Genomic DNA, 57540 nt, shown 5'->3' with positions numbered 1-57540 from the left:
GAGGCCCTGATTGTACTGCCAGAGCCAGCCGTTGAGCGGGTTGCTCCAGTCGCGGGGAAAGCTCCCCTTCGGGTAGCGCAGGCCCCGCTCCAGCACGCGCACCGTCAGGCCGGCCTGCGCCAGCCGGCACGCCGCCACCGCTCCCCCAAAGCCGGTGCCAATGACCAGCGCGTCGTACGTCGGCGCCATGTTCCCCCTCGTCGCGACCCGTCCCCAGGGCAGGTTTCAACTGCCAACCTATTAACGCACGAGGGTCTGATCCTTCGACCTCCACACTTCGAGGCGGGCCAACCCCTTGAAATCAAATGCGGGATGTAAGCGGATGGAGCTCCATGCACGCCTGACAGCGGAGGAAGTGGTCGGGATGGAGCGCTTCCCAGCACCAGAAGGTGGGCAAAAGGCGATCCGTTGGTTGTCCGCAAACGGCGATGAGACGCTCCCCCTGGACTGCATGCGCGCGCGGCGTCCCTACTCGAACGGGGAAATCGCCCATCGAGTCGTCGTGGCATGTCACCTCACGAGAGTCGATGAGCTCAAACGCGCTCATGAGCGAAGACTGTTTATCCATCCGCGCATGTTGCCAAAGTCAGGACCAATCGTCCCTTCGCGCTTCGCATGGTCCGCGCCACGATTGTCCCGGGAGAGACGGTGCGCGTTGCGCCCCGACGGCAGTCCAGGTCCGCAGGAGTGCCCGGAAGAATCAAAGAAGGCGATTCGCTACATGGGGCTGCGCGTTGGGGACAGCGTGTTGGTGGATCTCGACGCGAACCAGACCGAGAGCCGACGTGTCACGCTGTATGACGGCCCCATTGAGAGTGTCGCGAGGGAGGAGTTCGGCCCGTTTGGTGCGACGAGCCGCCTGTACGGGCAGGTCTGGACGACCGGCCCCCAGGTCGTCATCCGGTACTACGAGGCGCAGTCGCCGAACGGAGAAAAAGTTCCCATCTGCGCGGTGGCCCGGCTCGGCTATGACCAGATGAGGAAGCTGCCCGAGTCCAAGCCCGGAACCGCGATCCTCGACGGCTCTGTCGCAGCCGCGTTCATCGTCGATGCGTTCCGATGACTCGGACCACGCGGCCATCTCAGGGGGCCCCTCGCGGCGGGGGGACCGGAGTCACTCCCGTAGCTCGCTGTTCGGAAATGTCGGGGGTTTTGACGCCACAAAAGTCCCGACATTTCCGAACAGCGATCCACCGGGCTGCGCGCCCGACCCACAGGAATGAAACGCCGTAGCCTGCTCGTGGCGTAGGCACAGAGGTTGGCGCGTCATGGGTGCCGGTGAGCCCGTCGAACAGTTGGGCCCGGAGCCTGGTGCGCCCCCGAATCCATGCTCACGGCCGCCCACCACCTGCCGCGCCAGGACCTTCCCTACAAGGACCTGGGCGCCGACTCCTTCGAGCGCTCCAGCAAGGCGCAGCGCGCCACAAGCGGCGACTACGCCCAACAGCCACCGGCTGCTCGCTTCATCCGCACGCCGCTATCAGTGGGCGTGGTGCGGATCGCACTCCCCCTTCGGACGGAACGGCAAGGCCCACAGCTCGCGTCCGGTCTCTCCGTCATCCGCCGAGAAGAACACGTCCCAGCCCGAGCGCACGAAGTCGCGCGGCGACGAAGACGCACTCCCATGTGCCAGACCCCGCAGCGCCTTCGTGCCCGAACGGGTGCCATCGCTCACCCAGGGCTCGTGCCCATGCACCCCATCGCTCGCGGAGAAGAACAACGTGCCTTCGATGGCGGTCAGCGCTTCGGGATCCGATGAGCCGCCACCGGGCGACAGGTCCTTGAAGAGCGCGGTCCCCGAACCGCTGCCGTTGCTCACCCAGAGCTCACGCCCCTTCCCCGCCCCATCATTCGCGGCGAAGAAGACTCGCGAGCCTAGAACCGCCAGGGCGCTGGGCGAGGAGCCCGTGGGCCCAGACCAGATGTCCTTCGCCCGCTTCGTGCCTGACGTCGAGCCGTTGCTGCTCCAGAGCTCCTCGCCCTCTGGCTCTCCGGCTCCGGCGCTGAAGACGACGCGCTTGCCCAGTGCGACCAGGTCGTGTGGATACTCTCCGAAGAAGTACCGCAGCTGGCGCGTGTTGGAGGCGGCCCCATCCGTCTTCCACAAGCTGGCCTCGCCCTCGTCGTTGTCCACGAGGAAGTAGAGGCGCGACTTCACTGCCAGGAGATCGAAGATGACGTTGTCCCCCACCCGCGTGAGGACGGGAATGACACCTGGCGCTCCGGTGCTACGCCAGAGATGAATCTCATCGCGCCGGGGGCCCCGCTGGGCCGCGACGAAGTAGAAGGCCTCGTTGCCCACGCGAACAAAGCTTCGCGGGGATGAGCTATCGGGGCCCGCCTCGATGTCCTCGACGAGATAGGTCCCCGCGTCCGTTCCGTCACTGCGCCACAGCTCGCGTCCATGCACGCCGTCGTTCGCGCCGAAGTACAGGACCCCCTCGAACTCAACCAGCAGGGGCTCGTTCCTCCTGATGAGGAGGTTCGGACGGAAGAGCCCATCCTCCGTCCCCGGGTAGATGTCCTTCACCAGGTACGTACCGGCTGACGTCCCGTCGGTCACCCAGAGCTCGTAGCCGTGGACGCCGTCATCGGCTGCGAAGAACAGCCGGTTCCCCACCCGCGTCAGATTCGAGATCTCCGACCCCACGAGCCCTGGGTGAATGTCCTTCACCAAGGACGTGCCGCTTCCACCCGTTCCGCTGCTTCGCCACAGCTCACGTCCGTGAGTCCCGTCATCCGCGGTGAAGTAGAGGGCTCGGTCGCCGTGCACCAGGTCCTCCGGCGCTGACCCCTCTGCGCCGGGGTGAATGTCCGCCAATCGAACGGCCGTCTTCCCACACAGCTCCCACTCCTGACTCAGGGCGGACCCGTGATTCGTGAAGTCGGCCTCGTCGACTTCGGTGCCACAACCCGCGGTGCCCAGGAGAATGAGCAGTGGAAGATGGGGCTTCATGACGGCCTCCGTACCTGGCGCGGTTCATCCGCGCCGATGCGGGAGGGTGAGAGTCACGCGCACCCGCATCTACCCGCGCAGAGGTGGCACTCAGCCGTTGGGAAGCGACAGTCGCTCACGCGGCACTGGCACTCCAGTCAGGCACGGCGACTGCACTGGCAAACGTCCGCGCCTGGAATCGAAGCCCTGCGCCAGGCGCACGCAGCCCGAGGCATGTGCAACGCCCCAGCTCCAGACGACATGGCGACACGTCGGGCCCGCGCGCGCCGGACACAACGTCACACGAGGTCAGAACCCAAAGATGAATCCAACCCAGCAGAAGCGGCACGCGCGGCGGCGTCACGTTCGCGGATTCACGCTGATTGAAATCATGGTCGTCATCACCATCCTCGGCCTCATCGCCGCGGCGGTGGGCGTCTCCGTGATGTCGAACCTGGAGGAGGCCAAGCAGAAGACCGCCGCCCTGGACATCAAGGCGTTGGAGACGGGGCTCAAGCTCCACTACATGAAGACAGGCAGCTTCCCAGAGACACAGGCTGGCCTGGATGAGCTCCTTCAGGCGCGCTCGTTGGAGCGCCTGCCCAGCGACCCGTGGAACCGCGACTACGTGTACACGAATGAGGGCGGCCGCCCTGTCATCCTGTCGTATGGCGCGGATGGTGTCCCAGGGGGTGAAGGCAGCGACGCGGACATCTCCTCCCAGTTGGAGTCACCGTCCTCGAGCGCGGCCCGCCGCCCCAAGAAGCTCCGTTAGCCCGTCACGCGGGCGATGGCCGCGCCCAGGCCCTGCTCCACGACGTTCCGGTAGGGCCCCTCGGGCAGGTCTCGTAGTCGTCAGTGGCCACATCCCACGCCCGCTGGAAGCATGCCCGTGCCTCCTCCGGACGGCGGGCGGCTTCCTCCTGCATGCCCTGAGCGCACAGCTTCACAACGGGGTTCTCCAGGTCCATGCCCTGCATGATGCCCGGAGCGCCTCCCCTCACGAAGCCCGCCGCGCCTGACGCTTCAGCGGCCCGCCGCCACCCGCGCGAAGTGGTGCGCCAGACGGTGCAGGACCTCCGTGTTGTCGGCCTCCGCGGCCTTCAGCTTGGGCAACTGCGCCTTCAGCTCCTGGAGGTTCTTCCCGCGCCGCTGGAGGCTGTCCGCCTCCAGGTCAATCCACCGCCCCAGCTCGCTCGCGGTCAGGCTCCTGCCGCAAGAAGGGGTGCTGCTCGGATTCGTAGACGGCCATACGGCCGCCCATGACGACCAGCAGCTCCGCGTCCACGTCCTCCCGGCGCAAGGCGCGGAAGCGGTTCACCAGCGTGAAGCCCGCCTCCTGCAACACCGGCCCCAGCAGGCCGGGCCCTTCGTGCTCCTCGTGCTGGAACACCACCGCGCGCATCGTCGTCACCTCCCGAGCCGCGGGCGCCCTGCCCGCGGGCTCAATCGTATGCGCACGACGTGCAGATGTTGAGGCAGGTCCCCACCTGCTCTCCGGAGTCCTTCACACACTCCTGGTTGCGGGCGCAGTTCACGTCGCTCGTACAGCCGGGCACACACTCGCTGAACGTGGCGTCCGCGCAGTACTGCCCCGGCTGGCAGGGGTCGTCACCCATGAACTCTCCGCACTCGGTGTACCCCTTCTGAAGGGGCGCCATGACACAGGCGCCGGTACCCAGGGAGAGCACGGCGAGGACGGCGGGCCAGAGACGGGTACGCATCGAAAGACCTTTCGGGAGCAAGCGGAGGATGCCCGCCTGCTCCCGACGTCCGTCCGGGCGCCGTATTCACGGCCCGTGCGTCGTTCTACTCCGCGGCCGGCACCGGGCAGCGCCCCTCACGCCAGTCCGGCCAGCGGTCCCTGTGCCAGGGGGCCGAAGGTGCCTCGTGGAATCTCGAAGGCCTGGAGGATGGAGAGCAGCACGTCCCCACACCGCTTGCCCTGCGCCCGCATGTGCCGGCCCGGCCGGATGGCACCGCCCGCGCGCCCCGCGAGCAGCACCGGCATGTCGTAGTGGTTGTGCCAGTCGCTGTGCGAGATGTCGCTCGAGTAGAAGACCGCCACGTTGTCGAGCAGCGTGCCCTCCCCCTCCGGCACCGCCTTCAGCCGCTGCACCAGGTGCGCGAAGCGGCCCACCTGCCACCGGTCGATCTCCACCTTCGCCGCCAGCTTCACCGGGTCATTGCCGTGGTGGGAGGCATCGCCGTGGTGGGAGAAGGCCCGGCCGTTGACGGTGAACATCATCGGGCTGACACACATGCCGAGCATCAGCGTGGCGACGCGGGTGGCGTCACACTCGAAGGACTTCACGATGAGGTCGCACATCAGGTTGGCGTAGGCCGTGCCATCCATGGGGATGCCCACCAGCCGCGCCCCCGGGGCGCCCTGCTCCGCCTTCTGGATGGCGACTTCGACTTCGCGGATGCCCGTGAGGTACTCGTCCAGTCGGAGCTTGTCCGCCTGACCCAGCCTGGCCTGAAGCGCCTTCGCTTGGCCCGTCATCCGGTCGAGCACGCTGCGCCGGTACATCCAGAGGCGCCGCTCCGCGTCCGTGGGGCCTTCGGCCTGGAGCGCCCCGAAGAGCCGGTCAAAGATGACGCGAGGGCTGTAGACGTTGGGCAGCCGCTGGCCGCGGGAGAACGTCGCCATGCAGTGGTCCTCGCCGCTGCAATGGTCCTGCGTGTCGTCATACGACGACGGCTTCGGGTCGATGAAGCCATCCCCGTTCGCGTCACGGTACCCCGGGTCGTCGTAGCCGTTGTTCTCCACGCTGAGCGTGAGCGCCGGCACGCGCACCTGCGCCGACGTGGCGCGCGCGATGACCTGGTCGACGGAGTCCGTGTTGCCCGCGACGATGCGCTCGGACGCGGTGAGCATCATCCAGAAGCCGCCCTCGTGCGTGCGCTCGTAGTAGTCCCACGCGCCCAGCCGCAGGCCGCTCAGCACCAGGACGTCATCCTTCACCGGCGCCAGCGGGGACAGCGTGGGCGGCAGCGCGTAGCTCGCGCCTTCAGTGGTCGGAAACCATTGGTCCGGGACGACGCCCGCGGAGTGGAACATGCCCACGAAGCGCAGCGGCGGCTTCGCACCGGACGCGTGCGCCCGTGCCAGGGAGGGCGCCATGGCCTCCAGCCAGGGCAAGGCGAGCGCCGCTCCCGTGGCCCCCCGCAGCAGACTGCGTCGCGACAGCTCCCAGGGTTTCGATTTCGGCACGGGGGATCCTTGTTGTCTGAGCCACGGGCTTGCTGAGCAACGAGGGTGCCACGACACCGTGTCGTCAGGAGTTCCGGGGAATTGCAACCTTCGTGGATTCCCGAGGGCACGACAAGGGGCTGGCCCCCCCACCCGGGTGTGGGGTGTCGTCCTCGCTGCTCAGGCCTTGGGCTTGCGGATGCGCAGCAGCCCTTCCTGGGCCACCGAGGCCACCAGCCGGCCGTCACGCGTGTAGACGCTGCCGCGCGACAGGCCGCGCGCGTTGCCCGCCCACGGACTGTCCATGGAGTACAGCAGCCAGTCGCTCACCTTCAGGTCACCGTGGAACCACAGGGCGTGATCCAGGCTGGCGCCCAGGATGCGGGGCTGGAAGAAGCTGGCCGCGTGGGGCAGGAGCGCGGTGCTGATGAGGTTGAAGTCGGACGCGTAGGCCAGCACATACCGGTGCACCTGCGGATCCTCCGGCAGGTCGCCGTTGGCGCGGAACCACACGTGCTTGATGGGCGCCTTCGCCTCCGGATTGAACGGATCCACCGGCGCCACGGGCCGGATCTCAATCGGCCGCTCCCCCAGGAACTTCTCCCTCAGGGCCTCCGGGATGCGGGCGGACAGGCGGCTCAGCAGCTCCTGCTCCGTGGCCAGCTCCTCCGGGCCCGGCACCTCCGGCATGGGCGCATGGTGGGCAAAGCCCTCTTCGTCCCCGTGGAAGGAGGCGATCATCGTCAGGATGGGCTCGCCCTTCTGCACGGCCACGACGCGGCGCGTAGTGATGCTGCCGCCGTCCCGCACCCGGTCCACCGTGTAGACGACCGGAAGCGTCGCGTCGCCCGGGCGCAGGAAGTAGCCGTGCAGGGAGTGGACATGGCGGTCGGCGGGCACCGTCTGGCTGCCCGCGGACAGCGCCTGGCCCAGCACCTGGCCGCCGAAGAGCTGGCGGAACCCCAGGTCCTGGCTCCGGCCACGAAACAGGTTTTCCTCGATTTTCTCCAGCTTGAGGAGCGACAACAGCTCGTCCAGGACTCGGCTCATGGCCCCTGTCCTAATCGACCCGGGGGTCGGTGTCTCGGGTAACGAGGCCCTGGCCGCGGTGCATCAATGACATACGGCGTCATGGGTTGCCTCCGCTTTTCGCGACCTTTGAGAGCGGAGGATCTTGAAGCGCCATGCCCTCCTGCGCGACGCTGATGCTCAACGCTGGACACTCCATCCGGGGGGCGAATGCAGGCGAATGTATTCACGGCGGTGCTGATGCCGCTGGCGCTGGCTGTCATCATGCTCGGGCTAGGCCTGACGCTGACGCTGGCGGACTTCAAGCGGGTCATTGTCTATCCGCGCGCCATCCTGGTGGGCCTTGGCTGCCAGATGTTGGTGTTGCCGGTGGCCTGCCTGCTCATTGCCCACGCCTTCCGTCTACCGCCGGAGCTTGCGGTGGGGCTGATGCTGCTGGCCGCGTCTCCGGGCGGCGCGACGGCCAACCTCTTCAGCCACCTGGCGCGCGGTGACGTGGCGCTCAACATCACGCTGACGGCGGTGAACAGCGCGCTGTCGCTCGTCACGCTGCCGCTCATCATCAACCTGTCGCTGGCGCACTTCATGGACGAAGGCCGCGCGGTCCCCATGCAGTTCGCGAAGATTGTCCAGGTGGTGTTCATCGTCCTGGGGCCGGTGAGCCTGGGCATGTTCATCCGCTCGCGCAGCGCGGCCGTGGCGCAGCGCATGGACAAGCCCATTCGCATCCTGTCCACCGTCTTCCTCGTCGCCGTGATTGGGGCGTCCGTGTACACGGAGCGCGCGAACGCGCTCAGCTTCTTCCGCCAGGTGGGCCCGGCGGCGCTGGCCTTCAACGTGGTGAGCCTCGCGGTGGGCTACTTCGTGCCCGTCATCCTGCGCCTGCCCCGGCGGCAAGCGGTTGCCATTGGAATGGAGATTGGCATTCACAACGGAATGCTTGCGATTGCCATCGCGCTCAGCCCTACGCTGCTGGCGAACTCGACCATGGCCATTCCCCCGGCCATCTACAGCCTCATCATGTACTTCACCGCGGCGGCCTTCGGCTTCTATGTCAGCCGGCGCTACGCGGATGAGCCGTCCCCCGCTGTACACCGCCCCCCCACGTCACTCCCCGAGAAGGTGTCTTGATGACGCTGCGTCGACCGCTGTCCGTGCTCTCCCTGTCACTCTGCCTGGGATTCTCCGCGCCAGCCGCCGCCGAAGAGCCCGAAGCCGCTGCCCTGCCCTCGACTCCGCAGACAGCGCCCAAGCCCACGGACGCGCCCACGGCCCCCACGCTGCCGCCGTTGGGGCCCGACACTCGCCTGTACTTCGCCAACATCAACTTCCTGCGTTGGAACCCGCTGGGCATGGAGACCCAGAACCGGATCATCCTCCAGAAGCGGATGTTCGACGGCGAGTCCATGTTGACGCGCGACAACTTCGTCAACGGCGCGTTCGCCATCAAGGCCAACCCGGCCTCGGTGAAGATTGGCCCCGTCTTCGAGATTCAGCCGCTGGCCATCTTCAACCTGCGGGCGACCTATGAGTACGTCCGGTACTTCGGCACGTTCGGGTTCCTCCAGTCGTACACCAACCCGATGCTGGACTTCTCCGACGACGCGCGCGGCCTGACGCAGGATGACGCGTACAGCACCTCCGGGCACCACTACATGCTGGAGCCCACGCTCCAGGCGCGCTTCGGCTCCTTCGTGGTGCGGAGCAAGGCGTCCATCGAGTACTGGAACGTGGCGCTGCGCGAGGGCAACGGTGCGTCCTTCTACGACGCGCTGCTGGACACGCTCATCCCCGGCCGGGGATGGGTGTTCACCAACGACACCGACCTGATGATGCTGACGACGCCGCAGCTCACGCTGGGGGCTCGCTTCAGCGGTGTGTGGCCGCGCTACCAGGATGGCTCGGGCGGAGCGCAGAACGTGGACAACAGCCACACGCGCATCGGCCCCATTGTGGCCTACTCGTTGAACACGCGCGAGGGCTCGTCGTTCAACCGGCCGACGATCCTCTTGAACTTCGCGTGGTACCTGAACCACCCGAACCGTGGCGGCGCCCTGCCCTACATGATGGGCGCCTTCGCCTTCACGTCCGACTTCCTGGGCGGCTAGGCGGGACACTTCCGCCGGGCGCCCCTTCTTGGGGACGCCCGGCGTTGAAGCAGGGGTGAGCCCGCGAAGGCGCCCGCCCGGCTCAGTGCGCTTCGTCGTGGGGGCCGTGGGCGTGGCCGTGCTCCAGCTCCTCGGCCGTCGCGGCGCGGACGTCCCGCACGGTGACCTCGAAGTGCAGCGTCTTGCCGGCCAGCGGGTGGTTGAAGTCCACCATCACGGAGTCGGCCTTCACTTCCTTGATGAAGAAGTCCACCTCGTCCCCGTCCGGGTCGGTGGCGCTGAGCACGCCGCCCGCCACCAGTTCCAGGCCCTCCGGGAACTCCGTCTTCGGAACTTCCTCGACGCCCTCCGCGTCGTAGTCGCCGTAGCCCTCGTCGGGGCCCACCGTCACCTGGAGGGTGTCGCCACGCGCCTTGCCCTCGAGCGCCTTCTCCAGGCCCGGCACGATCTCCTCGTGCCCCTGCAGATAGACGAGCGGCTCCCCCGGCTCGCTCTCGTCCACGGCCTTGCCGTCGCCGAGATGGAGGCGGAAATCGATGGAGACGACGCTGTCCTTGGTAATTTTCATGAGGCCCTCATAGCGCACGGCCGTGACGCGTGCCTCAATGATGTGCCTGTCTGACAATGGGGCGAGCGTCCCGCCCCAACCGACTGTCCGATTCCAGCGGTGCGGAAGCCCTGGATGCTCAGGTCCCCGAGCGAGGGCTCCCCATTCCCAGGTCCAGTGAGGCCGCCCGAGTGCTCCGGGCCAGGCGTGTCTCCAGGCGAAGGAGTCGGCGGTGGTGGTCCACGGGCAGCTCCGCCGCCGAGGCCAGCTTCGCGTGGTGCAGCGCCCGCGCGAGGTCCTTGAGGCCGTGCTCGTACAGCTTGGTGAGCTGGAGGTGCAGCGTCGCGGCCTGGAAGCCCTGGGCCGTCTTCAGGGCCTGGTGCAGGTGCGCCGCCGCCGTCACGGCGTCACCCGCCTTGCGTGACAGCCGCGAGGCCAGGGCCAGGGCTTCAATGCCCACCGCGCCAGCGTCCCCCGCCGCCGCGGCACGGGCGAAGGCCTGGGCGCGCTCGTAGTCGCGAGCCCGGAGCGCCACGCCCGCGAAGCCGAGCAGATCCCGAGGGTCCGCGTCCCGGGGCACGGAGGCGCCTGGGCCGCCCGCCCGGAAGCGGCGGACCAGCTCGCCCAGCAGGGCCGCCAGGAGGAGGAGGTCGTTGACGTTGTGCTCCAGCACGGGCGTCAGCGCCGAGCCATCCCCGCCGCGCAGGTAGCGGAAGTACAGGTCGGGAATCAGCGAGCCGTCCACGTCGTCGACGCGCCGGAAGCCGAGGACCTGGTCTTCCAGGTGGACCAGCCGCGTGCCGGCGCCCCGGTGCTTGAAGACGCGGCGGGCGCAGTGGAGCAGGTCCAGGTGGGGCAGCTCCGCTGGCGCGGGGACGCGGTTGAGGACGAAGCGCGTGCGCAGGAGCGGCCAGTCGAAGCTCTTGCCGTTGAAGGTGACGAGGCAGGAGGACTCGGCCATGCGCTCGGCGAGCGAGCGCAGCATGGGGGCCTCTTCTCCCAGGCGTCGCAGGAAGAGCTGGTGCACCTTGAGCGAGCGGCCCTCGAACCACGCCAGCCCGACGAGGAACGGCACGGTGCCAGTCCCTCCGGCGAGCCCGGTGGTCTCCGTGTCCAGGAAGAGCATCCGCTGGAAGTCCACGCCCGCCAGGTCCGCGTGCAGCGCGAGGCTGGCGACCAGGGAGCCCTCCACGTCCAGCGCCGCGGCGAGGGGCGCCGAGCCGTGGTGGTGCTCCGGGGCGAGGATGCGCTCGGAGACGTGGACCGTGCCGTGGGCCGTGGCGCGGGACTCCACGGGCAGCGGGCCCGGCGGCGCCCGCGGTGGCGTGCCCCGTCGCGCGGCGGCTACGCCCTGGCGCTCCGACCAGTCCGACAGCATCCGCCGCAGGCTGTCGATGCGGGGATCTCTCGGGGCGGATGGAGGTGAGGGCTGCTCGGCGGGCGCGTCGGGCACGCCCGCCTTGGCACCGGGCATGGACGACTCATCCATGCGCCGGGCCTGAACCAGCTTCGCCAGTTGCGCGGCGAGCGCGTCGGGCACGCCCAGCTCCGCCCCAGTCGCGGGCCTGGCCTCCGCGCGCGCGGCGGGCTCGGCCTGTGGCTCCGCCACGGGGGGCTTCGGGGGTGACTTGCCCCCGGGGCCCACGCTCGTCAGGCGCGCCAGCTTCCGCTTGAGGTCCATGGCCGCGCCTCCCGGTTACTGCATCCCCGCGATGCCCAGCGCCGACAGCACTTCGAGCGTCAGTCGCTTGCGTGGATGCGGGTCCACGGGCGCCTGTCCCGGCATCGCACCCGCCGCGGGGCCGATGCACGCCGGACAGCCATCCTCACACGTGCACGACTCCAGCAGCCGGCGCGCACGGCTCAGCAGCTCATCCCGCTGGTCATACAGCCGCGCCGCCAGCCCCACGCCGCCGGGCACGTTGTCGTACAGGAACATTGTCGGGTCGAAGCCCACGCCCCCGTCCTTGCGCGGCGGTCCCTCCGCGTCATCCCGGCTTCCAAGCGTCTTGCCGATATCCCGAGGGTCAATCATCAACCCCACGCACGCCACCGTGCGCAGCGCCGTCGTCAGTCCACGAAGCGCATCGATGACCGCCGGTCGCGGCGCCCGCATGGCACGCACCACCGTCTCCGGCACCGTCAGCCACAGCGCCGTGGTGTGCATCTGCATCTCCGGCAGCGCCACGTCGCCGTAACCGACGTTCTCATGCGTGTGGTACTTGATCTTCTTGTACCCCACGACCTTCTCGATGACGCTCACCTCTCCCATGCCCGCCTGAAGGTCCGGGCCCATGGGCGCGGCCTGGTCCTCCTGGATGACGTGCACGCGCACGTAGGTCATCGCGTCGGTGAAGTAGTCCGGCGCCACCTTCCGCACGAAGGCCTTGTGGTTCTCGTAGTCGAAGCGCTCGACCTGATACTGTTCGGCCTCGTGTTGGTAGATGGCCTGCTCGTGCAGCATCGTGTGCGCCGAACGGAAGTCCATCTCCGCCAGCGTCCGGTCCGTGCCCTTCTCGATGATGACCACGTTGTCCCAGCCCACGCTGCGCAGTGACACGTGGTTGGCCGGATACGCATCCGTGGACCAATGGAACACGCGCCGGCCCGCCTCGCCCACGGTGGGGTGCACCACCTCATGCTGCGCGAGGAACCCGAGCGCCTCCGTGGTGGACTCCGGCGGCACGTCCCCGAAGGGCTCCCCCTCCTCGAACGGCAGCTCGAAGGACGCGCACTTGAGGTGCTGGACCAGGATCTCCACATTGTCCGGGTCGATGCGCGCGTGCTCCACCGGAGAGCCCACGAGGAAGCGCGGGTCGCCGGCGAGGTACTGATCCAGCGGCGCGCTCGACGTCACCAGCAGCGCCAGGCTCCCCTCACCGCGCCGCCCTGCCCGGCCGAACCGCTGCATCAGCGCCGCCACCGAACCCGGGTAGCCCGCGCACACCACCGCGTCCAGCGAGCCGATGTCGATGCCCAGCTCCAGCGCGTTGGTGGCCACCACGCAGCGCACCTCGCCCGCGCGCAGCGCCGCCTCCGTGGCGCGCCGCGTGCCCGGCAGGTACCCGCCGCGGTAGCCCTGGATGAGGGACGGATCCAGCTTCTCTTCCACGAAGCGGTCGCGGAGGTACTTGAGCATCACCTCGATGTTGTTGCGCGACTGCCCGAAGAGCAGCGTGGACACGCCCGCGCGCACCAGGTCCGCCGTCAGCCGCACCGCCGTCTTGAGGTAGCTGGCCCGGATGCCCAGCTCCGCGTTCACCACGGGCGGGTTGAACACCATGACGCGCCGCTCGCCGGAAGGCGCCCCGCTCTCCGACACCAGCGTCACGTCCCGCCCGAGCATCCGCCGCGCGTGGGCCTCCGGATTGCCAATGGTGGCCGACGCCGCGACGAACACCGGGTCCGCGCCGTGGAAGCGCGCCACGCGCTGGAGCCTGCGCAGCACGTTGGCCAGGTGTGAGCCGAAGACGCCCCGGTACGTGTGCAGCTCGTCGATGACGACGTAGCGCAGGTTGGAGAACAGGCGCGCCCAGCTCGCGTGATGCGGGAGGATGCCCGTGTGCAGCATGTCCGGGTTGGTGAGCAGCACGCCGCTGCGCTCCCGCGCGGCCCGGCGCGCATCCCCGGGTGTGTCACCGTCGAAGGTGATGGCGCCGTGGGACAGGCCCGCCTCGCGCATCAGCGCGCGCAGGGACTCTTCCTGGTCTCTGGACAGGGCCTTGGTGGGGAACAGGTACAGCGCGCGCGCCTGGGGCTCCCGCGCGAAGCGGTCCAGCAGCGGCAGGTTGTAACAGAGGCTCTTGCCGGAGGCGGTGGGCGTGGCGATGACCAGGCTCTGTCCCGCCCGGGCCAGCCGGTACGCCTCCGCCTGATGCGAGAAGAGCTGCTGGATGCCCCGCTTCTCCAGCGCCTCGCGCACCTGGGGCGCCACGTCCGCCGGAATGGGCGCGAAGACGCCGGCGCGCGCGGGGGTGGCCTCATCCAGGACGAAGCAGGAGCGGAGCTGCCGGTCCGCCCGCCACCCGTCCAGCACGGAGTCCAGCCCGCGAGGCGCGTTCCACGGCGTGCGACGGGCCCCTCCGAAAGCGCCCGGTTCCTTCTCTGGCTTCATGGGCCGGGCACTGTACAGACGTATACCGAGGCAAACAACGCGGGAGCGCGCCTCATTGGTTTGACCTCCAGCTAAAACGCGCGGAGGCGGACGCGTGGGCGCTCCACTAGTGTGCCGCGCCGTGGCCCTCGCCATCTTCCTGTTCACCTACGTCTTCATCGCCGGTGCGCGGCTTCCGTACCTGCGGCTGGACCGCCCCGGGGGCGCGCTGCTGGGCGCCGTGCTGATGGTCGTCACCGGCGTCGTCACGCCCGCCGAGGTCTTCAACCACAGCGCCGACGCGAACCAACACGCCATCGACGCGGACACCATCGTCCTCCTGCTGGGGATGATGTTGCTGGCCGCGTACATGTCCCAGGCCGCATTCTTCCGCACCGCGGGCGCGTGGGCCGTGCGCAAGGCCCATACGCCCCGGCGGCTGCTGCTCGCCGTGACGTTCATCTCGGCGGTGATGTCCGCGGTCCTGGTGAATGACACCGTGTGTTTGATGCTCACGCCGCTGGTGCTGGCCACCGTGGACGACGCGCGCCTGCCGCCCGCCCCGTACCTGCTCGCGGTGTGCATGGGCAGCAACAGCGGCTCGGTGGCGACCTTCACCGGCAACCCGCAGAACATGCTCATCCAGGGTGCGTCCGGGCTGTCCTACGCCAGCTTCGCCGCGCACATGGCCCTGCCCGCCCTGCTCTCCACGGCGGTGGTCGCCGCCGGGCTCCTGTACCTCTTCCGGCACGACCTGCCGACGAGGCGCTTCGAGCCCAAGCCGCCGCCGCCCCCCGTGGACCAGGGGCTCATGGTGCTCACGCTGGTGGTGCTGGCCGGGGTCGTCGTGGCCTTCTTCGCCGGCCTGCCCATGAGCTGGAGCGCCCTGGCCGGAGCGGCCCTGGTCATGGCCCTGTCCCGGCGCGAGCCACGCGAGGCGCTGGAGCGCGTGGACTGGGTGCTGCTGCTCTTCTTCGCCAGCCTGTTCGTCGTCGTCTACGGCGTGAACAAGCACGGCTGGGCCGAGGAGATCCGCGTCCTGTTCGGGCCCCTCATGGCGGGCCCGCCCCTGCGGGAGACGCTGGGCTTCGCGGGGCTGACGCTGGTGGCGTCCAACCTGTTCAGCAACGTGCCCTTCGTCATGCTGGCGCGGACGTGGGTGCCCGCGCTGCACGACGTGGAGCTGGGCTGGCACGTGCTCGCGCTCGGCTCCACGCTGGCGGGCAACCTCACGCTGGTGGGCAGCGTGGCCAACCTCATCGTGTTCGAGGCCGCGCGCGGCAAGGTCAACATGACCTTCCTCCGCTTCCTCCGCGTGGGCCTCCCGGTGACGCTCGTCAGCTTCGTCGTGGGGTTGACGGTGCTCCTGGTGGAGCACGCGCTGTTCTGAAGAAGGCCGGGTGACTCAGGGGTCGGGGTCCGGCAGCTCGCCGGGCGCCAGCCCGTCTTCCGGAGGCTTCGTCGCCTCGGGTGCCGGCGCCCCCGCCTTGCCGGGAGCCCCGTCCGACCCCGCCGCGGAGGCCCGGGCCGGCGGCGCGCCGCCGCGGTCGGTGGGCGTCAGGTCCTTCACGAACAGCCGCGCCACGTCGTCCAGCATGGCCGTCATCGCCTCGCGGAAGAGCGACGGGTCCTTGCCCACCTTGAACGGGTCCAGGTGCGCCTTGCCCTCGGCGACCTGGTCCATGGTGAACGAGCGGTGCCACACCTCCGCGCGCCCGTCCAGGGTGAACATGCGGCCATAGCCTCGCAGGTACGCGCCCGCGCGGCCGTCGTCGCTGCGCATGCCGTAGTCCTCGATGACGAACTCGACGATGGTGTCCGCGCCCAGCGACGCCACCAGGTCGTAGTCCGGCGCGTTGGCCGGCACCTCCTCCACCAGGAAGCTCTCCAGCACCGAGGCCACCTGCGCGGGGTCCACCACGTGCGTCCACGGGAACTCACGCGGCAACTGCGACAACGTGGTGACCCGGAGGCGCTCGGAGATTTCGAAGCGCGTGACGGCCTGGAGCAGCTTCACCGTCAGCCGCCGGTCCGCCTCCACCGGCTCCAGCTTCTTGAGCTTGTTCCGGTACGCCGAGTCCTCGCGGAACACGTGGCTCTTGGGGCCGGCCCCGTCCTTGATGCGGGAGATGAAGGCCGGACGCCGGACGCGGTCCAGGTCCGCGCCAGCCAGGCGCTGCGACGCACAGCCCGAAGCCAGCAGCAGTGCGAGAAACGGCAGTATCCGTCGCGTCATGGAGGGACGGTTCTACCCCATTCCGTGCCCTCACGCTCCTCCCCGGCCTCCAGGGTGTTGGCGGGCCTCCGGTCGTGCCCGACTGGCTGCTATGCTTCACGGCCGTGAAACAGCCGCCTGTCACACCCTCTGTCTCGCTCCCTGGCCGCAAGCGCCGGCTTGGGGAGATTCTCATGGACGCCGGGCTCCTCTCGGAGACCCAGCTCCGCTCCGCCCTCGCCGAACAACGCAAATGGGGCGGAAAGCTGGGCCTCACCCTGGTGCAGATGGGGTTCGTGGACGAGAGCTCCATGGTCCACGCGCTGTCGCGACAGCTCGCCATCCCCACGGTGGATTTGGAGCAGCACACTCCGTCCGCGGTGGTGTTGCAGGCGCTCCGGGCGGACATCGCCGAGCGCTACACCGTCTTCCCCATCGCCGCGGACCCGGCCGCGAAGACGCTCACCGTCGCCTCCGCCGACCCCACCAACGTGGAGGCCTTCCAGGAGCTGGCCTTCCACTGCGGCCAGCGCCTGCAGGTGGTCGTCGCGAGCGCCTCGTCCATTGAGCGCGCCATCCGCCGCCACTACCACGGGGAGGTCACCTCCACGACGGCGACCCCGCTGTCCTTCGGCATGGACGAGCCCACCTTCGAGCTGGCGCCCCCGGTCGAGAGCGCGCCCCTGTCCCTGGCCGTGCGCGCGGTCTCCTCGGCGACCCTGGCGCAGCCCGGCCGTGAGACGGAGCTCACCCAGCGCGTGGAGGAGCTGACGCAGCAGGTGGCGGGGCTGGAGCGGATGGTGGCCCAGCAGGCCCGCTCGCTGCGGGCCATGCTGGAGCTCCTGGAGACGCGCGGCCTGGTGACGCGAGACGACTACCTCGCCAAGGTCCGCTGACGTCAGACGAGGATGAGGTCTTCCTCGACGCCGGCTTCGGTCAGCACGCGCTGCGTGCGACGGAGCCGTTCGTCGCTCAGGTCGGAGATCAGGGCCAGGATCTGCGGGTGGCTGGAGATGAGCGCGTCGAAGTCGGCGCGCGGCAGCCGCAGCAGCGTGGTGTGCCGGGTGGCGGTGACGGTCGCCGTGGCGGGCGTCTTCTGGAGCAGGGAAATCTCTCCGAACACCTCCCCTTCCCGGAGCTGCGTCAGCAGGTGGCCGTCCTTGCGCACCTCGACCTCGCCGGACAACACCACGTAGAGGCCGTCCGTCGGGTCGCCGTCGCGGATGACGACCGCGTCCCGTTCGACGTCACGGGAGCGGAAGCGCTCCACCAGGTCGCGCCGGTCCTTCCGCTCGAAGAGCCGGAACAGCTTCGACGTGTTCATGACGTTCGTCAGCATGCGCTGGCGGCAGAACTTCTTCAGGGCGAGGGCCACCTGCGGGTGGCTTCGCGACAGCTCGGCGAGCACCCCCGCGGAGATCTCCAGGAGCTGCGAGTCGTCGGACGCGGACTCCACGGAGGCCGTGCGAGCGGCGCCGGAGAGCAGGGCCATCTCCCCGAAGAAGGCGCCCCCTTCGAGCGTCGCGAGGTCATGGCGCTGGCCGTCCTCCGTCCGGAAGACGCGCACCGCGCCCTCGCAGATGACGTAGAACGCGTCGCCGTGGCTGCCCTGGTCGATGATGCGCTCGCCCGGTCCGAAGCGGCGCAGCGGGCAGCGCTCGAACAGCTCGATGAAGGCGTCTCGAGGCAGGTCCGAGAAGAGCGGAATCGTGGGCAGCGCGTCCAGGGACGTCGCTTCGGGAGGGACCTCCTCCGTCAGGCTGTAGATCTCTTCCTCGAGGCCGTCGCTGATGGACGTGGCCCCCAGGCCTTGTCGACTCAAAGCCGCCTGCGCGGCCAGCTCCACCGCGTGCAACAGGGAGTCCGCCTCCAGCTCCAACTCCGTGAAGGAAGACGGGCTCGTCGCCGTCCGGAAGGAGGCGCCCAGCGCGGGTGACAGGTCGTGGCCCGGGAGCGCGGTGGCGCCCGCGGGGACCGGCGCGTCGGCACGGCGCGGCCGGAGTCCTGGAGGCGAGGAGGACGCCGCGGCGTCAGAAGCGGTGGGCGCCTCTGGCTGCGTGGTGATGGGAGACGACAGGGCCTGCCAGCGGCCGCTGTTCGAGACGGAGCGTGGCGGTGCGGCCGGCGCGGGTTCGGGCGCGCGCGCCGCACCCACGGCGGGCAGCCGCTGCGACGCACGCGGTGCCAGTCCTGGCGGCAAGGAGCTCGTCGCCGCACGCGCGCCTCCGGGCTGAACCGCGGGAATCCGGGTCGCGAGCGGCGGAGCCTCCGGTTCGGGGAGAGCCACCGCGTCGTCCACCCGCTCCCCTGCCACGACGGGCTCCACGTCCAACGTCACCTCCACGCCAGCGGTCCCTTCTTCCGAAGCCAGCCCCACCTCGACCGAGTGGACGACTTCCTCGGTGTCACGCGAGGACGCGTCGGTGGACAGCACCCGCGCTGGAGGCAGCTCCGCGGACAGGTCCGCCGAGGAACCGCCGGCCGCCTCATCCTCACCCAAATCAATGGCGGCGACGGCCGCCCGGACGGCCGCGGGCAGACGCGACGTCCCAGGAGGCTCGGCGGACGCCTTCACCGTCACGGACGACGCGTTGCTCATCGGGCCCCGGGCCCGGACGCCCATGGGCGTACCCCGGCGCGCGTACAGGTCCGCGAGCATCTGCTGCACGCCGCGGTGCGCGGGGTCCAGTTCGAGGATGAGCTTGCTCGCGGCGATGGCGCGCGGAAGGAAACCCTCGCGCGCGAAACCCTCCGCGGCGGATTGGTACGCCGAGATGGCCCGGTCCCGCTGTCCCGCCTTCACCCAGGCATCCCCGGAGCGCAGGCGCGACTGATGGTCCTTGGGCTCGGCCCGGCAGTAGTCCTCGTAGAGCTCCGCCGCCTTGGAAAAGCGTCCCTTGGTGAAAGCCTCGGACGCCTTGTCCTTGAGCTTGCGCAGCTCCATCAGCGAGCGCCCTCCGACGCGGTGCTCTCGGACCCCGGTGCGGCGCCCGCGGCCTCACGCACCGTCCGGAAGTAGTCCGCCTTGAGGGCCTCCAGCTGGTCCGCATGCGCGGCGCTGCCCAGCTTCCGGAGCGACGAAGCCGCCGCGGCGCGAATCTCGGGCAGGTCGTGGAACAGGTCCTTGGCCACCGCGTCCGCCGCCTGCGCGTCGCCAATGCTCCCCAGCGCCAGCAGCACGTCGCGGCGGGCCACGCTGTTGGGCTCGTCCAGCGCCTTCACCAGCGTGGGCACCGCGTCCTTCGCCTGGAGCCGTCCCAACAGGGCCGCCGCCAGCGCCGCTTCCGGTCCACCTTCGCGCACCACGGCCTGGAGCTGCGCGGAAGCGGAGCCCGGCACACCGCCGGCACGCGTGAGCGCATCCAGCACCAGCAGCTTCTCGCTCCCCATCTTCGGCAGCAGCTCGATGAGCGCGGCCTGCCCCGCCTCGCCGGCCTCCGCCAGCGCCTGGGCCAGGGCCTTCTGCAGGTCGCGGTCCGGCTCGACGAGCCCGGCCTTGGCCACGTTGACGCCCTCGGGGCCCAGCCGCGCCAGTCCCACCAAAGCCGCCACGCGCAGCGCGGCGCTGGAGTCCTGAGCGTAACCGGTGAGCAGCTCCAAGGCTCCGGGCGCCTTCAGCGTCCCCAACGCTCGCAGCAGCGTCGCCAGCGGAACCAGCCGCTCCGGCGCCACGTCGTCGTACAATTCGGTGGGCACGCGGTGCCGCACCACGTCCCGTCCGGACTCACGCACCCGGGCGGCATTGAGTACCTTCACGCGCTCCAGGAGGTCCGCGTGCCGCGACGGCCGGTCATCCTTCAGGCCAGGCGTCGACGGGGTGGGCGGCATGGTCGAAGGGTCGAACCCCACGCCAAACTTCTCCGGGAGCGCTTGGGTCACCCAGTCGGCGCGCAGCGCTTCCAGGCCCTTGGCCTCCTGCTCGTAGAGCAGCTGCAACGCGGGCACGACGGAGGCATCTCCCACCTCCGCCACGGCCTCCACCGCGAGCAGGCGCAGCGTGGCGTCCGGATGGCTCAGCCAGGGCACCACCTTGCCGAGCAGCGGCAGCGCCGCGGGTCCCAGCCCCTCGACGGCCTGGAGGCCGCTGGCGGCCGTGGCCGGCCGTGCCAGCCGCTCGCCAATGGGGTCCACCGGACAGCCCCCGCGCGTGCGCATGCTCCGGCCAGCGACGAGCGCCTCCGCCGGTGCGCCCTCCATGACGATGGCGCACAGCGAGGCATCGGTCTGCGGCGTCCGGGGGAAGGACACGATGGCTTCGATGGCCAGCGGGCTGACGACGCTCTTCTCCACCGCCACCATCTGGAGGCGCTGCGTGGCCACCGGATCCCGGAGCTTCATCAGCGCGTGGATGGCGGACTCGCGCAGCTCGGGGAAGTTCTCTTCCAGCAGCAGCGTGATGGGGCCCACCGCGCGCTTGTCCCCGGCGTCACCCAGCCCACGCACGGCGGCGGCGGCGAGGATGACCTGGCTGTCGCGAACCAAGGGTAGCAGCCGGTTGACGGCGTCGGGACGGCCGCTCTTGCCCAGCTCCTCGGCGGCGCCCACGCGCTCGGGCAGCGCGCCTTCGGTCAACGCGAGCTGGTTGCGATCCCACTGCGTGCGGGCCTCGGCGGCGACCACCTCCGCCATGGCGCCCGGAACGTTGGCGTTCTTCAGGGCCTGGACGATGACCTGCCGCGTGGCCCGGCCCCGCCGCCCGTACTGGAGCGTGAGGTAAGCCTTGGCCTTTTCGTTATTCACCTTGGACAGCGCCATGGCGGCGCGGCCCTGGACCTCTTCGTCTTGGTCCTCGAGCAATTCGCCCAGGAGGTCCACGACGCGGGCGTCCTGGCTCTCCCCCAGCGCCACGGCGGCTTCGGCCCGGACGATGGCGGCGAAGTCCTTCGCCGCGCGAGTGAAGAGGACCAGGTCATCCGGGTTGCCTTGCCCGGCCAGCTTCTTCACCGCGAGCGCGCGGACCTCTGGACGAGGACTCTGGAGGTCCGCGAGAAGCTGGTCCCTGCTGCCGTTGCAGCCGAGGAGCAGGGCAAGTGCGAGAATGAGGGGGCGTGCGCCGGTTCGCATCGGTCTCCGGTGAGGGAAACGGTGTAGGAGTCGGCGCCGGTTATATCAATCCCCCTCGATTCCCGCCCAATCCACCGCGTCAGGTATCAACGCGGACGGCGAGGCCCCCGGGGAGGCGGCCGGCCCGTGCCGCCTCGGGGAGGCGGCCGGCCCGCGCCGCCTCGGGGACGATCATTGCTCCAACTGGGGGCGCTTGCCCGCTCCTTCTTCTTGCCCCAGTCCTGGAATCCGCCGGACTTCTCGGAGGGAGGACCCTTGCGAGCCCCGGCCCGGACGACGCGTTCACGGGGATTCCCGCTTTCGTCGGTGGGCGTCCAGGTGGAGCGAGCGGGGCGTCCGCCCTCGGAGCCCTCACGGCGAGGGCCGCCCCGGCCACGCGGCGCGTCGGCCCCTTCAGCGCGAGGCTTCCACTCACGGCGCTCCGGGCGGCCAGCACCCGCGGCTCCGGAACGGGGCGAGTACGGACGGCCTTCACCCCGTGGAGCCCGGCCAGCGCCACCGCCAGCAGCCCATGTCTTGCGCTCAGGACGGCCTTCGCCACCCGCGCGCGGTGCGCGAGTACGAGGCGCGGCGTCACCGCCCGCGCTCCAGTCGCGGCGCTCGGGACGGCCCGGGCCACGGCTCTTGGGGGCGCCGCCCTCGGCACCACCGAAGGATCGACCCGGGCCACGGCTGCGAGGCGCGCCTGCCTTGTCGCCACCGAAGGAGCGGCCACGCGGCGGGCCTGCCTTGTCAGCGCCGAACGAACGGCGTGCGGGCTTGGCGTCATCCCCACCGAAGGAGCGACGCGCGGGCCTGGCGTCATCCCCACCGAAGGAGCGACGCGCGGGCCTGGCGTCATCCCCACCGAAGGAGCGACGCGCGGGCCTGGCGTCATCCCCACCGAAGGAGCGACGCGCGGGCTTGGTGTCGTCCCCACCGAAGGAGCGTCCACGCGGCGCGGCTGCCTTGTCACCACCGAAGGACCGGCGCGCGGGCTTGGCGTCATCCCCGCCGAAGGAGCGACGCGCGGGCTTGGCGTCGTCCCCACCGAAGGAGCGTCCACGCGGCGCGGCTGCCTTGTCACCACCGAAGGACCGGCGCGCGGGCTTGGTGTCATCCCCGCCGAAGGAGCGACGCGCGGGCTTGGCGTCATCCCCGCCGAAGGAGCGACGCGCGGGCTTGGCGTCGTCCCCACCGAAGGAGCGACGCGCGGGCCTGGCGTCGTCCCCACCGAAGGAGCGACGCGCGGGCCTGGCGTCGTCCCCACCGAAGGAGCGTCCACGCGGCGCGGCTGCCTTGTCACCACCGAAGGACCGGCGCGCGGGCTTGGTGTCATCCCCGCCGAAGGAGCGACGCGCGGGCCTGGCGTCGTCCCCACCGAAGGAGCGACGCGCGGGCTTGGCGTCGTCCCCACCGAAGGAGCGACGCGCGGGCTTGGCATCGTCCCCACCGAAGGAGCGGCGCGCGGGCTTGGCGTCGTCCCCACCGAAGGAGCGGCGCGCGGGCTTGGCGTCGTCCCCACCGAAGGAGCGGCGCGCGGGCTTGCCCTCGGCCGACGCCCCCTTGGCCCGTCCGAAACGCGCCAGGCTCGCCCCGCCCGCCGCGGCCTTGGCCGCACGGGCCGGCGCCTTGCGCGCGGGCTTGGCCGCCACGGGCGCATCGTCATCCATGGACAGCTCCGCCTCGTCGTCCGAGTCGAAGCCCGGAGCCGCGCGGCCATGCCGGCGCGGAGGCAGCTTCAGCTCCCCCGTCGGCGGCACGCTCTTGCCATCCGACACCGAGTGCAGCAGCTCCACCTCGCTCGTCTTGAGCGGGCGCAGCTGGCCGGGGCGCAGACCTTCCACACCCACGCCGGCGTAGGACGGACGGAACAGCCGCACCACCGGGTGCCCCACCGCGGCGCACAGCCGCTTGATGAGGTGCGGGCGCCCTTCCGCCACGACAATCTTCAGCCAGGTGTTCCGCTCCGCGGCCTCGAACACACCCACCGACACAGGCGTGGCCATGCCGTCCTCGAGCCGCACGCCGCCGCGCAGCTTGTCCAGCGTGGCCACGTCCGGCTCGCCCTTCACCTTCGCCAGGTACATGCGCGGCACCTGGAAGCTGGGGTGCGTCAGCTTGTGCGCCAGCGCCCCATCATCCGTGAACAGCAGCGCGCCCTCGGCGTCGTAGTCCAGGCGTCCCACCGGGAACAGGCGCTTGCCCACCTCTTCCACGTAGTTGGCCACCGTGGGCCGGCCCTGCGGATCCGACAGCGTCGTCACGACGCCCACGGGCTTGTAGAGCAGGAAGTAGGAGGATTCATCCGGAGGCGTGACCAGCGTCCCGTCCACCGTCACCAGGTCCGTGCCGGGCTCCACCCGGCTGCCCAGCTCCGTCACCGTCTTGTTGTTCACCGCGACGCGGCCCGCGGTAATCAGCTCTTCTGCATGCCGGCGCGAAGCAACTCCCGCGCGGGCCAGGTACTTCTGTAGTCGTTCGGCCGCCATACCATCCTTCTTCCATGCTGCCCGTCACTCGGGCTTGGGCCCCGTCGTATCACCCGTCTCGGGTTTCGGGGGCGTCGTGTCCAGGACGCTGGAGCTGACCTTGTGTGTCCGGTCCGCGGCCGCCATGGCCTCCTCCAGGTCCTCCAGCGCGGCTTCACTGGCCGCCGCGCTCTTTTCCATCCGCTTCGTGAATGCCGGGTCCGACAGCGCTTCCACCGTCCCCGTCGCCGGGGGCGCCGGCTTGTCTTCCTTCTCGACGATCTCCCGGTGCTCCTGCGTCAGCTCGTGGAACTCACGCAGCGTGGGCAGGGCCGACAGGTCCTTCAGGGCGAAGAACTCCAGGAACTCACGGGACGTTCCATAGAGGATGGGCCGGCCCACCTCTTCGCGCTTGCCCAGGATCTTCACCAGCTTGCGGTCCATCAACGCCTTGATGACCGCGCCGCAGTCCACGCCGCGGATGTCCTCGATTTCCGGCCGCGTCACCGGCTGCCGGTACGCGATGATGGCCAGCGTCTCCACCGCCGCCCGGGTCAGCCGCTGTGGCTTCACCCGCAGGTAACGCCGGACATACTCACCCGAATGCGGGTCCGTCCGGAACTGCCACCCGCCCGCCACCTCATACAGCACGATGCCGCTGATGCCGTCGCGGTGGATGCCGGAGAGCTGGTTGAGGGCCTCGGCGATGAGCTCCCGCTCGATGCCGGTGGCCATGTACAGCTCGTCCACCGACAGCGGCCGCTCCGCCACGAAGAGCACGCTCTCGATGACGGTGCGGACGCGGTCCGTGGACAGCTTGCGGCTCTTGGAGAGGAGCTTCTCGAACGACGTCTCCAGGTCCGGAGGCGCCTCGTCCGAGTCCTCCTCGATGGAGGCCGCTTCCAGCTCGTCCAGCTCGTCCGCCGGGCCGGGGCCCGTGACAGCGGCGATTTCCTCTTCGGAGAACGGGCCGGGGCCGCCGGGCGTGCCCGGTTCGGGAGTCTCATCCTGCGGTCCGTTGCTACCGGTAGTCACTGTCGTCGACCTCCGTGGGAGCCAGCTTCTCCAGCGCGTCCCCGTTGGGCAGCAGCAGGATGGGCCCCATCGGCTCGTCCTGCACCACCCGGATGAGCCGCCGCTTCACCATCTCCAGGATGGCCAGGAAGGTGATGACCACCTCCTGCCGCGACGGGGTGTCCTCTTCCGTGAACAAGCTTTCGAACAGAACCTGTCCATGGGGGCGCAGACGCTCTACTACGCGGAGGATGGCCTCGGACAGCGTCACGCGCTCCCGGACCACCTCGTGCTGCAGTTTGGGCTGCAACCGCTCCAGCACCCGATCGAGCGCCTCCACCAGCTTGAGGACGCTGAACTCCTGGAGCCCCACCTCCTCTTCCGGGATGGGCACCGCCTCCACCGGGACGTTGCGGGCGAAGACGTCGCGGCCGAGCAGGTCCTGCGTGGCGAGCTGCTCGGCGGCGTCCTTGTACTTCTGGTACTCCAGCAGGCGCCGCACCAGCTCCGCGCGCGGGTCCTCGGTCTCCTCGGCGACCGAGAGCACCTCCGATCCCTCCTGCGCCGCGACGGCGTCCTGCCGGGGCAGCAGCATGCGGCTCTTGAGGTGCGCCAGCGTGGAGGCCATCACCAGGAACTCCCCGGCGATGTCGAGGTTGATCTCCCGCATCCGCTCCAGGTGCTCGAGGTACTTCTCCGTGATCAGCGCCAGCGGGATGTCGAAGATGTCGACCCGATGCTCCTTGATGAGATGGAGCAGCAGGTCCAGCGGACCTTCGAAATTGGGCAGCGCGATGCGGAAGTTGTCGCCAGGACTCCGCGGCAACTCCCCTTCACGAAGGGCCTCATCGGCCGGCGAGCGACGTTCCTCACTCACCGGATGTCCTGGGTGGCGTCAACGGGATGGGTGGGGGCGCGTCATCGCGTAAGGGCCCGACTTTCTTAGGCAGCGGGCACGAGCCTGGAGGACACACACCCATACCAGTGCCCCCCAGGTGGGTCAAACAATCGGCAGTGAAAGCCCGTTCAGGCACACCGCCTCATGGGATTCCCACGGCCTTGCGGACCTGGTCCATCAGCCGGGTCGCCTCGGCCCGGGCCCGGCTGGCGCCGTCCTGGAGGATGCGCTCCACCTCACCTGGGTCGGCCGCCAACTCGGCGTACCGCTGACGGGCCGGGCCAAAGGCCGCGTGGTAGGCCTCCAGGAGCTTCTTCTTGTAGTCGCCGTAGCCCTTCCCGCCCGCCTTCCAGGTGGCGTCCACCTCGGCGAAGTCGGACTCGGGCAACATCAGCTTGAGCAGGTCATAAAGCGGCGCGTCGCTGACCAGCCCCGCAGGGGGCGGGTTCGAGGGCACCGGCTTGGGCGCGTCCACCGGCGTGGAGTCCGTCTTGATGGACATGATGCGCTTCTTGATTTCCTTCTCGTCGCCGAAGAGCTCGATGGTGTTCCCGTAGGACTTGGACATCTTCTGCCCGTCGACGCCGGGCACCGTCTGGGTGGCCTCCTGGATGCGCGCCGCGGGCAGCTTGAGGATGCCGGGCGCGTGGCCCCGCTCCTTGCCCTCCGGGTCCGCCGGGTCGTAGCCGGGCACGTACTGGGTGTTGAACTTCACCGCCCAGTCGCGCGCGAACTCGATGTGCTGAATCTGGTCCTTGCCCACCGGGACGAAGTCCGCGCTGTAGAGCAGGATGTCGGCGGCCATCAGCACCGGGTAGGCGAAGAGGCCGAAGTCCGGGCTGATGCCCTTGGCCACCTTGTCCTTGTAGCTGTGCGCCCGCTCCAGGTGCGCGTGCGGCGTCACGGTGCCCAGAATCCAGTACAGCTCCAGCACCTCGCGCACGTCGCTCTGCCGGAAGAGCACGGCCTTCTTCGGATCCAACCCCAGCGACAGGTAGGCCATGGCGGCCTCGCGCGTCAGCGCCAGCGCGGCCTTGGGCTCCCGCACCGTGGTGAGCGCGTGCAGGTTGGCGATGAAGTAGTAGCCCTCCCCCTCATCCTGGAGCTGCACGAACTGGCGGAGCGCGCCGTAGTAGTTGCCGATGTGCAGCCTGCCGGACGACTGCACTCCTGAGAGAATCCGCATAGGGGCTTGAACCTTGAATCGGGAATCGACAGGGCTCGTTCGCACACCCGCCGCGGCCCTGCAACCGTCCGTTGCCCGAGTCACGACTCCGTCCAGTACTCGAAGTCAAGACGGACTCTCCCTGGAACTTTGCGTTCCGCCAGGAAATCCCGAGCAAATCCAGGCACTTGCAATTGAATCACGGTGGGGTGCACCGGTACCCTGGGGGTTCCTCACGCGGGCCCACCCACCTTGGAGGAAGCACCTGCATGGAGCCATTCAACGGAAGTCTCGCCAGCTATCGCTTGCAGTTGGTGATGCCGCCGCTGTTCAGCGCGCCCGGGGTTGAAGGGGTGCTGCGGGTGGAGCGCGGCGCGGTGCGGCGCTGCTTCCACGTCAAGGACGGCTACCTGGTGGGCGAGAGCTCCAACGACCCGCGCGAGCACCTGGCGCAGGTCCTGGTGAACCTCCGCATCCTGGACGCGCCCCGCGCCGCGGCGGCCTTCGAGGCGGCCGAGGGCGCGCGCATGCCCTACGGCACCTTCCTGGTCCAGCGCTGCTTCGTGGAGCTGCCCCGCCTCATCGAGGCCCTGGAGCACAAGGCGCGTGAGTCCCTCTTCGACTGCTACGCCTGGGAGTCCGGCGAGGTGGAGTTCACCCCCGGCCTGCCACCCGCGACCCGGGCGATTGGGCTCAAGCTGTCGCTGTCCACCCTGCACCGTGACGCGGTGACGCGGCAGCGCGAGTGGTCCATGTTCCGCGACATCTTCCCCCGCATGGACGCGACGTTCCGCGTCTTCCGAGAGTTCGCCGTGGAGACGTACTCGGAGGAGGAGGACGTCCTGCTGGACCTGGCGGCGAGCGGCGCCACGCTGGGAGAGATGCTGGCCAGCGCCCGGGAGGCCCCGCTCTTCGCCGCGCGCTGGGTGCTGCACCTGTACCGGCGGGGTGCCCTGGCCCCGCGCAAGGCCGGAGGCCCCCGGCTGGGCGAGGCCGCCGAGTTGGAGGAGCTGCTCACCCTGGTGAAGCGCTTCCTCGAAGCCGGCCAGTATGACCACGCCGTCGCCCTGGCCGCGCAGATCCTGGAGCGAGGCCCCGTCCCCGAGGCCCATGCCCTGTACCGCGAGGCGGAGATTCGCCTGACGCTGGCGCTCAGTGACGAGCTCTTCGCGCTGGACGGGCGACTGGTCTTCGAGCCGATTCCGCGCCCCACCCCGCCCGACCTGACGGCGGATGACCTGTACCTGTACTCGAAGCTGCGCGGCAGCCGGAGCATCCGGCAGGCCCTGCGCACGGCGGCCATGGGCGAGCTGGCCGCGTCCCGCTCCGTGCACCGGCTGATGGCCTCCGGGCTGATTCGCGTGGCCCCGCTGCCAGGGAGCGAGCCCCGGCGGGCCCACACGGACCCGTTCGGCCTGCCCATCCACAGCGTGGGGAGCTGAGCGCCCGGGCCGCCCCCTACCGCGCGGCGGCGCGCGGCTTCTTCGCCTTGGGGACGAAGACGTCGCTGCGCGGGTGGAACGCGTCGTACACGGACCGCAGCCGGGCCGCGTTGACGTGGGTATAGATTTGCGTCGTGGCGAGGTCCGCGTGCCCCAGCATCTGCTGGACGGCGCGCAGGTCCGCGCCGCGCTCCACCAGGTGCGTGGCGAACGAGTGCCGCAGCTTGTGCGGCGACAGCGGCTTGGCGATGCCCGCCTTCAGCGCGTACCGCTTGAGCAGCTTCCAGAAGCCCTGCCGGGTGAAGCCAGCGCCTCGCGGCGTGACGAACAACGCCTGGGACTTGCGCCGCCCCAGCACCGCGGGCCGGGACTCCGCCAGGTACGCCTGGACCTTCTCGATGGCCACGCTCCCCAGCGGGACGAGCCGCTCCTTGGCGCCCTTGCCCTTCGCCACCAGGTAGCCCGCCGTGAGCTGCACGTCGTTGATGCCCAGGCCGCACAGCTCGCTCACGCGCAGGCCGGTGGCGTACAGCACCTCCAGCATGGCCTTGTCGCGCAGGCCCGTGGACGTGCGCTCGTCCGGGGCCGCCAGGAGCTGCTCCACCTCTTCCAGGGTGAGGAACGACGGCAGCTTCCGGGGGGAGCGGGGCGTGTCCAGGTCCTCCGTCGGGTCCTTGTCCGCCATGCGCTCGGCGACGAGGAACCGGTGGAAGCCGCGCAGGGCCGCCAGGTGCCGGGCCTGGCTGCGCTTGCCCACGCCCCGCTTGCCCAGCACGGCCAGGTGCGCGGACACGTCCTCCTGCCGCGCCCGCGTCACGTCGGAGACGCCGCGGGCGCGCAGGTCCTCGAAGTAGACGTTGATGTCGGCGGCGTAGGCGTCCACCGTCTTGCCAGACAGCCCGCGCTCCGCGCGGATGAAGGCGATGAACGCGTCGAGCATTCCTTCCATCACCGCGCAGGCTACCGGAGCCGCGCGGCGAGGCAACTCAGCGGCTCACGCCCGGGGCTCCCCTGCTCGCTCCGGTGACGCCGACTCCAGCGCCTGCACCACCCACGGCCAGCCCACCACGATGTTGCCCGGAGAGCGCAGGCAGGCATCCGCCACCGCCAGCACCTCCGCCGGCCGCGAGCGCACCGCCAGCGCCAGGTGTCGCCCCAGGAAGGGATGCGGCAGGTAGCTGAGGTTGTGGTGACGCACCGGCACCCAGCCCAGGGTGGGCCGCCCCGTCCAGCGCTCCACCGCATACGCCACCGCCGACGCCAGCACCTCCAGCGCGTACAGCGGGAGCCGGAACGCGCTCACCAGGAAGGCCACCAGCGCGCTGGCCGCCACCGCGCCGGCGTAGGACGCGTTCGTCGTCCCCGTCCAGAGCAGCATCGGCGTCAGGCTGGCGAGGATGGCCGCCATCTGGACCCGCGCCACGGTGGGGCCTCGGCCAATGGCGATGCCGCTGATGCTCCCACACGCCAGCCCCGCCACACCGCCCAGACACATCCCCACCACCATGCCCGCCACCCCACCCAGCTCCGGCCCGAAGGCATCCGCGGCCGTCGCGTGCAGCCCCAGCAGCGTGGCCAGGCTGGACAGCGAGCCCAGCAAAACGCCCGCGGCCAGCCCCAGCACCTGCGCCACCACCAGCCCCACCGCCGAGCAGCACAGCGCCGACAGCACCCAGCCTCGCTCCAGCGGCAGGCCCGCCATCAGCAGCGCGAGGCCCAGCACCTGCGTCACCATCGGCGCGGTGACGAGCAGCAGCAGCAGCATGCGCCGGACATAGACGGCCGTGGCCCGGTCTCCGCCCTCCGCTTGCTCGCTACACAACGTCCCCAGCCGGGCCCCTGGAACGCGGATGCCCGCGGCTCGCAGCCGGAAGTGCAGGTCCACCGGCCGGAATAGGAGCAACAGCAACAACTTCAGCAGCCCTGGGACCTGCTCCGGTGCATCCACGGAGCTCGGCCGTGTTCCCCCCTGTGCCAAGAAATCCCCCTATTCTCGGGTTCTAGTCCTCCAGCCTACCCTTCCCTTGCCGGAGGATCTCAAGTGAATCGCCGATGAGTGAAATCACGGTCGACGGTTCATTGAGCGTCACACCCCCGTCAAGGATGAGGTCCAGGCCATGGCCCAGTGCGTCTTTGATGTCCCTGGCGTCCGTGAGGGGCTCACCCTCCGTGTCGGTCGCGGAGGTCGTCACCAGGGGGCGGCCCAGGGCCCGGGCCAGCTCCCGGACGAGCGCCGCGTCAGGCACCCGGATGCCCACCTGCTTCTGCTTGGACATCATCAGGTCCGGCACCAGGCGCGTCGCTTCCAGGATGAAGGTGAACGCACCCGGAGTGAGGCCCTTCATGGTCCGGTAGGCGAAGTTGCTCACATGCGCATAGCGGGCCACGTCCGACAGGTCCGGACAGAGGAAGGACAGGGGCTTCTTCTTGTCGCGTCCCTTGAGCTGATACAGCCGCTCGATGCCCTTCTTGGAGCTCAAGTCACAGCCGAGCCCGAAGTAGGTGTCCGTCGGGTAGGCCAGCAGGCCGCCGCGCTCCAGCACCTCCACCGCGCGTTGGATGTGGCGGGGTGAGGGGTGCTCCATGTCCACCTCGAGGATGGGTGCGGCCATGATGTCCTCCGTGCCTCCCGTGGCTGCTGCTGAAGGTGTGGATGCCTGACAGCCTATGCCGTTCCCTGTGCGTCGTCCGCGCGGATCTCCCCGGAGGCCGCCAGGGCGCGCCGGGTGAGGACCGGCCCCACCAGTTCGTGGGCGGTGATCATGGCGACGATGAGCACCTCCACCTGGGGGCCAAAGGACGGAAACGTCCTGGACACCAGGGCCGCCAGGCCAAACGTCACGCCGGCCTGCGAAATGAGCCCCATCCACAGGTAGCGCTTGAGCCGGGGGTCGTCCGCCGGGGCGAAGCGGCGGCAGGAGAACCAGATGGCCACGCCGCGCAAACCCACCAGCAGCAGCGCCGCCGGCCCCACCGTCAGCAGGGTGTCCAGCTTCAGCCCGGCGCCCGCCGCGGCGAAGAAGAGCGCGAACACGGGCAGCCCCGCCTGCTGGATGGCGTTGTGGATGCGCTCGCCCGCGCGCTCGTCCAGGTTCGCGATGAGCGCCCCCGCCGCCAGCGACACCAGCAGCGGGGACAGGTGCAGGCGCGAGCCCCCTTCGGCCGCCGCGAAGCACAGGCCCACCAGGAACAGCGGCAGCTCCTGCTTCACGCCGCGCATGTAGATGAGCATGCCCACGGCCAGCACCAGGCCCACCACCACCGAGCCGAACAGCTCCCACCCCACCCCGCCCAGCAGCTCCGTCACGTCCAGCCCGCCGCCGAAGCTCGCCTTCGTCAGGCCCGCGGCCAGCGCGAAGGCCACCATCACCAGCAGGTCGCCGATGATGACCAGCGCCATCAGGAACTCCGTGAAGGCGCCGCGCGCGCTCGTCTCCTGGACGATGGCGATGGTGACCGTGGGGGAGAATGACACCACCACCGTGGACAGCAGCGCGCTGACCGCCAGCGCCTGGGGCACCGTCATGCCCGCCAGGAAGGGCAGGAAGGGCTTGAGCGCGAAGGTGGCCCCGAAGCACACCAGGAAGGTGACGCCGCACACGGCCACGCACAGCAAGGCCACGCGCGCGCCCACGCGGCGGATGAGCCCCAGCCGGAGCTCCGTGCCGGCCACCAGCGCGATGAGGCTCACCGCCAGCCCCTTCACCAGCTCCAACCCCTTCACGCCCGCGTTCGGAATGAAGCCCAGCGCATAGGGCCCCACCGCCACGCCCACCAGTAGGTAGCCGGTGAGGCGCGGCAGGCCCAGGCCCTTGGCCACCTTGCCCGCGAACAGGCCGCACAGCAGCAGCGCGCCCGCCGCCAGCATCACCGGCGTCCCCGAGTCCGCCCGGAGCACCTGCGCCCGGCTGATGATGGCCAGCAGCGCCATCAACAGCAGCAACCGGATGACGGCCCCCTTCATGCCGCCACCTTGTCGCCGTCAGTCGAGCTCGCGGAGGACATGCCGCGGGGCGGATCCACCACGTACCGGAAGGCCTGGCCCGCCAGCAGCTCGTTGACCACCGCGCCCATCACCACCACGTCCAGCACGCGCGGCGCCAGCACCCCCGGCACGAGCATCCCGTACTCCGCCACCAGGCACAGCGCCAGGCCGCCCTGGGCGATCAGCGCGTAGCCAAGCCGGGGGGGCAGCACCAGCGTCTGCTGCACCAGCCGCCGCGCGAACCGGCCGCCCAGCATCTTCCCCAGGAAGCGCAGGCCCACGAAGGCGGGCATCAGCGCCCAGCCCCAGTAGTCCCGCGCGTGCACCGCGCAGCCCACCAGGAACACCAGCACCAGGAACACGGGCCGCTCCACCCGGCCCAGCGCGCGGGCCACCCGCTCCGAGGTGCGGCCGCCCACCACCGCCAGCGTCGCCCCACACGCCACGCCCGCCAGCAGGGGCGACACCCGCAGGTACGCCGCCGCGCCGCTCACCAGCACCACGCCGCCCAACGTCACCGTGGTCAGCTCCGCCAGGTCCTTCAACGCATGCGTGAGGAAGGCCAGCAGCGCCCCACACATGACGCCCAGCAGCAGGGCCAGACACACCAGCCCCAGGCCTTCGCCCACGTTGCTGGCGGCGCCGATCATCAGCGCCAGCGCCAGCACGCCCAGCCCCACCGCGTCATCCAACATGGTGAGCAGCGCCACGCCCAGGCCACGCGCCCGGTCCAGGCGCCCCGTGCGCCACGCGAGCACGGCCGAGTGCCCCGACGACAGGCTGGCCGCCGCCCCCAGCATCGCCGCCGCGCCCACCGCGCCGAGCAGGCCCCGGACGGACGTGAAGATGAGCGGCACCAGCAAGGGCAAGGCCACGAAGAAGAAGGCCGTCCCGGAGTGCGCCAGCGCCGACAGGTACACGGGCCGCGGCAGCAGGCGCAGCAGGCGGGGCTCCAGGTTCAGGCCCAGCAGCACGCCCGCGGTGCCCAGCCCCAGCGCCATCACCGGGCGCAGGGCCTCCAGGTGCCGCTCGGTGAGCACCCCCGCCACGGAGGGCCCCAGGAGAATGCCGAGCAGGACGAAGAGGAAGCCGCTGGCCGCCAGCCTCGCCAGCGCCGGAAAGCGCCCCGGGTCCAGCGCGCGGCTGGAGGCGAGCAGCGACAGCGCCGCGATGGAGAGGAAGACGAGCAGCGCTTGCACAGCCCGTGCTTATAACGACGGGGTGCTTCCCGTCACGACCGGCGATGCGTGGGCGCGGAGATCACCGGCATGGCGACCAGCCGGCCCATGGGTGGGTCGTCCGCGTCCATCTCCAGTTGGACGCGCTGAACCAGTCGCTCCATCTCCTCGGCGGGCAGGCCCGGCAACAGGCTCACCAGGATGACGCGGTCGTCATCGGCGCCCAACGCCAGGCTGCGGAGCCCCGCGAACACGGGGACCTCGGCGGACAGCGCCGCCGCCGCGCTCCGAGCCCGCACCACCAGCGGCTCCGGGATACCGAACTCCCGGAGCCGGCGGATGGCCCGCTCGGTTCCTTCCAACTGTTCGAGGAACGTGATGACCAGGTACACGCGGCCGTCTTAGTCGGTCCGCGAGCCTGACGCCACGCCTCACGACGCTACTCGTTCTGGCCCGGCCCCGCCGGCTCTCCGGACGACGGCGGTGTGGACGGCGCGGCGCCCTCCTGGGGGGGGGGGCACCTGCCGTGCCCTCCTGCGCCGCCATGGCGGCGCGCGCGGCCCGCTTGCCCTCTTCGATGAGCTTCTTCACCTTCTGCCCACCCTTGCGGCCAATCTCCTCGTAGAAGTTCGGGCCGCGGGTGGCCTTCACGCGGTCGCCACCCTTCTTGCCGATCTCCTCGTAGAACTTGGCGCCGCGCTCGGCCTTCACCGTCTCGCCGCCCTTGCGGCCGATCTCCTCGTAGAAGGAGCGACCGCGCTCGGCCTTCACCGTGGCGCCGCCCTTGCGGCCGATCGTCTCGTAGAACTCGCGACCGCGCTCGTTCCGGACCGTCTCGCCACCCTTCCGACCCGCTTCGGCTACCGTCATGCTGCCCTTGTTGTCCTTGTCCGACATTTGCCTGTCTCCTCTCGTGACTACCCCAGCCCTCGCCTCGGTGCCCCTTGCCTGAAACCTTGGGACGGAAGCGCCCCGATGCAAGCAAGCTCCGTACACCGCCAGCCGTTCACCCCTGGTACGCCACACGAAAACACCTGTGATTTCGTGGGTTTCGCAACGCCTGCCGAGCTTTCAGACCGGGCGGCGGGCTGCCCGGCCGGACGCTTTCATGTTGGAAACACCCCACTGCACATTGCGGATTCCCGAAACCACCTTCACTTTCAGGCCCACGGCGCGGCGGAAGTGGGGCCGCGGGGAGGTACGGCGTGGCGCAGTCGGTGAAGACCTGGCTCCGGGTGTTGGCCCCGATGCTCGTTTCAGTAGGGGGGCTTGTCGCACTCCGGCTGCTCGGGCCGGACTTCGTCGACCAGCAGCGCCTCGCGAGCTGGTTGGAGCCCTTCGGGAAGTGGGCGCCTATTGCATACATCGGCTTCCTTGCCATCCGGCCCGTGACACTGCTTCCGGGTCAGCTGCTGACGGCCGTGGGCGGGATGATGTTTGGCACGCTCGCAGCGACCCTCTATTCACTAACGGGCAGCTTGTTGTCGGGCCTGCTGCTTTTCGCCGCGGCGCGCAAGCTGGGCACGGGGCTGATGAAGCGCCTGGCGGGCAGCAAGTACCCCGCACTGGTGCGGGCGGCGAAGCGGCATGACTTCCTCTTCGCCTTCACCGCCTGCATCAACCCACTCTGCCCCACCGACGTGATGCTGGCGGCGGCGGCGGCGAGCGGCGCGCGGCTGGTGCCCACGCTGGCCGGCATCATGATTGGCACCATTCCCGGCACCTTCCTCACGGCGCAGCTCGGCAGCGGTCTGGCCCAGGGCCGCACGACGATGACGGCGGTCGCCGCCGTGGGCCTGGTGGTGTCGCTGGTGCTCGGCGTCTTCATCGGGCGGCGCTTCTACAAGGAGCTCAACCAAGACGCGCCGGAGCCGCACGCGGAGCCGCCGCCGCACGCGCCCGCGCCACGCGCCATCGGTCATTCCAAGGCGGCGGCCAGGCCCGCGGCGCTCTAGGCATGCATGGGGGGCTCCGGGAAGAGCTCCACGCGGCGCTGCACGCGCTCTCCAGGGCCCACGCCCGTGGGCAACGAGACGGCCCGGGCCATCTCCTCGCCGTGTCGCAGCCGCATCCGGATCACCTCCGGCGCGAAGTCCAACATGTCCCCCATGGGCCGTGCGGGCTCGATGACGGTGATGCGGCAGTACCGGTAGGGCACCCCATCCGGCCGCCGCACGGTGAGCCCCGCCTCATAGGCCTGACGGACGATGTCGTTGATGCGCACGAAGGCATCCACGTCATTGAGCAGGATTTCGTTGAGGGTGATGTCGGCCAGGCTGCGCGTGGCCACCTCCAGGAGATTGGCCGGCGGCTTCGCCCGCTCAATCTGGGACGGTGAGCAGACGATGACGACGATCTCCGTCGGGCCGAACTCCAGCGCATCCCCCAGGGGGGTGGCGTTGCGCAGGCCCCCGTCGACCAGGGCCGACTCGCCGACGGGCTCCCAGAGGATGGGCAACGTCGCGCTCTGCCAGATGGCATCCAGGAAGTCCCTGGAGTCACTGGGCACCAGCTCGTAGTTGCCGGAGACCAGCGACACGCGCCCCACGTGGGCGGGCACCCGGAAGCGGTTTCCGGCGAGGTGCCGCTGGATCAGCTCCCGCATGGGCGCGTTGTCGTACAGCCCCAGCTTGCGGAACAGGCCCACGCGAAGGGCCACCAGCGGCCAGGGCAGCTTCCGGTAGAGGTCCGCCTCGCGGAGGTTCAACCAGATGTCATTCAGCGCCCGGTAGGCGTGCTGGGCCAGCAGCGCGGCGTTCAGGGCGCCCACCGACACGCCGAAGATGCGCTCCCAGCGGAAGCCATGGACCTCCCGGAGGACGCGCTCGGCGCCGACCTGGAAGGCTCCCTTGGCGCCACCGCCGGACAGTACGAGTGTTGCGGGACGATCCTTCATGGCACGCCTCCTGGGAAATGGATCTGGCGCAGATGGATAGGCGCGTGCCAGCGCGGCAGGAATCACCCCAGGGCGTGGGCCCCTGTCCACCGGACCTCGGTGCCGTGGGGCGCCTCGGACGGCAACTTCCATGCACCACCAGCCGGAAGGCTCTCTAGGATGGGCGGATTCACCCCTCTGGAGCCTCGATGATCCGCTTGCCTGGCTGTTGTGTGGTGGCGCTGCTGTTCGCGTTCCTGCCGTCCGCGGTGCTGGCCCAGCAACCCACCGCCGACGCGGCCACCCATGACGCCCTGCGCGTCCTCAAGCAGGAGATGGAAGACGCCCTCAATGCCCAGGACATCGACCGGCTGCTGAGCCACCTGCACCCGGAGGTCGCCTTCACCACGATGAACAACGACGTGCGCGTGGGGAAGGAGTCCATCCGCGCGTACTACGACGAGATGATGCGCGGGCCGAATCGCGTCGTGGAGCGCATCCAGGCGAAGTTCGAGGTGGACGACCTGACCCGCCTGTACGGAAACACCGGCATCGCGCGCGGCTCGTCGCGGGACCACTACGTCCTCACGGACGGCACGGACATCGTCATCGACGGACGGTGGACCTGCACCCTGGTCCGGGAGGGCGACCGCTGGCGCATCGCCGCGTTCCACTACTCCACCAACGTCTTCGACAATCCCCTCCTCACGCGGGTGAAGCACCTCGCGCTCGCCGGAGTGACGGTCATCGGACTGGGCGCGCTCGTGGCGGGCGCCGTCATGGGCCGGAGGCTGCGGCGCAGGCCAGCGGCTCACGCGCCCTGAAGCTGGCGGGCTGTCACGTCGGCCAGGAAGGGATGGCGCCGGGGCAGGCGCTTGCGCCAGAAGGACTCGATGGAGCGGTGGAACAGGCGCAGCAGCGCCAGCCCCGGACGGCCCTCCAGCGCCGCCAACTGTCCGGCTGAGTCCTCCAACAACGCCCGAGCCCGGACGTACTCCGCCGTCATCCACGCGCGGCCCGCCTCCGTGCCCAGCAGCGCGTCGAGGCGCGTCGGGTCCGCGCCCTCGCCACGGACGGCCGCCGCGACCCCTTCCGGAACATTGTAGAGCCCCTGGGCCAGGTCCTCCCGCAAGTCCCTCATCACCGAGCACCAGCCGAAGGCCTCCATCAGCGCGGGCGCGTCCTCGGCCCGGACGCCCGCCCCGGCGACGTGCAGCATCAGGTCCACCGACAAGCGGAACGTGTCGTGCTGCTGCGCGCGGAGGGCCTCCGCGCTCCACCACTGTCCGTCCTTCACCCGCTCCCGGTCCTTGCGCATCGTCCGCACCAGCGCGAAGACCTGGGCGCGCGCCGCGTCGTCGCCCAGCCGCTCCAGCAGCACGCGCCCCAGCGTGGCCGCCGTCCCCGGGTCCTCCCCTCGCCCGGACTCCAGCTCCAGGAGGAGCGCGTCCACCCAGTCGAGCGGCTCTCCGTCCACCGCGCGGTCCCCATCCAGCACGTCGTCCACCAACTGGAGGAAGCAGAAGCCCACCCGCGCCACCCGTGCCTCGCGCCACCACCGGCTCAGCGTGTAGCGGTAGAGCACCAGGGCAATCAGTCCGTAGCGCAGGTGACGCCGCGCGAAGCGGTAGGACTCCCGGGCGCACAGGGCCTCGACTCGCAGCGACTCCAGGAACGCCGCGCGGCGCGACCAGGGCGCCACCCACCGCCAGGTGCCCCAGGCCAGCAACGCCCCCGCCACCACGTCCACCAGGTGGTGCTCGTGGATGAGCAACGTCGACGCCGCGATGGCCAGCGCCCACAGGCCGAACACGGCCCGCCCCAGCACGCCGGCCCGCTCCGCGTAGGCCAGGGCCGCCGTACATGCGAAGGCGACGTGGAGGGACGGGAGGTAGTTCCGCTCCAGGTTGAGCGTGTCCGCCAGTTGGAAGACCCCCGCCCAGCTCCCTTCCACGGCGCGCGGCGGCCAGGCCACCTCCACCGGGAAGAGCAGGAAGCACACGGCCGCGAGCGCGGTCTCCACGCACAGCGCCAACGCGAAGGGCACCATGTCCCGCCACGTCCGGAAGACGAACAGGGACAGCAGGAGCAGCACGTCCATGCTGACGTAGACCAGCGCCCAGGACGGAATGAAGGGGATGTGGCGCTCGAAGGGCAGCTCCACCCGGAGGCCCTCGGTGTAGAAGCCCGTGAGCCAGCTCGCGCCGCCGTAGACAGCGACGAAGAACAGGGCGAAGCCCGTGGCCATGGCGGCCGTGAGGGCCCGCTCTTCCCTGCGGGGCCAGCCGAACAACGCGGGACGCGGGCTCATCGGTCCTCCGCGGCGGCGGGCAGCGGCCGGGGGCCCCGCCACATGGACAGCCAGATGCGCAGGAAGGACGGCCGCGTCACCTCCGGGTCCACGTAGCGGCCCAGGTAGAGCCAGGGCACATGCGGGTGCCGGTGGTGGGCCCGGTGATGGTGGTAGTTGAGGAATAGCCAGCGCACCGGGGCGGCCACGCGCAAATCCCACGCGCCGTCACGGACGTGCAGCAGAGACCACGCATGGTCCGCGTACTGGAGCGCGCTCCAGTTGACGGCGAAGGCGGCGTAGCAGAGCCCCCACCCCGCCGCGGATACATCGAGCGCCACCACGAGGCCCACCTGCACGCAGGCCGCCAGCAGCACCTCCGCGCGGATGGCGCGTCCAGGCGCTGCCTCCAGACGCCCGAGGTACGCGTCCGCGCCCGTCTGCTCGCCGTACCGGGTGCCCGTGCCGCGCAGCCGGTGCAACAGCCCGGGGACGAGCGCGAAGGCCACCGCTCCCACCGGGACGAACAGCCAGTAGAGGCCGGTGAGGATGGAGTACCACTGCGCCCGCTTCAGGAAGCGGTTGTCTCCGGGCCGGAAGTAATCGAACTGCTCCAGGTGCGTCCGGTTGTGGCGGTGGTGGTTCAGGTGGAAGGCGCGCTGCATCGTGAAGGACGTGGGGAAGAACGCCGCGGCCACCCGGCCCAGCGTGTCATTCACCCGCCGCACGGGGTGCAGCACGCCGTGCGTGGCCTCGTGCAGCAGTGAGAACACGGTGTTGTTCACGAAGGAGAAGACGCCCGCGGCCAGGAGCTGGACGGCGAGCCGCTCCGCGTGGGACGCCAGCCACAAGCACCCGGCGCAGGCCGCCATGGCGCAGACCAGGAGGACGGCGTTGAGCGCGGCCGGAATCGGGGTTGCCTCACCCTCACCCGCGGTCGTCATCGGGCGCCTCCGGCAGGCCGTCGGTGAAGTCGAGCACCTGGCGCAGCACCGGGTCCTCCGCCGCCCCCGCCCGGTTGAGGCGCATCCCGTCGAGCACGGACAGGTCGCGCCGCAGGAACGACGTGAACAGCCACCGCGACACCTGGAGCGCCAGCCAGTCCAGCCCCGGGAGCCGGCTGCGGCGCGCGGCGAAGGCGAGCCGGATGAACACCCCCTGCTCGCTCTGATGGAGGCCGGCGAGCAACGCGCTGCGCGTGCGCCCCAGGTCGCTCTCCACGGACAGGAGCGTGCCGCCGTGCAGCGTGAGCGTGACGCCGATGCGATTGCCGGACAGCCACTTCATCACCCGGTCACTCAGCCCGGTTCCCGTGACGCGGGACGTGTAGCGAACGCGCAAGGTGAACGGGTCCGGCCGCTCCACCACCGGGGCGTCCCGCAGCTCGCGATGGTGCACCGTGCGCAGGTGCTCCAAATCGAAGGCATTGGCCACCACGGGCAGCCAGTCACAACGGATCGCGAAGCGAGCCGACGTGCCCCAGCGCAGCGCCCCGCTGCCCACCTCCGGCGGAGGAAAGAGCACCACCGGACCATTGAAGACCAGGATGGCGCCGTACCGCTCCACCACGGGGAACGCCCGCTGCGCCGTCTTTCCCGGGCAGGCGCCACTGCCGTCGAACCGCCAGTGGTGGAGCGGACAACGCAGCGAATCCCCCACCACGGTGCCACCGCCCAGGTGCGCGCCCATGTGGGGACAATGGGCGGCGAGCGCGTGCACCGCGCCGCTCCGTCCCCGGAAGAGGACCAGCTCCCGCGCGCCCGTGCTCCAGCGCATCACCTGTCCGGGCCGGAGCGCCTCGGAGGGGCACACGAGGTGCCACGCGCGCAGGCGGCGCAGTTCGGGGCGACGCACAGGCTCTGGCCGCGAGGCGATCTTCACCACCATGTTGGGAATCTAGTCCAACGGATGATGGGGCTGAAGGACGGACAAGGACGTTGCGTCCGGACTTTGCCATGGGTGAAGCACGCACGGCCCACGGGTCAACCACGCGGACACCCTATGTTTCTCATGTGAATACGAATAGAGAGCCACGCATGCACCGTAATGGTGAAACGCGGTCTCAAGGTGGCGTGGGACGTCAGGCAGGTGCCTACCTGGTGTTGTTGCTGTACTGGACGCAGCTCCTCGCGAGCTGCGGGCCCGTGGGTACTTTCCGCGCCGAAGAAGATGAGGCACGGGGACAGCGAAAGCTGGCGCTGACCATCCAGCCCCAGGACACCAGCCCATTGGAGGTCCCCGCGGACACGTTGGTACCGAGTCCCTCGGGGCCCTCCACCGCGACGACGCCCTACGTCGCCGACGTGACGAGCGATGGCGCGGCCTCCGTGTCCATCCCACTCTGGACGCCAGACGGGCGCGCGGGAATCCAGCCCCGCTTGGCATTGACGTACAACAGCCGAGGCCCGGATGGCCCGCTGGGTGTAGGCTTCAACCTGGTGGGCCTGTCCCAGGTGACGCACTGCCCTCGGACGCTCGTGCAAGATGGCGCCGCCGAAGCCGTGGACTTCAGTGCTCATTGGAGCGACGCGCTCTACTGCCTGGATGGAGAGCGCCTCGTCGTCGTCGCTGCGTCCAATGGAGAGGGCTTCCCCGAGTTCCGCACTGAGCGGGAGTCCTACGCCAAGATTGTCATCACGCGGCAAGATGCCCAGGGGCGACCACGAACCTTCCGCGTGTATACCCGCGAGGGTCGTATCCTGACTTTCGGCGAGACGGCCACACGCACGGATGGCCTGCTGGTCGCGAGCACGGGAGGCCCCATGACCTGGGCGCAGACCGTGGTGGAAGACCGGGCCGGCAATCAACTGGAGGTCTTTTACGAGGGAGCGCCCAACACCGCAGGAGCGGGCGCATGGTTCCGGCCAGACCGGATTCTCTACACCGGCTTCGTCGCTCCCATTGGCAGCGGAGAGACGGACGCCCCTGCGCGGCGCTCGGTGAAGTTCCGCTACGAGACACGGCCCGACGTGTTCGTGGGGTTCACCGCGGGAGAGAAGCTGCGCCGTGACTTCCGCCTCTCTGGCCTCGAAATGCGAGGCCCCGACGCGAGCGGCGCGGACGTCCTGCTGCGCTCCTATACCCTCCGCTACGACAACCAGAGCGTCAGCAAGCGAAGCCTTCTGCGTGAAGTCCAGGAGTGTGATGGTCTCGGCACCTGCAAGCTCCCTGTCCAGTTCGACTGGGAAAAGGGCTCCTGGGAGTTCGAGGAGAAGGACGCCGGCAACATCCAGGAAACGCTCACGGGCGGAGGGCTACATGCCTTCGGCCTGGGGGCCGGACGCTTCGGGATCGGGTATCTGTTCCAGTCCGTCCACGTGTGGACCGAGAAGTGTGGAAAAGGCCAGCCATCGCCTTGCTACCTGCGTTTCCCGCCCGAGCAAAACCAGCCATTCGATCGCGCCCACTGGCAAGACGTTTTCAAGCTTCACGTTCTGAAAGACCCGTCCGTCGATCAATGGGAGGTCAGGAGCCCCTATGCGGACTCCACCTGGGACTCCATCACTTGCGATCCTCGACCGGCCCTGCGCCCTGTGGTGGTCGACTGGAACGGATTTGGGAAGTCCAGCCTTGCGGCCCATTCATGCCGCGTGGGCGAGTTCACAACGGACACTGGCATCGACATCCTGGAGTCCGAATACGGATACCGACACGACAACCAGTACGACTCCGTTTGGGGGAGCTCACGTAGCGTCTACTGGTTGGACATGGATGGCGATGGCTTCAACGACATGGCCTACATCGGCTCCCCCCCCTCCGTTAACTCCTCGGACCGGGTAGGTGTCCGCCTGCATTTTGGGAGTGTGCGGCTGCAGACCGCCTCGCGCGTCTTCGAGCGAACGGACCAGGGCATCCGGGCCGTCGACCTCGAGGGTGCCGGGCGCATGAGCCTGGTGGGACCGACTGAGTCCGATCCCACCTACCTGTCTTCTGTGAGCGCGATTCAGGGACAAAGCTCGCTTGTTGAGCTGCCGACACGCTTCAAGCGCCCCTTCTGGCTCGGCACTCAGTACGAACCGCCAAGCCACAGCCTTTTCGACTTCCTGGACGTCAATGGGGACGGACTGGCGGACGCGGTTGCCATGGGCAACACCGGAACCACGTACCTGTCCCGAATGGAAGTGCAACTCAACGACGGTATGCGCGGCTTCGCCGACGACACTGTCTTGCAGCGCACCCCTATCGCCGATCCCTACCTCGATAAACGGACGGGTGACTTCGACGGAGACGGGCGCACAGACATCCTGCTCGTGATGCTGGACAGGTCCGTGCGCATCCTCCTCGCGGGACCGCAAGGAGCGTTTTCGGGCTTCAAGAACCTTCCGATTACGTCGGGCGACTCGCTGAAGTGGGTGCAGGTCGTGGACGTCAACGGAGACGGTCTGCTCGACATCACGCGCCGGGTGGGCAACCGGTTGAAAGTCTTCGTGCGCAAGCACGCGACGGACGTGATCACCCACGTCCATGCGGGGACCCAGCGCCCGAACGGAACGGTCGCCGCGGGCCTCCATCACCGGTTCGACTACGCATACCTCTCGGACAAGTGCGACCCCGCGGTGACGAACTGCGATCCTCGGGTTTCGTCCCGCGTCTATACGAGCACGGTCATGGATGACGCGCTGGTGCGACAGGCTCCCGAGACGATGCGGGTCGTCCGCCGACTCAGTGTCAATGACAACGATGATCCGCACGGCAGTTGGACCTACGCCTACAAGGATGGCCGCTACCACGTCCGAGGGCATGGCTGGCTGGGGTTCTCCGAGCGCTCCCGGTTGGATGAGCGCACAGGCGAATTCACGACGACGACCTTCGACAACACGAGCTACCCCCTGTGCGCCATGCCCCTCTATGGGTGCCTTCCGGGACTGGCGCATCAGCCCATCCGCGAAGTGACGCTCACCCCGGTTCATGTGGAGACCGGGCTGCAGGAGCATCAACGTCGCACCGTGGAGTGGAAGCACCAGGTGTCGCCGCTCACTCCCGGCCGCTACCAGCGCTACGTCAACGTCGTTTCCGAGAGGCTGGAGCTGGTCAAGCAGGGGCAATCCATCACGCCCCTGGGGGAGACAGAGCGCGTCACGTCCCTCGACCAGTACGGGATCACCGTCTTCAGCGCCCTGCGCATGCGGGATGCAGACAGCACAGAGGAGGTCTCTACCCTGACGACGGGCGTCACATTTGACGCTACGCAGTGGATGCCCACCGGCGCCTGGACGTCGACGGAGAGCTGGGCGAAGTGTGGCCCCACCGCTCCCGAGACAGGTTGCGGCGGAGGAGACCCCGCTTGGGCGAAGGTGACGCGTATCACCTTCGACAGCCAGGGACGCGTGTCTCTCCTTGAGCGCGAGCCTGGCAGCCAGGGCGCGGCGGTGGCACCAAACGTCAGCGACCTCTATTTGAAGACGACCCTCACCTGGGGCGAGAAAGGCTTGTTGACCACGGTGACGCAGGAAGGTGGAGGCGAGTCACGAGTGGAGTCCACCGCCTATGACACGGTGGATCAAGTCTATCCGCGCCACACGGTGGACGCGGTCGGGGGTGTGTCTCGCTTTGCCTTCCATCCGGGCATGGGGGTGTTGGCACAGGCCGCGGATCCGAACGGAGTCCGCACACGTTACCAGTACGACGGCTTTGGCCGGGTGCGGACGTTGGTGCCCTCCTACAAGGCTCCGGCGGAGGTCTGCAACCGGACCGCCGTCCAGACCCACTACGAGTGGGAGGGGAGCTTGCCCCGGGTACGCACCTGGGTGGTCAACCGGGACAATGCTCCTGGGCTCGCGTGTGACAGGCCCGACAGCCTGCCCGGAGAGATGTTGACGTCGACCGTCACTCGCTTGGATGGACTGGGACGCCCCACGCGGACCTCGACCCTGGACTCGACCCTGGTCCAGACCTACGAAGACTTCCAGTACGACGCGTACGGCAATCTGGCGGCGTACTACCTGCCCAGAGCGCAGGCGGAGATTCCCGAGTCCGCGCCAGCGCTCGTCTCCAGCAAGCAAGACAACTTGCGGCGACGCCTCTCCCAGGAACTCCCGGACCAGAGCACCACGACAGCGTTGTACCCGGTGGCTCCTTACCGGCTGTCTACGGTGGTGACGGATGCAGACGGGCGAAAGACACAGCGCACTGTCGACCACCGAGGAGTGCTGGTGGAGAGCCGGGATGGCGTGGGCACCTCGTCCGAGGTCACCACGACATACCAGTACGGAGCGTTCAGCCGGCTCGTGGGAATCACGGACGCGACGGGTGCCACCATCACCACCGCGTTCAACAAACTGGGGCAGCCCGTGCGCACCCAGGACCCCAATGCCGGTGTGCGGCTGAGGGCCTTCAACGCCTTCGGTGAGCTCAAGTGGGAAGCGGATGGAGAGGACACTGACGCGGCTCGCCACGTCACGACGCTCACCCGGGACGCCCTGGGCCGCGTGACACAATCCCTGACCATGAAGGGGAGTTCCGTCCAGGAGCGGGCGACGTTCGTCTGGGACGCGTCCTCACATGGCTTCGGGAGTCTGGCCAGCACCACGACGGAGGTGGCGGGCTCCCCCACCGTCAGCACGGTCTATTCCTACGATGCCGTGGGCCGCCAGTCCACGCTGGCGCAGCAGGTGGGCACCGGGGAGATTCTGACGCTCACCCAGACCTTCGACGGCCGTGGGCGACTGGACACCCTGTCCTATCCACCCACGAGCGATGGGCGACAGTTCAAGGTCAAGTATGCCTATACGCCCCGCGGTGAGTTGCTCTCGGTCAAGAACGCGGACTCGAACCAGGTCTATTGGACAGCGCTCGAGCGCAATGTCCAACGGCAGGTGACGCGTGAGCGCTTCGGAGACCAGGTCATCCGCACGCGGCGCTATGACGTGGTGGGACAGCTGCGCTACCTGGACGCCACGAGTGGCGGCACCAGCGTCCAGCGACTCATCTACGAGTATTCGAAGGGCGGGAATCTCCAGGCGCGTCATGACCACGTGCAGCAGTCGACCGAGCAGTTCACCTACGACGCGTTGGATCGGCTCGATAGCTGGACGCTGTACCAGCAGTACAGCCACTGTGTGTCGTCCACGACGCTCTTCGCCTACGACACAGTGGGCAACCTCCTGGAACGGGATGTCGTCTGGGGGAGCGGGACCTCCGCCAGCTATTTCTACAGCGAGCCCGGCGCCTCGGGAGGTCCTCATGCCGTGAAGCGGGCCACCTGGGGCGGGACCCAGCAGACGTTCGACTACGACCGACGAGGCAATCAGACGGTCACTCGGAACGCGCAGACGGGTGCGGTGGTTCGCACAGCCGAGTTCACGCTGTCGAACCTCCCCTCCCTCATCACGGAGGGGGGCATGGACGTGCGCATGGCCTATGACGGCACGGGCGCACGCGCACTCAAGCGGACCACCCAGGGAGGCGCCACCCACGAGGTCATCTATCTGCAAGGGCTGTATCAGCGCCGAGACGGGATGACGCATGTCTACGTGGTGCCGGGCGCGGAGGGACTCGTCGCGGAGGTGCAGTGGACGGACAACATCTCGGCGGAGCAGGTCCGCTACTTCCTGATGGACCGCCTGGGCAGCCCGGACACGGTGGTCGGCTCAGCGGGCGAAGTGTTGGAGCGCCACAAGTATGATCCGTTCGGACAACGCCGCAGCAGCGTCAACCTGACGCAGGACGCAGTGGCCCCGTTGTCCGGAGGTCGTGTCGGCTACACAGGGCATGAGCTCGATGACGAGTTGGGGCTCGTGTACATGCGGGGCCGGATGTACGACCCGCGCCTGGGCCGGTTCCTGAGCCCGGATCCCGTGATCGCGGGCGTGGGCTCGAGCCAAGCGTTCAACGCGTACTCCTACGTAGTCAACAACCCGATGAAGTACACGGACCCGACGGGCTTCTATCCCCAGTCCGTGTCGTCGACGTACAGCGCGTCGACCACCGGGTTGGGCGTGGGGTTCGGGATGGCTGCCGGGTTCCTCCCGTGGGCGCTCTCTAAGGTTCTGGGGCTGGGTGCCAGTTCGTCGATGCGCATGCGGACCGATGACGCCACTGTCTCCCCACTGCGGCACATTGACGATGGGGGCGGCAGCGTAGGCACGCAGGTCAGCGAGAGCACGACGCCCCTGTGGCAATGGGGATCCGCGGCCGAAGTCGCCAATGCGTGGTACAGCGGCCCTCGCAGCGACTACCACTCGTGGCTCGCAAACGAGATTCAACCCGGCGCCTCGACTTGGGACTACGCGATCTTGGCGGTGACGACCCTGTCGGTGGAACTGGGCGCTCAGTCCATGGGTAGTCTTTACTTCGGCGAGGGCATCGCGGAGGGGTCCGTCGCAGGATTCGAAGACGATGTATTCCGGGCTCTGGGACTGGCGCTCCCGCTCGCCCGGGGGGCGAAGGCGATGCACCCCGCAAGAGCCCCCGCGCCCAAGGTGATTTACAACGCGGCCCAAACTGCCGTTGCTGCGGAAGCTGGAGCCGCAAAGGGCGGAGGAGCCTGGAAAAACATTAGCCGAGGGATTCAGATTCGAAAGCTCGGCGGCCTATGGGTAAAACGCGTGAATCCCAATGCTAATCCAACACTGCAGGCTTGGGGGCGGCATTCTCTCGCGAACCAGTTCCGTGCGCTTGATGCCCTCGACGATCTCGCAACTCCACATTCGTTCCGCAATGGAATGCTCCTGATGCAGGACGTCGGGCCGACAGCATCCTTTGGGCGGACCTGGCTCAATGCTTACATACAGGGCAGCCGTCGCATCGGATGGGTCAATGATCTTAAGCCTGCGAACATGGGGGCCAACGGTAGGATCTTCGATCCCGCCCTAGATTTGGTGGACAAGAGCATTTTGTTTGGCGGCGGGGCAACTTCAATCGGAGGATCCCTATACGGGGTGGGGTTCTTCGAAGGTGTGTGGTGATGCTCATATTTGGCTCAATCGTCGCAGCGCTTACCGGCTTCGTCCTGTGGTTCACGTGGAACCGTGGACTACTTGGTAAGCTTGTGGCTGTGATTCTTTTCTGCGGAGGCTTGACCACCCTAGTTGCGTCACTCTTGGTCAAGGGCCTGTGATGACCAAGTGTTCGAAGGAGGAGGCACAGCCTTCACCGTGAGCGCTCACCGGCACAAATCGCAGTTGCGAGCTGAGGGGTTCTCGGAAAGGGCGACAGCGAGGGCGTTTTGGAAGGCTGTGCCGGTGCGCGTACAGAGTGGTCGTCAGGAGGTCGCGGGCGCTGTGGCGTTGCAGGTCAAGCGCCGTGACATGAGTCGATGTTCAAGAACGAGGTCCGTCGTGCATCGTGAGTCGAAGTCAGGGATGTTGGGCGGTGCCCTGTGGTGCCTCTTCACGCTGGTGGCATTTCCAGTTCACGCCATCTGTCCGGATCCTCCGCCACCGCCCACGACGTGCATCAACGCGAAGGGTTGCTACGGGATGACGGAGTGCGACGACTACCCGAGGTGCGGCTCGTTCTCGGGGGTCTCGAATGTCGCGTGCACGGTCTGCGGCGATCAGGGCCATGTCCGGTGTGATTGGGAGGGCAACCTCATCGCGGGCTCGTGCTCAGCCTACGGCGAGGAGAAATGCGACGCTTGTGACAACGACGGTGACTCCTTGATTGACGAGGGGCCCGACGGCGGCGTGCTGACGGGCGGCGCCTGCGACCCGCTCTCCAATGGATGTACGGGGACGCGCACGTGCAGCGCGGGCCAGTTCCAGTGCGTCATCCCCTCCGGCACGCGGAGACACTGTGACGAACCGAAATATGGCTGTGAGAACGCCACCGCCGCCTGTCAGCCCGACGGGACGCATGGCCCCTGCCGGCCGGCGACGACTACCCAGGAGAAGTGCAACGGCTGTGACGACAACTGGGACGGCTTCGTCGACAACCTGCCCGGCCAGGGAGCGGGGACCCTGACGCAGGAGTGCCGGACCACGGCAGGCACGTGCGCGGGCTCGGTGCAGGCCTGCATCGTCCAGGACAGCATCAGCATGTGGGGCCAATGTGTCGCGCCCACAGAGTCCTGCAATGGGCTGGATGATGACTGTGACGGGAACATCGACGAAGGGGACGTCTGTGCCCTGTATTGCACGTGCACCCCGACCACCTGTGCATCCCAGGGGAAGACCTGTGGCTCTGTCCCAGACGGATGCGGCGGCACGCTGAGCTGCGGCACCTGCCCGGCGGGCCAAGCCTGCGGCGCTGCCAATACCTGCGACACGGTGACCTGTCCGCCGTCTCAGTACCTGTGCTGTGACCAGCTGACGTGCAGCCCCCAGAAGGGCTGCCCGGAGATGGCCTGTGGGCCAGGAGGCGGTGGCGACGAAGGCTCCAGTTCCGAGCCCCTTCCTTAGGTTCGGTGCAAGCAGGGCCGTCACCGGCCGAGGGCGGCACGCCTCGCCATCACCGGAGGTGGCAAGGGCTCGGCCCGCACTGCCTTCATCGAGACACTTTGCGTGTCTCCGGATGCGGGAAGCCTCAGGCGATGTCCATCATTGAGGGTGAGGACTCCCGATGACGAGCGTTGCGGGCATCATCCGTCGACATCAAGAGGAGATCATCCGGCAATGGTCCGAGCAGGCAGCTCGGGCCGCGTCCGCCCGAGGGCTGGACGCGCCCGAGTTCAAGAACATCATGCCTATCTACCTGGCCTCGCTCGCTGACGAGGAAGGTGCGCCCGGTGCGCTTGCCCACGCGCAGCGGGAGCACGTGGAGACGCATGTGGCCGCCCGCCTCCGGCAGGGCTTCAATGTGGCGGAGGTCGTCGAGGAGTTCGCCATCCTGGGACGGTGCATCGCCAGCATGTGGGCGACCGCTGCGCCTGAAGCCCGTCCCAGCGTCCTTGACGTCGAGCGGCTCTTCACCGAGCTGTATGCCGCTTCGACCGCCGTGTCGGAGCTCTTCAGCCGTCACCTGTTGGAGGACGAGCAGACGGAGAAGCGTTACCTGCGGCTGCTCCAGAAGGTGGCAAGTGAGGCGCTCGTCGACGGGGATGCGGCATCCCTGCGTGACCACTTGAAGGGGGTCCTCTATTTGATCATCGAGGCGATGGGCGCCCAGAGTGGTGCCGTGCTCCTGTATGAGGCCGAGGGGGAGCAGCTCGTCACCGCGGCCGCCGCGGGATTGGCGAGCGAGCAGCTCGCGCACTACGCGGCATCCATGAGTCCTGCGTCCTTTCCCGGCAGCGTCGCCGCCGCGGGCGAGGAGACCAGCTCGGTCCTGGATGCCGAGACGACGTCGCTCGAGGTGAGCCCGCCGCTGCGTCAGAGCGGACTTCGTTCGCTGCTCGGGGTTCGACTTCCTCCCCACCGCGCGCTGGTGGGCATCATGTATGTCGGCCTTGCCGAGGTCCGGGAATTCACCGCCCGGGAAAAGGCGCGGCTCCTGTCGCTGGGACAACAACTGAGCGTCCACCTGGACAACGCCAAGCTGTACGCGAATCTGCGCGAGAAGATCGAAGCGCTGCAGACCGAGCGCTCGCTACGCGAGCACTTCGTCTCCGTGCTCGCCCATGACCTTCGCGGACCGCTGTCGGCGGCGAAGTCGGGGGCTCAGCTCCTCATGCGGCATCCCGAGCGGCTGGACCAACGACGCGACCTGGCGCTGCGCATCGACCGCAACATTGAACGCACCGACCAGATGGTGCGGGACCTGCTCGACGCGAACCGCATCCAAGGGGGCCAGCGGCTCCCGCTACGCCTCGACATGTGCGACCTGGGCGGTGTCGCCCAGGAAGTGGTCGAAGAGCTGAGCGCGCTCCATGGGGACCGCTTCGTGCTCCAGGCGGAGGAGCGCGTCCGGGGAATCTGGAGCGCGGAGGAGCTCCGCCGCGCCCTCTGGAACCTGGGCAGCAACGCCATCAAATACGGGTCCGCCACGGAGCCCATCACCTTCACCGTCACACGGGCCGGCGACCTGGCGCGAGCGTCTGTCCACAACCAAGGCCCCGTCATCGCGCCCGCGGACCAGGAACAGATCTTCAAGCCCTTCACCCGGACCCATTCCGCGAACAAGGGCCCTTCGAAAGGTTGGGGGCTTGGACTGACGCTCGTCTTGGGGTGTGCGCAAGCACATGGAGGAACAGTCTCCGTCCAGAGTGACGTCGAGACCGGAACGACCTTCACGCTGGAGCTGCCGCTGGACGCCCGCCGCTACCAACCTCGCGACCCGTGAGCCGGGACATCCGCCCGTCCAGCGGCCTGGGCAGCCCCCGCAGACTGGTGGACACTTCGAAGTCGGCTGACCGGCGGGAGTGTCCACCACTGGCTCTCAGGTGGAGCGTGCAAGGAAGAAGCCTGGAGGCAGGCACCCGGCAATGGCCTGCTGGGCGCCGGTCATGGCCCTGAGCATCGCCTTCTTCGTTCCCTTCATCGTCGCGGCATTGGCCGTCCCCATCACCCGGCTGTTCAAGTCCTGGGCGGGCTGGGTGCTCGCCCTGTGTCCGGCGGGGCTGGCGGTGTGGTTCGGCGCACAGGTCCCCGCCGGGGTCCGCGGTGAGGTGCCCTCGCTGACGCTGTCGTGGATGCCCGATTTGGGCATCGACTTCGCGCTGCGACTGGACGGCCTGTCCCTGCTGATGGCGCTGCTCATCACGGGCCTGGGCACGCTCGTGGTCATCTACGCGGGGCGCTACCTGGTCCACCACGAGGTGCTGGGCCGCTTCTACGGCTGGCTCCTGCTGTTCATGGCCGGGATGCTGGGCATCGTCCTCGCCGACAACACGCTCCTGCTCTTCATCTGCTGGGAGGTGACGACCTTCAGCTCGTTCATCCTCATCGGCTTCGAGCACAAGGAGGACGCCGCCCGCGAGTCCGCGCAGCGGGCCTTGCTCATCACCGCGCTGGGCGGCCAGTCCCTGCTGGTGGGCCTGCTCCTGCTGGGCGACCTGGTGGGCACGTTGTCCATCTCTGGCACCATCGCCGCCGCGGACACCGTGCGCGGCAGCCCCCGCTACCTGGCCATCCTCCTGCTGGTGCTGGGCGGCGCGTTCACCAAGTCCGCGCAGATGCCATTCCACACCTGGCTGCCGGGCGCGATGACCGCGCCCACGCCCGTGAGCGCGTACCTCCACTCCGCCACCATGGTGAAGGCGGGCGTCTTCCTGCTGGCCCGGCTGTCGCCCGTCCTGGGAGGCACCCCCCCATGGGAAACCATCCTCACCGTCGTGGGCACGGTGACGATGGTGCTGGGCGCCCTGCTGGCGCTGGGGCACACGGACCTCAAGCTGGTGCTCGCGTACGCGACGGTGAGCGTCCTGGGGGCGCTGGTGATGCTGCTCGGCCAGGGCACCGCGGCCGCCATCCAGGCCATGGTGACGTTCCTCACCGCGCACGCGCTCTACAAGGGCACGCTGTTCCTGGTGGCGGGCTCGGTGGACCACGAGACGGGCACGCGCGACGTGACGCACCTGGGCGGGCTGCGCAAGCGACTGCCGATGACGGCCGCCGCGGCCGCGGCCGCCGCCTTGTCGATGATGGGCCTGCCCCCGCTCTTCGGCTTCGTGGGCAAGGAGCTCATCTACGAGGCCTGCCTGAAGGGCCCGGGAGGCTGGCCCCTGGCGGTGGGGGCCATGGTGGGCTTCGGCGGCATGGTGGCCGCGGCGCTCCGCGTGGGCGTGCAGCCCTTCGCGGGCAGGACGTTCCGCGCCGCGAGGCCGGAGTCGGAGGTCCACGAAGCGCCGCCGTCCATGTGGGTGGGGCCCGCGCTGCTCGCCGCCGCGGGGCTGGTGTTGGGCCTGGTGCCCTGGGCCATCCAGCCCCTGCTGGCCATGGCGGCGGTGGACATTGGCGGAAGCCAGGCGGGAGACCTCAAGCTGACGCTGTGGCATGGCGTGACGCCCGCGCTGGGATTGAGCGCGGGGAGCCTCGTCCTGGGAGGAGGCCTCTTCGCGCTGCGCCAGCCGGTGCTGAAGGGCCTGCGCGCCCTGAACCTGTCCAGCCACGGCCCGGAGCACTTCTACCAGGCCTCCCTGAGCGGCCTGCTCAAGCTGTCCTCGTGGATGACGCGGGTGCTCCAGAATGGCTCGCTGCACCAGTACATCGTCGTCACCATCGCCACGTTCGGCGGGCTGCTGGCGCTCGCGGTGGTGCTGCGGCTGGGGCAGTGGCCCCGGGGCGTGTCCATGGATGTGCTGCCCTATGAGGTGGTGGTCCTGGTGGGCATCCTGGTGTCGGCGGTGCTGGCCGTGGTGTCGCGCTCGGCGCTGACGTCCATCCTCGCGCTGGGCGCGCTGGGCCTGGCGGAGGCGCTGCTGTACGTGTTCTTCGGCGCGCCGGACCTGGCCATGACGCAGGTCGTGGTGCAGACGCTCACCGTCATCCTGTTCGCGCTCGTCTTCGCGCGCTTCCCCGTCCAGCCGCACGAGCACCGCTTCCGTTGGTGGACGGCGGCGCTGCCCCTGGCCGTGGGCGGGCTCGTCACCTGGACGCTGCTGCACGTGGCCTCCGTGCCCACCCACACGCGGCTGGCGGACTTCTACGCGGCCCAGAGCGTGCCCGGCGGCAAGGGGCTGAACATCGTCAACGTCATCCTGGTGGACTTCCGGGCACTCGACACCCTGGGAGAGACCGCCGTGCTGGCGACGTCGGGGCTGGGTGTCTATCTCCTGTTCCGCACGCGCTCCCGGAGAAAGAAGAGGCAGGTATGAACCCCGTGGTGATGCACACCGTGGCGCGGATGATGGCGCCGGTGCTCCTGCTCGTGTCCCTGGTGCTGGCCGTGCGCGGCCACGACATCCCCGGCGGCGGCTTCGTCGGCGGCCTGCTGGCGGCGGCGGCCTTCGCGCTGCAGATGGTGGCCTTTGGCCGGTCCGCCGCGCGCAGGCAACTGCGCGTCCACCCCACCCGGCTGGCGGCGGCGGGGCTGCTGGTGGCGCTGCTCAGCGGCGTCCCCGCGATGCTGCAGGGCCGCGCGTTCCTCTCCAGCCTCTGGGGCCGGGTGCCCCTGCCCTGGTCGGACGGGTTGAAGGTGGGCACCCCGCAGCTCTTCGACGTGGGCGTGTACCTGGCCGTCCTGGGCACGGCGATGTCCTTCATCCTGGGCATGAGCCGGGGTGAGGAGACGACCGCGCCAGAGCTGGGGAGGTAGGCATGGAGCTGTTCCTCGCGCTCACCGTGGGCGCCCTCTTCGCGGCGGGGCTGTACTGCCTGATGCTCCACAGCGTCGTCCGCCTGGCGCTGGGACTGGTGCTGCTGGGCAGCGCCAGCAACCTGCTGCTGTTCACCGTCAACGGGCTCCAGCGCGGCTTCGCGCCCCTGGTGCCCGAAGGCCAGGAGGCGCTCACCCGGCCCTTCGCGGACCCCCTGCCGCAGGCCTTCATCCTCACCGCCATCGTCATCAACTTCGGGCTGCTCGCGCTGCTGCTGGTGCTGGTGCACCGGGCGGCGCAGGAGACGGGGACCGACGACACCCGCGCGCTGCGCACCGAGCTGAAGGACTCCCAATGATGCCGTCTTCGGCGCTGCTCAGCCTGCCCATGATTTTGTGCCTGGGCGCCGCGGCCGCGGGCCAGCTCACCCCCTCCCGCGCCTGGCCGCGCCGGTGGCTGGCGTTGATGACCATGGTGTCCGTCACCGCCGTGGGCGCGCTGCTGCTGGTGACGGTGCGGCGCAACGGCATCCAGGCGACGCAGATGGGCGGCTGGGCGGCGCCCTTCGGCATCACCCTGGTCGCGGATCTGCTCAGCGCGCTGATGGTGCTCGTCACCGGGCTGATGGGGCTGACGGTGGTCTCCTTCTCCGCGGCCACGCTCCCGGCCTCGCGGGAGGCGGGCGCCTACTACCCGCTGGTGCTGGTGCTGGTGGGGGGCGTGTGCGGCGCGTTCCTCACCGGAGACCTCTTCAACCTCTTCGTGTGGATTGAGGTCATGCTGGGCGCCTCGTTCGTGTTGCTCGCGCTGGAGGCCCGGCAGGAGCAGCTCGAGGCGTCCATCAAGTACATGTCGCTGAGCCTCATCGGCTCCGTGGTGCTGCTGTGCGCCGTGGGCCTGCTGTACGGCGTGGCGGGGACGCTGAACCTGGCGGACCTGTCCGTCACGGTGCCGGGCCTGGGCACGCCGAGGCTGATGACGGCCGTGTCCATGTTCTTCCTGGTGGCCTTCGCGCTGAAGGCGGGCGCCTTCCCGCTCTTCTTCTGGCTGCCGGCCTCCTACCACACGCCTCCCGCGGCGGTGACGACGCTGTTCTCCGCGCTCCTCACCAAGGTGGGCGTCTACGCCCTGGCGCGCGTCTTCACCCTGGTCTTCACGCAGGACGCGCAGTTCACCAGCACCCTCCTGCTGGTGATGGGCGGCCTGACGATGGTGACGGGAGTGCTGGGCGCGGTCGCGCAGTACGACGTGCGCCGGCTGCTGTCGTTCCACATCATCAGCCAGATTGGCTACCTCATCGCCGCCCTGGGGCTGCTGACCCGCGGCGCCCTGGCGGCGCTCATCGCCTTCCTCATCCACTACATCTTCGCGAAGTCCGCGCTGTTCCTGGTCAGCGGGGCCACCGCGCGCGTCACCCGCACCTATGACCTGCACCAGATGGGCAACCTGTACCGGACGCAGCCCCTGCTGGCCGCGCTGTTCTTCATCCCCGCGCTGTCGCTCGCGGGGGTGCCCCCCTTCTCCGGCTTCTTCGCCAAGCTGGCCATCATCCAGGCCGCGCTGCGGACCCAGCACTGGGTCATCGCGGGGACGGCGGTGGTCGTGGGCCTGCTGACCCTCTTCTCCATGATGAAGATCTGGCGCGAGGCCTTCTGGAAGGCGCCCCCGGAGAACCAGCCGCAGGAGCCCAACCGGCCGCTGAGCCTGGGCGACGGCGTGCTCGGGCCGTGCATCGCGATGACGACCTTCATGGTCGTCCTGGGCGTGGGCGCGGAGCCGCTGCTGGAGCTGGCGGACGCGGCGGCGGGACAGCTCATCGACCCCACGGAGTACGTGCGGGCGGTGCTGAGGGAGCGCCCATGACCGCCTTGCTCTGGAACCTGATGCTGGCCCTGCTCTGGGCCGCGATGCTGGGGGAGGTCAACACGGCGAACCTCCTGACGGGCTTCGTGATTGGCTTCCTCCTGCTGGGCCTCATCGACGTGAAGCCCCTGCCCACGCGCTACGCGACGCAGGCCTGGAACGTGGCGCGGCTGGTGGCCCGGGTCGCCTGGGACGTGCTGGTCGCCAACGTGCGCGTGGCCTACGAGATCGCCACGCCGAGGCTCATCTCCTGCCCCGCCATCTACCGCTACGAAATGGAGGCTCGGACGGACGCGGAGATCACCCTGCTGATGCTCATCGTCACCTTCTCTCCCGGGACGCTGGGGCTGGAGGTCTCCGAGGACCGGAAGGCCCTCTACATCCATGTGATGTTCGCCACGACGCGGGAGGCCTTCCGCCGGGAGCTCCGCGAGCGCGTGGAGAAGCCGCTGCTGAGGGCCCTGCGATGAGCAACGCCTTGCAGTTCATCATCCAGGGCACCCTGGGCGCGCTGTCCATCGCGATGCTCTTCTCGCTGCACCGGCTGGTCCGCGGACCGTCGCTGACGGACCGGGTCGTGGCGCTGGACCTCTTCTCGCTCCAGACGGCGGCGGTCATCACCGTCTATGCCCTGTGGGTGGGGCAGCCGGAGCTGGTGGACGTGGCGCTGGTGCTGGCCGTCATCGGGTCCATGGGCACCATCGTCATCGCGAGGTATCTCTACAGCGCGGGCAGGGGCAGACAATGAAGGACTTCATCACCGCGACGATGCTGCTCTCGGGGGCGCTGCTGATGCTCCTGGCGGGCCTGGGCTTGTTCCGGATGCCGGACCTGTTCCTGCGGCTCCAGGCGGCCGCGAAGGCCTCTTCCCTGGGGGTCGGCTTGCTGCTGGGCGCGGCGGCGCTGGGGCTGGGTGACGTCAGCGTGATCGCCCGCGCGGTGCTAGGGGTCGCCTTCGTCTTCGTGATGACGCCGGTGGCCACGCTGCTCATCGCGCAGGCCGCGTTCCGCGCCGGACTCCCGCTGTGGGAGCGGACGCACCAGAACGACCTGGAGGAACACCACCCCGCGGGCGGCCCGTACGAGCCCCGGCTGGGGCCCGACGGCGAGGACTGAGCGCGCGAGGCTCAGTCCGCCTTCACCACGTCCTCCTCCAGCGCGATGGCGGGGGACGCGCCGTTGTAGACGGCGGCGTCGAGCAGCCCCTCCTCGCGCGCCACCAGCACCGGCACCAGCATCTGCCCGGTGACGTTGGTCAGCGTGCGCATCATGTCGAGGACGCGGTCGATGGCGAGCAGGTAGCCCAGCCCCTCCAGCGGCAGGCCCGCGGAGCTGAGCACCACCGTGGCCATGACCACCGCCGTCCCGGGCACGCCCGCGGTGCCGAAGCTGCCCAGCACCGACGCCAGCAGGATGATGAAGTACTGCGACGCGGACAGCTCCAGGCTGAAGTACTGCGCGACGAAGAGCGACGCGATGGCCGGGTAGATGGCGCCGCACCCGTCCATCTTGATGCTGGCCCCCAGCGGCACGGCGAAGGCCGCGTAGTCCTTGTTGACGCCCAGGTTGTGCGTCACCGCGCGCAAGGCCACCGGCATGGACGCGAAGCTCGACGAGCTGACGAAGGCCACCTGCATGCCCGGCGCGGCGCCCCGGAAGAAGCGCAGCGGATTGAGCCCGTGCGTCATCAGGAGCCCGCCGTACACGAAGACGATGTGCAGCGCGCACGCCACGTACAGCGCCAGCACCAGCTTGCCCAGCGGGAGCAGGCGCTCGAAGCCATAGGTGCCCACCAGCGCGGCGATGAGGCCGAAGGTGCCCAGCGGCGTGAGCTCCAACACGAAGCGGGTGACCTGGATCATCGCGTCGCTGGCCTCGCGGACCAGCTCGCGCAGCCGGGCCGCCTTCTGGCCCAGCTTCACCAGCGCGAAGCCCAGCAGGCCGGCGAAGAAGATGACCTGCAGAATCTTCCCGTTCGCGAGCGCCGCGAACGGGTTGGTGGGCACCACGTCCAGCAGCACCTGGATGGGGCCCGGCACGTCCCGCGGCTGGTACGTTTCGCTGGCCATGAGCTGGCCCACGCCCTCCCCCGGGCGCAGCAGCGCGGCGACGCCCAGGCC

At 69.3% G+C, this 57540-nt stretch carries 46 protein-coding genes and 1 pseudogene (1 of these 47 only partly in view); 19 read left to right on the top strand and 28 right to left on the bottom strand.

Annotated features, from left to right (window positions below):
- A protein-coding gene (locus HV826_RS15850; RefSeq protein ID WP_176417859.1) for a GMC oxidoreductase crosses the window boundary here: on the bottom strand, window positions 1–189 show its start. 2175 nt of this gene lie to the left of the window's left edge; only the first 189 of its 2364 coding nucleotides appear in the window; the start codon lies at window positions 187–189; its stop codon lies off the left edge, out of view.
- Between the two features lie 532 nt (window positions 190–721).
- On the opposite strand from HV826_RS15850, the gene HV826_RS15845 reads away from it, so the two are divergent.
- Window positions 722–1063 carry a hypothetical protein gene (locus HV826_RS15845; protein WP_176417858.1) on the top strand — a complete coding sequence of 114 codons (342 nt, stop codon included), beginning with the start codon at window positions 722–724 and terminating at the stop codon, window positions 1061–1063.
- A gap of 417 nt (window positions 1064–1480) precedes the next feature.
- Here the strand turns inward: HV826_RS15845 and HV826_RS15840 are convergent, their stop codons facing one another.
- On the bottom strand, window positions 1481–2956 hold the full coding sequence (locus HV826_RS15840) for an ELWxxDGT repeat protein (protein ID WP_176417857.1): 1476 nt from the start codon (window positions 2954–2956) through the stop codon (window positions 1481–1483).
- Window positions 2957–3257: 301 nt separating this feature from the next.
- Between HV826_RS15840 and gspG the strand changes: the two genes are divergently transcribed.
- Window positions 3258–3710, top strand: a complete 453-nt coding sequence (gene gspG, locus HV826_RS15835; RefSeq protein ID WP_176417856.1) for a type II secretion system major pseudopilin GspG — start codon at window positions 3258–3260, stop codon at window positions 3708–3710.
- Between the two features lie 399 nt (window positions 3711–4109).
- Here gspG and HV826_RS37230 read toward each other — a convergent pair whose 3' ends face one another.
- The 4 genes from HV826_RS37230 to tesB all read right to left on the bottom strand — a co-directional run bounded on the left by HV826_RS37230 (window position 4110) and on the right by tesB (window position 7181).
- Window positions 4110–4340, bottom strand: a complete 231-nt coding sequence (locus tag HV826_RS37230; protein ID WP_255217251.1) for a hypothetical protein — start codon at window positions 4338–4340, stop codon at window positions 4110–4112.
- 40 nt (window positions 4341–4380) lie between these two features.
- Window positions 4381–4659, bottom strand: coding sequence for a hypothetical protein (locus HV826_RS15825; protein WP_255208014.1), 279 nt, complete (start codon window positions 4657–4659; stop codon window positions 4381–4383).
- A 116-nt stretch (window positions 4660–4775) separates the two neighbouring features.
- Window positions 4776–6152, bottom strand: coding sequence for a DUF1552 domain-containing protein (locus HV826_RS15820; RefSeq protein WP_368670934.1), 1377 nt, complete (start codon window positions 6150–6152; stop codon window positions 4776–4778).
- Between the two features lie 159 nt (window positions 6153–6311).
- Window positions 6312–7181: an acyl-CoA thioesterase II gene (gene tesB, locus HV826_RS15815; protein ID WP_176417855.1), complete on the bottom strand. Its 870-nt coding sequence runs from the start codon at window positions 7179–7181 to the stop codon at window positions 6312–6314.
- A 189-nt stretch (window positions 7182–7370) separates the two neighbouring features.
- Here tesB and HV826_RS15810 point away from each other — a divergent pair, with 189 nt between their 5' ends.
- Entirely contained in the window at window positions 7371–8291 is a 921-nt protein-coding gene (locus tag HV826_RS15810) for a bile acid:sodium symporter family protein (RefSeq protein WP_176417854.1), read from the top strand.
- The gene (locus HV826_RS15805; protein ID WP_176417853.1) at window positions 8291–9268 is read left to right on the top strand and encodes a hypothetical protein; all 978 of its coding nucleotides are present in this window, start codon (window positions 8291–8293) and stop codon (window positions 9266–9268) included. The genes HV826_RS15810 and HV826_RS15805 overlap by 1 nt, the downstream gene beginning before the upstream one ends.
- A gap of 82 nt (window positions 9269–9350) precedes the next feature.
- On the opposite strand, the gene HV826_RS15800 is transcribed toward HV826_RS15805, so the two are convergent.
- From HV826_RS15800 to HV826_RS15790, 3 genes are all read right to left on the bottom strand, one after another.
- On the bottom strand, window positions 9351–9836 hold the full coding sequence (locus HV826_RS15800) for a peptidylprolyl isomerase (RefSeq protein WP_176417852.1): 486 nt from the start codon (window positions 9834–9836) through the stop codon (window positions 9351–9353).
- Between the two features lie 118 nt (window positions 9837–9954).
- Window positions 9955–11496, bottom strand: coding sequence for a ribonuclease H-like domain-containing protein (locus HV826_RS15795; protein ID WP_176417851.1), 1542 nt, complete (start codon window positions 11494–11496; stop codon window positions 9955–9957).
- A gap of 15 nt (window positions 11497–11511) precedes the next feature.
- Window positions 11512–13929 carry a DEAD/DEAH box helicase gene (locus HV826_RS15790; protein ID WP_255217250.1) on the bottom strand — a complete coding sequence of 806 codons (2418 nt, stop codon included), beginning with the start codon at window positions 13927–13929 and terminating at the stop codon, window positions 11512–11514.
- Between the two features lie 121 nt (window positions 13930–14050).
- Here HV826_RS15790 and HV826_RS15785 point away from each other — a divergent pair, with 121 nt between their 5' ends.
- The gene (locus HV826_RS15785) at window positions 14051–15298 is read left to right on the top strand and encodes an SLC13 family permease (protein ID WP_176417875.1); all 1248 of its coding nucleotides are present in this window, start codon (window positions 14051–14053) and stop codon (window positions 15296–15298) included.
- Window positions 15299–15313: 15 nt separating this feature from the next.
- On the opposite strand, the gene HV826_RS15780 is transcribed toward HV826_RS15785, so the two are convergent.
- Window positions 15314–16144, bottom strand: a complete 831-nt coding sequence (locus tag HV826_RS15780; RefSeq protein WP_176417850.1) for a hypothetical protein — start codon at window positions 16142–16144, stop codon at window positions 15314–15316.
- A 173-nt stretch (window positions 16145–16317) separates the two neighbouring features.
- Here HV826_RS15780 and HV826_RS15775 point away from each other — a divergent pair, with 173 nt between their 5' ends.
- A complete protein-coding gene (locus HV826_RS15775) occupies window positions 16318–17019 on the top strand; it encodes a general secretion pathway protein GspE (protein WP_176417849.1) in 702 nt (233 codons plus the stop codon).
- A gap of 2 nt (window positions 17020–17021) precedes the next feature.
- Here the strand turns inward: HV826_RS15775 and HV826_RS15770 are convergent, their stop codons facing one another.
- The 6 genes from HV826_RS15770 to trpS all read right to left on the bottom strand — a co-directional run bounded on the left by HV826_RS15770 (window position 17022) and on the right by trpS (window position 26735).
- Window positions 17022–19067 carry a cyclic nucleotide-binding domain-containing protein gene (locus HV826_RS15770; RefSeq protein WP_176417848.1) on the bottom strand — a complete coding sequence of 682 codons (2046 nt, stop codon included), beginning with the start codon at window positions 19065–19067 and terminating at the stop codon, window positions 17022–17024.
- Window positions 19067–21187, bottom strand: a complete 2121-nt coding sequence (locus HV826_RS15765) for a HEAT repeat domain-containing protein (RefSeq protein WP_176417847.1) — start codon at window positions 21185–21187, stop codon at window positions 19067–19069. Before HV826_RS15765 ends, HV826_RS15770 begins: the two co-directional genes overlap by 1 nt.
- 86 nt (window positions 21188–21273) lie before the next feature.
- Complete coding sequence (locus HV826_RS15760) at window positions 21274–23658, bottom strand: pseudouridine synthase (RefSeq protein WP_176417846.1); 2385 nt, start codon at window positions 23656–23658, stop codon at window positions 21274–21276.
- A gap of 24 nt (window positions 23659–23682) precedes the next feature.
- On the bottom strand, window positions 23683–24672 hold the full coding sequence (gene scpB, locus HV826_RS15755; RefSeq protein ID WP_176417845.1) for an SMC-Scp complex subunit ScpB: 990 nt from the start codon (window positions 24670–24672) through the stop codon (window positions 23683–23685).
- Window positions 24659–25528, bottom strand: a complete 870-nt coding sequence (locus tag HV826_RS15750) for a segregation/condensation protein A (protein ID WP_176417844.1) — start codon at window positions 25526–25528, stop codon at window positions 24659–24661. The genes scpB and HV826_RS15750 overlap by 14 nt, the downstream gene beginning before the upstream one ends.
- A 163-nt stretch (window positions 25529–25691) precedes the next feature.
- Window positions 25692–26735 (bottom strand): tryptophan--tRNA ligase, encoded by a 1044-nt coding sequence (gene trpS / locus HV826_RS15745; protein WP_176417843.1) that lies wholly within the window; start codon window positions 26733–26735, stop codon window positions 25692–25694.
- Window positions 26736–26983: 248 nt separating this feature from the next.
- Here trpS and HV826_RS15740 point away from each other — a divergent pair, with 248 nt between their 5' ends.
- Entirely contained in the window at window positions 26984–28156 is a 1173-nt protein-coding gene (locus HV826_RS15740) for a DUF4388 domain-containing protein (RefSeq protein ID WP_176417842.1), read from the top strand.
- 16 nt (window positions 28157–28172) lie between these two features.
- Here the strand turns inward: HV826_RS15740 and xerD are convergent, their stop codons facing one another.
- The 7 genes and pseudogenes from xerD to HV826_RS15705 all read right to left on the bottom strand — a co-directional run bounded on the left by xerD (window position 28173) and on the right by HV826_RS15705 (window position 34216).
- On the bottom strand, window positions 28173–29105 hold the full coding sequence (gene xerD, locus HV826_RS15735; RefSeq protein ID WP_176417841.1) for a site-specific tyrosine recombinase XerD: 933 nt from the start codon (window positions 29103–29105) through the stop codon (window positions 28173–28175).
- 45 nt (window positions 29106–29150) lie between these two features.
- A complete protein-coding gene (locus HV826_RS15730) occupies window positions 29151–30134 on the bottom strand; it encodes a hypothetical protein (protein ID WP_176417840.1) in 984 nt (327 codons plus the stop codon).
- Between the two features lie 22 nt (window positions 30135–30156).
- Entirely contained in the window at window positions 30157–30768 is a 612-nt protein-coding gene (locus HV826_RS15725) for an L-threonylcarbamoyladenylate synthase (protein ID WP_176417839.1), read from the bottom strand.
- Between the two features lie 53 nt (window positions 30769–30821).
- The gene (locus tag HV826_RS15720) at window positions 30822–32120 is read right to left on the bottom strand and encodes a cation:proton antiporter (RefSeq protein ID WP_176417838.1); all 1299 of its coding nucleotides are present in this window, start codon (window positions 32118–32120) and stop codon (window positions 30822–30824) included.
- On the bottom strand, window positions 32117–33340 hold the full coding sequence (locus tag HV826_RS15715) for a sodium:proton exchanger (protein ID WP_176417837.1): 1224 nt from the start codon (window positions 33338–33340) through the stop codon (window positions 32117–32119). Before HV826_RS15715 ends, HV826_RS15720 begins: the two co-directional genes overlap by 4 nt.
- Window positions 33341–33372: 32 nt before the next feature.
- Window positions 33373–33711, bottom strand: coding sequence for a hypothetical protein (locus HV826_RS15710; protein ID WP_140792060.1), 339 nt, complete (start codon window positions 33709–33711; stop codon window positions 33373–33375).
- Window positions 33712–33758: 47 nt separating this feature from the next.
- Window positions 33759–34216 (bottom strand): annotated as a pseudogene (locus HV826_RS15705) (general stress protein).
- Window positions 34217–34536: 320 nt separating this feature from the next.
- Between HV826_RS15705 and HV826_RS15700 the strand changes: the two are divergent.
- Window positions 34537–35274 carry a TVP38/TMEM64 family protein gene (locus tag HV826_RS15700; RefSeq protein WP_407938403.1) on the top strand — a complete coding sequence of 246 codons (738 nt, stop codon included), beginning with the start codon at window positions 34537–34539 and terminating at the stop codon, window positions 35272–35274.
- Here the strand turns inward: HV826_RS15700 and HV826_RS15695 are convergent.
- Entirely contained in the window at window positions 35271–36215 is a 945-nt protein-coding gene (locus HV826_RS15695) for a patatin-like phospholipase family protein (protein WP_255207839.1), read from the bottom strand. The two genes, HV826_RS15700 and HV826_RS15695, sit on opposite strands and share 4 nt — an antisense overlap.
- A 188-nt stretch (window positions 36216–36403) precedes the next feature.
- Between HV826_RS15695 and HV826_RS15690 the strand changes: the two genes are divergently transcribed.
- Window positions 36404–37018 (top strand): nuclear transport factor 2 family protein, encoded by a 615-nt coding sequence (locus tag HV826_RS15690; protein WP_176417834.1) that lies wholly within the window; start codon window positions 36404–36406, stop codon window positions 37016–37018.
- Here the strand turns inward: HV826_RS15690 and HV826_RS15685 are convergent.
- Genes HV826_RS15685 through HV826_RS15675 form a run of 3 tightly spaced genes read right to left on the bottom strand, consistent with a single transcriptional unit; the run spans window position 37006 to window position 40371 of the window.
- On the bottom strand, window positions 37006–38505 hold the full coding sequence (locus HV826_RS15685) for a phosphatase PAP2 family protein (RefSeq protein WP_176417833.1): 1500 nt from the start codon (window positions 38503–38505) through the stop codon (window positions 37006–37008). The genes HV826_RS15690 and HV826_RS15685 overlap by 13 nt on opposite strands.
- On the bottom strand, window positions 38502–39428 hold the full coding sequence (locus tag HV826_RS15680; RefSeq protein ID WP_176417831.1) for a fatty acid desaturase: 927 nt from the start codon (window positions 39426–39428) through the stop codon (window positions 38502–38504). The genes HV826_RS15685 and HV826_RS15680 overlap by 4 nt, the downstream gene beginning before the upstream one ends.
- The gene (locus HV826_RS15675; protein ID WP_176417829.1) at window positions 39412–40371 is read right to left on the bottom strand and encodes a Rieske 2Fe-2S domain-containing protein; all 960 of its coding nucleotides are present in this window, start codon (window positions 40369–40371) and stop codon (window positions 39412–39414) included. Before HV826_RS15675 ends, HV826_RS15680 begins: the two co-directional genes overlap by 17 nt.
- Before the next feature lie 149 nt (window positions 40372–40520).
- Here HV826_RS15675 and HV826_RS15670 point away from each other — a divergent pair, with 149 nt between their 5' ends.
- The 10 genes from HV826_RS15670 (at window position 40521) to mnhG (ending at window position 56536) form a co-directional block, all read left to right on the top strand.
- Window positions 40521–47390, top strand: a complete 6870-nt coding sequence (locus tag HV826_RS15670) for an RHS repeat-associated core domain-containing protein (RefSeq protein WP_176417827.1) — start codon at window positions 40521–40523, stop codon at window positions 47388–47390.
- Between the two features lie 372 nt (window positions 47391–47762).
- Window positions 47763–48824, top strand: coding sequence for a hypothetical protein (locus tag HV826_RS15665; RefSeq protein WP_176417825.1), 1062 nt, complete (start codon window positions 47763–47765; stop codon window positions 48822–48824).
- A gap of 160 nt (window positions 48825–48984) precedes the next feature.
- A complete protein-coding gene (locus HV826_RS15660; protein WP_176417823.1) occupies window positions 48985–50643 on the top strand; it encodes a GAF domain-containing sensor histidine kinase in 1659 nt (552 codons plus the stop codon).
- A 163-nt stretch (window positions 50644–50806) separates the two neighbouring features.
- Complete coding sequence (gene mbhE / locus HV826_RS15655) at window positions 50807–53116, top strand: hydrogen gas-evolving membrane-bound hydrogenase subunit E (RefSeq protein WP_255207838.1); 2310 nt, start codon at window positions 50807–50809, stop codon at window positions 53114–53116.
- Window positions 53113–53556: a Na+/H+ antiporter subunit B gene (locus HV826_RS15650; RefSeq protein WP_176417821.1), complete on the top strand. Its 444-nt coding sequence runs from the start codon at window positions 53113–53115 to the stop codon at window positions 53554–53556. The genes mbhE and HV826_RS15650 overlap by 4 nt, the downstream gene beginning before the upstream one ends.
- A 2-nt stretch (window positions 53557–53558) precedes the next feature.
- Complete coding sequence (locus tag HV826_RS15645; protein WP_163782568.1) at window positions 53559–53915, top strand: NADH-quinone oxidoreductase subunit K; 357 nt, start codon at window positions 53559–53561, stop codon at window positions 53913–53915.
- Window positions 53915–55420, top strand: coding sequence for a proton-conducting transporter membrane subunit (locus HV826_RS15640; RefSeq protein ID WP_176417874.1), 1506 nt, complete (start codon window positions 53915–53917; stop codon window positions 55418–55420). The genes HV826_RS15645 and HV826_RS15640 overlap by 1 nt, the downstream gene beginning before the upstream one ends.
- Entirely contained in the window at window positions 55417–55890 is a 474-nt protein-coding gene (locus HV826_RS15635; RefSeq protein ID WP_176417819.1) for a Na+/H+ antiporter subunit E, read from the top strand. Before HV826_RS15640 ends, HV826_RS15635 begins: the two co-directional genes overlap by 4 nt.
- On the top strand, window positions 55887–56168 hold the full coding sequence (locus tag HV826_RS15630; RefSeq protein WP_163782570.1) for a monovalent cation/H+ antiporter complex subunit F: 282 nt from the start codon (window positions 55887–55889) through the stop codon (window positions 56166–56168). The genes HV826_RS15635 and HV826_RS15630 overlap by 4 nt, the downstream gene beginning before the upstream one ends.
- Window positions 56165–56536, top strand: a complete 372-nt coding sequence (gene mnhG / locus HV826_RS15625) for a monovalent cation/H(+) antiporter subunit G (protein WP_176417817.1) — start codon at window positions 56165–56167, stop codon at window positions 56534–56536. The genes HV826_RS15630 and mnhG overlap by 4 nt, the downstream gene beginning before the upstream one ends.
- An 11-nt stretch (window positions 56537–56547) precedes the next feature.
- Here mnhG and HV826_RS15620 read toward each other — a convergent pair.
- Window positions 56548–57540, bottom strand: a 993-nt coding sequence (locus HV826_RS15620; protein WP_176417816.1) for a dicarboxylate/amino acid:cation symporter, incomplete at its 5' end; no start/stop codon positions are given.

The sequence above is a fragment of the Myxococcus sp. AM010 genome (assembly GCF_013372585.1).
GTDB classification, from domain to species: domain Bacteria; phylum Myxococcota; class Myxococcia; order Myxococcales; family Myxococcaceae; genus Myxococcus; species Myxococcus vastator.
This window is presented reverse-complemented; position numbering and strand designations above follow the sequence as displayed.

What these genes read in the sequence shown, in the direction of transcription:
- HV826_RS15770 (WP_176417848.1), bottom strand. Translation starts at nt 19,067, where the DNA reads ATGGAGCTGCGCAAGCTCAAGGACAAGGCGTCCGAGGCTTTCACCAAG.
- HV826_RS15670 (WP_176417827.1), top strand. Translation starts at nt 40,521, where the DNA reads ATGCACCGTAATGGTGAAACGCGGTCTCAAGGTGGCGTGGGACGTCAG.
- tesB (WP_176417855.1), bottom strand. Translation starts at nt 7,181, where the DNA reads ATGAGCCGAGTCCTGGACGAGCTGTTGTCGCTCCTCAAGCTGGAGAAA.
- mbhE (WP_255207838.1), top strand. Translation starts at nt 50,807, where the DNA reads ATGGCCCTGAGCATCGCCTTCTTCGTTCCCTTCATCGTCGCGGCATTG.
- HV826_RS15680 (WP_176417831.1), bottom strand. Translation starts at nt 39,428, where the DNA reads ATGACGACCGCGGGTGAGGGTGAGGCAACCCCGATTCCGGCCGCGCTC.
- HV826_RS15635 (WP_176417819.1), top strand. Translation starts at nt 55,417, where the DNA reads ATGACCGCCTTGCTCTGGAACCTGATGCTGGCCCTGCTCTGGGCCGCG.
- HV826_RS15645 (WP_163782568.1), top strand. Translation starts at nt 53,559, where the DNA reads ATGGAGCTGTTCCTCGCGCTCACCGTGGGCGCCCTCTTCGCGGCGGGG.
- HV826_RS15650 (WP_176417821.1), top strand. Translation starts at nt 53,113, where the DNA reads ATGAACCCCGTGGTGATGCACACCGTGGCGCGGATGATGGCGCCGGTG.
- HV826_RS15695 (WP_255207839.1), bottom strand. Translation starts at nt 36,215, where the DNA reads ATGAAGGATCGTCCCGCAACACTCGTACTGTCCGGCGGTGGCGCCAAG.
- HV826_RS15805 (WP_176417853.1), top strand. Translation starts at nt 8,291, where the DNA reads ATGACGCTGCGTCGACCGCTGTCCGTGCTCTCCCTGTCACTCTGCCTG.
- HV826_RS15845 (WP_176417858.1), top strand. Translation starts at nt 722, where the DNA reads ATGGGGCTGCGCGTTGGGGACAGCGTGTTGGTGGATCTCGACGCGAAC.
- HV826_RS15800 (WP_176417852.1), bottom strand. Translation starts at nt 9,836, where the DNA reads ATGAAAATTACCAAGGACAGCGTCGTCTCCATCGATTTCCGCCTCCAT.
- HV826_RS15780 (WP_176417850.1), bottom strand. Translation starts at nt 16,144, where the DNA reads ATGACGCGACGGATACTGCCGTTTCTCGCACTGCTGCTGGCTTCGGGC.
- HV826_RS15690 (WP_176417834.1), top strand. Translation starts at nt 36,404, where the DNA reads ATGATCCGCTTGCCTGGCTGTTGTGTGGTGGCGCTGCTGTTCGCGTTC.
- HV826_RS15790 (WP_255217250.1), bottom strand. Translation starts at nt 13,929, where the DNA reads ATGAAGCCAGAGAAGGAACCGGGCGCTTTCGGAGGGGCCCGTCGCACG.
- HV826_RS15760 (WP_176417846.1), bottom strand. Translation starts at nt 23,658, where the DNA reads ATGGCGGCCGAACGACTACAGAAGTACCTGGCCCGCGCGGGAGTTGCT.
- HV826_RS15765 (WP_176417847.1), bottom strand. Translation starts at nt 21,187, where the DNA reads ATGCGAACCGGCGCACGCCCCCTCATTCTCGCACTTGCCCTGCTCCTC.
- HV826_RS37230 (WP_255217251.1), bottom strand. Translation starts at nt 4,340, where the DNA reads ATGCGCGCGGTGGTGTTCCAGCACGAGGAGCACGAAGGGCCCGGCCTG.
- HV826_RS15795 (WP_176417851.1), bottom strand. Translation starts at nt 11,496, where the DNA reads ATGGACCTCAAGCGGAAGCTGGCGCGCCTGACGAGCGTGGGCCCCGGG.
- HV826_RS15720 (WP_176417838.1), bottom strand. Translation starts at nt 32,120, where the DNA reads ATGAAGGGGGCCGTCATCCGGTTGCTGCTGTTGATGGCGCTGCTGGCC.
- HV826_RS15640 (WP_176417874.1), top strand. Translation starts at nt 53,915, where the DNA reads ATGCCGTCTTCGGCGCTGCTCAGCCTGCCCATGATTTTGTGCCTGGGC.
- xerD (WP_176417841.1), bottom strand. Translation starts at nt 29,105, where the DNA reads ATGGAAGGAATGCTCGACGCGTTCATCGCCTTCATCCGCGCGGAGCGC.
- HV826_RS15660 (WP_176417823.1), top strand. Translation starts at nt 48,985, where the DNA reads ATGACGAGCGTTGCGGGCATCATCCGTCGACATCAAGAGGAGATCATC.
- mnhG (WP_176417817.1), top strand. Translation starts at nt 56,165, where the DNA reads ATGAAGGACTTCATCACCGCGACGATGCTGCTCTCGGGGGCGCTGCTG.
- HV826_RS15685 (WP_176417833.1), bottom strand. Translation starts at nt 38,505, where the DNA reads ATGAGCCCGCGTCCCGCGTTGTTCGGCTGGCCCCGCAGGGAAGAGCGG.
- HV826_RS15810 (WP_176417854.1), top strand. Translation starts at nt 7,371, where the DNA reads ATGCAGGCGAATGTATTCACGGCGGTGCTGATGCCGCTGGCGCTGGCT.
- HV826_RS15675 (WP_176417829.1), bottom strand. Translation starts at nt 40,371, where the DNA reads ATGGTGGTGAAGATCGCCTCGCGGCCAGAGCCTGTGCGTCGCCCCGAA.
- HV826_RS15775 (WP_176417849.1), top strand. Translation starts at nt 16,318, where the DNA reads ATGGACGCCGGGCTCCTCTCGGAGACCCAGCTCCGCTCCGCCCTCGCC.
- HV826_RS15825 (WP_255208014.1), bottom strand. Translation starts at nt 4,659, where the DNA reads ATGCGTACCCGTCTCTGGCCCGCCGTCCTCGCCGTGCTCTCCCTGGGT.
- HV826_RS15725 (WP_176417839.1), bottom strand. Translation starts at nt 30,768, where the DNA reads ATGGCCGCACCCATCCTCGAGGTGGACATGGAGCACCCCTCACCCCGC.
- trpS (WP_176417843.1), bottom strand. Translation starts at nt 26,735, where the DNA reads ATGCGGATTCTCTCAGGAGTGCAGTCGTCCGGCAGGCTGCACATCGGC.
- HV826_RS15630 (WP_163782570.1), top strand. Translation starts at nt 55,887, where the DNA reads ATGAGCAACGCCTTGCAGTTCATCATCCAGGGCACCCTGGGCGCGCTG.
- HV826_RS15740 (WP_176417842.1), top strand. Translation starts at nt 26,984, where the DNA reads ATGGAGCCATTCAACGGAAGTCTCGCCAGCTATCGCTTGCAGTTGGTG.
- gspG (WP_176417856.1), top strand. Translation starts at nt 3,258, where the DNA reads ATGAATCCAACCCAGCAGAAGCGGCACGCGCGGCGGCGTCACGTTCGC.
- HV826_RS15840 (WP_176417857.1), bottom strand. Translation starts at nt 2,956, where the DNA reads ATGAAGCCCCATCTTCCACTGCTCATTCTCCTGGGCACCGCGGGTTGT.